This is a genomic window from Flavobacterium aestuarii, assembly GCF_040049115.1.
GTDB lineage: Bacteria > Bacteroidota > Bacteroidia > Flavobacteriales > Flavobacteriaceae > Flavobacterium > Flavobacterium aestuarii.
Map to the genome: position 1 here is coordinate 173,015 of NZ_JBDLZZ010000001.1, position 57,671 is coordinate 230,685.

The 57,671-nt window shown below is 34.6% G+C and carries 51 protein-coding genes and 1 tRNA gene (2 of these 52 running past the window's edge); 22 read left to right on the top strand and 30 right to left on the bottom strand.

Going from position 1 to position 57,671, the window contains the following annotated elements; all coding sequences use genetic code 11:
- The 11 genes from ABEG11_RS00625 to ABEG11_RS00675 form a co-directional block, all read right to left on the bottom strand.
- Nucleotides 1–231: the 5' portion of a M15 family metallopeptidase gene (locus ABEG11_RS00625; RefSeq protein ID WP_348822262.1), read on the bottom strand. It extends 423 nt beyond the left edge of the window; the window shows 231 of its 654 coding nt (coding positions 1–231); it begins with the start codon at nucleotides 229–231; the stop codon falls past the left edge of the window.
- A 143-nt stretch (nucleotides 232–374) separates the two neighbouring features.
- Entirely contained in the window at nucleotides 375–1,700 is a 1,326-nt protein-coding gene (gene xylA, locus ABEG11_RS00630) for a xylose isomerase (RefSeq protein WP_348822263.1), read from the bottom strand.
- 7 nt (nucleotides 1,701–1,707) lie between these two features.
- Entirely contained in the window at nucleotides 1,708–3,189 is a 1,482-nt protein-coding gene (locus tag ABEG11_RS00635; protein WP_348822264.1) for a xylulokinase, read from the bottom strand.
- A 75-nt stretch (nucleotides 3,190–3,264) separates the two neighbouring features.
- Nucleotides 3,265–3,993, bottom strand: coding sequence for an NUDIX hydrolase (locus ABEG11_RS00640; protein WP_348822265.1), 729 nt, complete (start codon nucleotides 3,991–3,993; stop codon nucleotides 3,265–3,267).
- A gap of 131 nt (nucleotides 3,994–4,124) precedes the next feature.
- Entirely contained in the window at nucleotides 4,125–5,150 is a 1,026-nt protein-coding gene (locus ABEG11_RS00645; RefSeq protein ID WP_348822266.1) for a glycoside hydrolase family 43 protein, read from the bottom strand.
- Between the two features lie 21 nt (nucleotides 5,151–5,171).
- Entirely contained in the window at nucleotides 5,172–6,602 is a 1,431-nt protein-coding gene (locus ABEG11_RS00650) for an MFS transporter (RefSeq protein WP_348822267.1), read from the bottom strand.
- Between the two features lie 201 nt (nucleotides 6,603–6,803).
- Nucleotides 6,804–7,955: an endo-1,4-beta-xylanase gene (locus tag ABEG11_RS00655; protein ID WP_348822268.1), complete on the bottom strand. Its 1,152-nt coding sequence runs from the start codon at nucleotides 7,953–7,955 to the stop codon at nucleotides 6,804–6,806.
- Between the two features lie 55 nt (nucleotides 7,956–8,010).
- A complete protein-coding gene (gene uxuA / locus ABEG11_RS00660) occupies nucleotides 8,011–9,195 on the bottom strand; it encodes a mannonate dehydratase (protein WP_348822269.1) in 1,185 nt (394 codons plus the stop codon).
- Between the two features lie 12 nt (nucleotides 9,196–9,207).
- Complete coding sequence (locus tag ABEG11_RS00665; protein WP_348822270.1) at nucleotides 9,208–9,945, bottom strand: SDR family NAD(P)-dependent oxidoreductase; 738 nt, start codon at nucleotides 9,943–9,945, stop codon at nucleotides 9,208–9,210.
- Between the two features lie 20 nt (nucleotides 9,946–9,965).
- A complete protein-coding gene (locus ABEG11_RS00670; RefSeq protein ID WP_348822271.1) occupies nucleotides 9,966–12,131 on the bottom strand; it encodes an alpha-glucuronidase family glycosyl hydrolase in 2,166 nt (721 codons plus the stop codon).
- A gap of 247 nt (nucleotides 12,132–12,378) precedes the next feature.
- The gene (locus ABEG11_RS00675; RefSeq protein ID WP_348822272.1) at nucleotides 12,379–13,416 is read right to left on the bottom strand and encodes a LacI family DNA-binding transcriptional regulator; all 1,038 of its coding nucleotides are present in this window, start codon (nucleotides 13,414–13,416) and stop codon (nucleotides 12,379–12,381) included.
- 372 nt (nucleotides 13,417–13,788) lie between these two features.
- On the opposite strand from ABEG11_RS00675, the gene ABEG11_RS00680 reads away from it, so the two are divergent.
- The gene (locus tag ABEG11_RS00680; protein WP_348822273.1) at nucleotides 13,789–14,643 is read left to right on the top strand and encodes a DUF3943 domain-containing protein; all 855 of its coding nucleotides are present in this window, start codon (nucleotides 13,789–13,791) and stop codon (nucleotides 14,641–14,643) included.
- 693 nt (nucleotides 14,644–15,336) lie between these two features.
- On the opposite strand, the gene ABEG11_RS00685 is transcribed toward ABEG11_RS00680, so the two are convergent.
- Nucleotides 15,337–16,191 carry a CvfB family protein gene (locus tag ABEG11_RS00685; RefSeq protein WP_348822274.1) on the bottom strand — a complete coding sequence of 285 codons (855 nt, stop codon included), beginning with the start codon at nucleotides 16,189–16,191 and terminating at the stop codon, nucleotides 15,337–15,339.
- Between the two features lie 266 nt (nucleotides 16,192–16,457).
- Nucleotides 16,458–18,110 carry an alpha-L-fucosidase gene (locus tag ABEG11_RS00690; RefSeq protein ID WP_348822275.1) on the bottom strand — a complete coding sequence of 551 codons (1,653 nt, stop codon included), beginning with the start codon at nucleotides 18,108–18,110 and terminating at the stop codon, nucleotides 16,458–16,460.
- 265 nt (nucleotides 18,111–18,375) lie between these two features.
- On the opposite strand from ABEG11_RS00690, the gene ABEG11_RS00695 reads away from it, so the two are divergent.
- The gene (locus tag ABEG11_RS00695) at nucleotides 18,376–19,254 is read left to right on the top strand and encodes a helix-turn-helix domain-containing protein (protein ID WP_348822276.1); all 879 of its coding nucleotides are present in this window, start codon (nucleotides 18,376–18,378) and stop codon (nucleotides 19,252–19,254) included.
- Between the two features lie 70 nt (nucleotides 19,255–19,324).
- Here ABEG11_RS00695 and ABEG11_RS00700 read toward each other — a convergent pair whose 3' ends face one another.
- Together ABEG11_RS00700 and menD are read right to left on the bottom strand one after the other, a co-directional pair.
- Nucleotides 19,325–19,666, bottom strand: a complete 342-nt coding sequence (locus ABEG11_RS00700; RefSeq protein WP_348822277.1) for a DUF2853 family protein — start codon at nucleotides 19,664–19,666, stop codon at nucleotides 19,325–19,327.
- 172 nt (nucleotides 19,667–19,838) lie between these two features.
- Nucleotides 19,839–21,497 carry a 2-succinyl-5-enolpyruvyl-6-hydroxy-3-cyclohexene-1-carboxylic-acid synthase gene (menD, locus tag ABEG11_RS00705; protein WP_348822278.1) on the bottom strand — a complete coding sequence of 553 codons (1,659 nt, stop codon included), beginning with the start codon at nucleotides 21,495–21,497 and terminating at the stop codon, nucleotides 19,839–19,841.
- A gap of 137 nt (nucleotides 21,498–21,634) precedes the next feature.
- Between menD and ABEG11_RS00710 the strand changes: the two genes are divergently transcribed.
- Together ABEG11_RS00710 and ABEG11_RS00715 are read left to right on the top strand one after the other, a co-directional pair.
- Complete coding sequence (locus tag ABEG11_RS00710; protein WP_348822279.1) at nucleotides 21,635–22,132, top strand: GNAT family N-acetyltransferase; 498 nt, start codon at nucleotides 21,635–21,637, stop codon at nucleotides 22,130–22,132.
- Nucleotides 22,133–22,452: 320 nt separating this feature from the next.
- Nucleotides 22,453–23,400, top strand: a complete 948-nt coding sequence (locus tag ABEG11_RS00715; protein WP_348822280.1) for a tRNA dihydrouridine synthase — start codon at nucleotides 22,453–22,455, stop codon at nucleotides 23,398–23,400.
- A gap of 61 nt (nucleotides 23,401–23,461) precedes the next feature.
- On the opposite strand, the gene ABEG11_RS00720 is transcribed toward ABEG11_RS00715, so the two are convergent.
- Nucleotides 23,462–24,007: a glutathione peroxidase gene (locus ABEG11_RS00720; RefSeq protein ID WP_348822281.1), complete on the bottom strand. Its 546-nt coding sequence runs from the start codon at nucleotides 24,005–24,007 to the stop codon at nucleotides 23,462–23,464.
- 951 nt (nucleotides 24,008–24,958) lie between these two features.
- A complete protein-coding gene (locus ABEG11_RS00725) occupies nucleotides 24,959–28,153 on the bottom strand; it encodes a cytochrome c biogenesis protein CcsA (RefSeq protein WP_348822282.1) in 3,195 nt (1,064 codons plus the stop codon).
- 224 nt (nucleotides 28,154–28,377) lie between these two features.
- Here ABEG11_RS00725 and ABEG11_RS00730 point away from each other — a divergent pair, with 224 nt between their 5' ends.
- From ABEG11_RS00730 to ABEG11_RS00765, 8 genes are all read left to right on the top strand, one after another.
- Nucleotides 28,378–29,139, top strand: coding sequence for a Rossmann-like and DUF2520 domain-containing protein (locus tag ABEG11_RS00730; protein ID WP_348822283.1), 762 nt, complete (start codon nucleotides 28,378–28,380; stop codon nucleotides 29,137–29,139).
- On the top strand, nucleotides 29,123–29,650 hold the full coding sequence (locus ABEG11_RS00735) for a KdsC family phosphatase (RefSeq protein ID WP_348822284.1): 528 nt from the start codon (nucleotides 29,123–29,125) through the stop codon (nucleotides 29,648–29,650). Before ABEG11_RS00730 ends, ABEG11_RS00735 begins: the two co-directional genes overlap by 17 nt.
- 130 nt (nucleotides 29,651–29,780) lie before the next feature.
- The gene (locus ABEG11_RS00740; protein WP_348822285.1) at nucleotides 29,781–30,707 is read left to right on the top strand and encodes a geranylgeranylglycerol-phosphate geranylgeranyltransferase; all 927 of its coding nucleotides are present in this window, start codon (nucleotides 29,781–29,783) and stop codon (nucleotides 30,705–30,707) included.
- Nucleotides 30,700–31,281: a Maf-like protein gene (locus ABEG11_RS00745; RefSeq protein ID WP_348822286.1), complete on the top strand. Its 582-nt coding sequence runs from the start codon at nucleotides 30,700–30,702 to the stop codon at nucleotides 31,279–31,281. The genes ABEG11_RS00740 and ABEG11_RS00745 overlap by 8 nt, the downstream gene beginning before the upstream one ends.
- Nucleotides 31,282–31,287: 6 nt before the next feature.
- The gene (locus tag ABEG11_RS00750; protein WP_348822287.1) at nucleotides 31,288–31,821 is read left to right on the top strand and encodes a mechanosensitive ion channel domain-containing protein; all 534 of its coding nucleotides are present in this window, start codon (nucleotides 31,288–31,290) and stop codon (nucleotides 31,819–31,821) included.
- Nucleotides 31,822–31,862: 41 nt separating this feature from the next.
- Nucleotides 31,863–32,372: a hypothetical protein gene (locus tag ABEG11_RS00755; RefSeq protein WP_348822288.1), complete on the top strand. Its 510-nt coding sequence runs from the start codon at nucleotides 31,863–31,865 to the stop codon at nucleotides 32,370–32,372.
- Nucleotides 32,373–32,530: 158 nt separating this feature from the next.
- Nucleotides 32,531–33,628: an AI-2E family transporter gene (locus ABEG11_RS00760; RefSeq protein WP_348822289.1), complete on the top strand. Its 1,098-nt coding sequence runs from the start codon at nucleotides 32,531–32,533 to the stop codon at nucleotides 33,626–33,628.
- 88 nt (nucleotides 33,629–33,716) lie between these two features.
- A complete protein-coding gene (locus tag ABEG11_RS00765; RefSeq protein WP_348822290.1) occupies nucleotides 33,717–35,534 on the top strand; it encodes a BamA/TamA family outer membrane protein in 1,818 nt (605 codons plus the stop codon).
- Between the two features lie 16 nt (nucleotides 35,535–35,550).
- On the opposite strand, the gene ABEG11_RS00770 is transcribed toward ABEG11_RS00765, so the two are convergent.
- Nucleotides 35,551–36,504, bottom strand: coding sequence for an alpha/beta hydrolase (locus tag ABEG11_RS00770; protein WP_348822291.1), 954 nt, complete (start codon nucleotides 36,502–36,504; stop codon nucleotides 35,551–35,553).
- 261 nt (nucleotides 36,505–36,765) lie between these two features.
- Here ABEG11_RS00770 and ABEG11_RS00775 point away from each other — a divergent pair, with 261 nt between their 5' ends.
- The 3 genes from ABEG11_RS00775 to ABEG11_RS00785 all read left to right on the top strand — a co-directional run bounded on the left by ABEG11_RS00775 (nucleotide 36,766) and on the right by ABEG11_RS00785 (nucleotide 42,309).
- Nucleotides 36,766–39,297 carry a PIG-L family deacetylase gene (locus ABEG11_RS00775; RefSeq protein WP_348822292.1) on the top strand — a complete coding sequence of 844 codons (2,532 nt, stop codon included), beginning with the start codon at nucleotides 36,766–36,768 and terminating at the stop codon, nucleotides 39,295–39,297.
- A gap of 112 nt (nucleotides 39,298–39,409) precedes the next feature.
- Nucleotides 39,410–41,143, top strand: coding sequence for a sodium:solute symporter family transporter (locus ABEG11_RS00780; RefSeq protein WP_348822293.1), 1,734 nt, complete (start codon nucleotides 39,410–39,412; stop codon nucleotides 41,141–41,143).
- 167 nt (nucleotides 41,144–41,310) lie between these two features.
- Nucleotides 41,311–42,309, top strand: coding sequence for a hypothetical protein (locus ABEG11_RS00785; protein WP_348822294.1), 999 nt, complete (start codon nucleotides 41,311–41,313; stop codon nucleotides 42,307–42,309).
- A gap of 30 nt (nucleotides 42,310–42,339) precedes the next feature.
- On the opposite strand, the gene ABEG11_RS00790 is transcribed toward ABEG11_RS00785, so the two are convergent.
- The gene (locus ABEG11_RS00790; RefSeq protein WP_348822295.1) at nucleotides 42,340–43,104 is read right to left on the bottom strand and encodes a response regulator transcription factor; all 765 of its coding nucleotides are present in this window, start codon (nucleotides 43,102–43,104) and stop codon (nucleotides 42,340–42,342) included.
- 99 nt (nucleotides 43,105–43,203) lie between these two features.
- Here ABEG11_RS00790 and ABEG11_RS00795 point away from each other — a divergent pair, with 99 nt between their 5' ends.
- Nucleotides 43,204–43,956, top strand: coding sequence for a DUF1349 domain-containing protein (locus ABEG11_RS00795; RefSeq protein WP_348822296.1), 753 nt, complete (start codon nucleotides 43,204–43,206; stop codon nucleotides 43,954–43,956).
- 95 nt (nucleotides 43,957–44,051) lie between these two features.
- On the opposite strand, the gene ABEG11_RS00800 is transcribed toward ABEG11_RS00795, so the two are convergent.
- Nucleotides 44,052–44,897, bottom strand: coding sequence for a DUF2911 domain-containing protein (locus ABEG11_RS00800; RefSeq protein WP_348822297.1), 846 nt, complete (start codon nucleotides 44,895–44,897; stop codon nucleotides 44,052–44,054).
- Between the two features lie 375 nt (nucleotides 44,898–45,272).
- Between ABEG11_RS00800 and ABEG11_RS00805 the strand changes: the two genes are divergently transcribed.
- Nucleotides 45,273–45,806 (top strand): low affinity iron permease family protein, encoded by a 534-nt coding sequence (locus tag ABEG11_RS00805; protein ID WP_348822298.1) that lies wholly within the window; start codon nucleotides 45,273–45,275, stop codon nucleotides 45,804–45,806.
- Here the strand turns inward: ABEG11_RS00805 and ABEG11_RS00810 are convergent.
- Genes ABEG11_RS00810 through ABEG11_RS00825 form a run of 4 tightly spaced genes read right to left on the bottom strand, consistent with a single transcriptional unit; the run spans nucleotide 45,799 to nucleotide 48,508 of the window.
- The gene (locus ABEG11_RS00810) at nucleotides 45,799–46,455 is read right to left on the bottom strand and encodes an HAD family hydrolase (RefSeq protein WP_348822299.1); all 657 of its coding nucleotides are present in this window, start codon (nucleotides 46,453–46,455) and stop codon (nucleotides 45,799–45,801) included. The two genes, ABEG11_RS00805 and ABEG11_RS00810, sit on opposite strands and share 8 nt — an antisense overlap.
- A 55-nt stretch (nucleotides 46,456–46,510) precedes the next feature.
- Nucleotides 46,511–47,224 carry a tRNA threonylcarbamoyladenosine dehydratase gene (locus tag ABEG11_RS00815; protein WP_348822300.1) on the bottom strand — a complete coding sequence of 238 codons (714 nt, stop codon included), beginning with the start codon at nucleotides 47,222–47,224 and terminating at the stop codon, nucleotides 46,511–46,513.
- Between the two features lie 34 nt (nucleotides 47,225–47,258).
- Nucleotides 47,259–47,906: a TatD family hydrolase gene (locus ABEG11_RS00820; RefSeq protein WP_348822301.1), complete on the bottom strand. Its 648-nt coding sequence runs from the start codon at nucleotides 47,904–47,906 to the stop codon at nucleotides 47,259–47,261.
- Nucleotides 47,906–48,508, bottom strand: a complete 603-nt coding sequence (locus tag ABEG11_RS00825) for a DUF1684 domain-containing protein (RefSeq protein ID WP_348822302.1) — start codon at nucleotides 48,506–48,508, stop codon at nucleotides 47,906–47,908. The genes ABEG11_RS00820 and ABEG11_RS00825 overlap by 1 nt, the downstream gene beginning before the upstream one ends.
- Before the next feature lie 120 nt (nucleotides 48,509–48,628).
- Between ABEG11_RS00825 and ABEG11_RS00830 the strand changes: the two genes are divergently transcribed.
- The 4 genes from ABEG11_RS00830 to ABEG11_RS00845 all read left to right on the top strand — a co-directional run bounded on the left by ABEG11_RS00830 (nucleotide 48,629) and on the right by ABEG11_RS00845 (nucleotide 52,758).
- Nucleotides 48,629–49,846, top strand: coding sequence for an MDR family MFS transporter (locus ABEG11_RS00830; protein ID WP_348822303.1), 1,218 nt, complete (start codon nucleotides 48,629–48,631; stop codon nucleotides 49,844–49,846).
- 446 nt (nucleotides 49,847–50,292) lie between these two features.
- The gene (locus ABEG11_RS00835) at nucleotides 50,293–50,652 is read left to right on the top strand and encodes a BlaI/MecI/CopY family transcriptional regulator (protein WP_348822304.1); all 360 of its coding nucleotides are present in this window, start codon (nucleotides 50,293–50,295) and stop codon (nucleotides 50,650–50,652) included.
- A gap of 6 nt (nucleotides 50,653–50,658) precedes the next feature.
- Nucleotides 50,659–52,536 carry a M56 family metallopeptidase gene (locus ABEG11_RS00840; RefSeq protein ID WP_348822305.1) on the top strand — a complete coding sequence of 626 codons (1,878 nt, stop codon included), beginning with the start codon at nucleotides 50,659–50,661 and terminating at the stop codon, nucleotides 52,534–52,536.
- A 78-nt stretch (nucleotides 52,537–52,614) separates the two neighbouring features.
- Nucleotides 52,615–52,758, top strand: coding sequence for an SsrA-binding protein (locus ABEG11_RS00845; RefSeq protein WP_348822306.1), 144 nt, complete (start codon nucleotides 52,615–52,617; stop codon nucleotides 52,756–52,758).
- Nucleotides 52,759–52,807: 49 nt separating this feature from the next.
- On the opposite strand, the gene ABEG11_RS00850 is transcribed toward ABEG11_RS00845, so the two are convergent.
- The gene (locus ABEG11_RS00850; RefSeq protein WP_348822307.1) at nucleotides 52,808–53,320 is read right to left on the bottom strand and encodes an adenine phosphoribosyltransferase; all 513 of its coding nucleotides are present in this window, start codon (nucleotides 53,318–53,320) and stop codon (nucleotides 52,808–52,810) included.
- A 103-nt stretch (nucleotides 53,321–53,423) separates the two neighbouring features.
- On the opposite strand from ABEG11_RS00850, the gene ABEG11_RS00855 reads away from it, so the two are divergent.
- A tRNA-Arg gene (locus ABEG11_RS00855) sits at nucleotides 53,424–53,497 on the top strand.
- A gap of 316 nt (nucleotides 53,498–53,813) precedes the next feature.
- Here ABEG11_RS00855 and ABEG11_RS00860 read toward each other — a convergent pair.
- The 5 genes from ABEG11_RS00860 to ABEG11_RS00880 form a co-directional block, all read right to left on the bottom strand.
- Nucleotides 53,814–54,455: a hypothetical protein gene (locus ABEG11_RS00860; protein WP_348822308.1), complete on the bottom strand. Its 642-nt coding sequence runs from the start codon at nucleotides 54,453–54,455 to the stop codon at nucleotides 53,814–53,816.
- A 574-nt stretch (nucleotides 54,456–55,029) separates the two neighbouring features.
- A complete protein-coding gene (locus ABEG11_RS00865) occupies nucleotides 55,030–55,419 on the bottom strand; it encodes a hypothetical protein (RefSeq protein ID WP_348822309.1) in 390 nt (129 codons plus the stop codon).
- A gap of 9 nt (nucleotides 55,420–55,428) precedes the next feature.
- Nucleotides 55,429–56,493 (bottom strand): hypothetical protein, encoded by a 1,065-nt coding sequence (locus tag ABEG11_RS00870; RefSeq protein ID WP_348822310.1) that lies wholly within the window; start codon nucleotides 56,491–56,493, stop codon nucleotides 55,429–55,431.
- Nucleotides 56,471–57,544: a retropepsin-like aspartic protease family protein gene (locus ABEG11_RS00875; RefSeq protein WP_348822311.1), complete on the bottom strand. Its 1,074-nt coding sequence runs from the start codon at nucleotides 57,542–57,544 to the stop codon at nucleotides 56,471–56,473. The genes ABEG11_RS00870 and ABEG11_RS00875 overlap by 23 nt, the downstream gene beginning before the upstream one ends.
- Before the next feature lie 27 nt (nucleotides 57,545–57,571).
- Nucleotides 57,572–57,671, bottom strand: the end of a protein-coding gene (locus tag ABEG11_RS00880; RefSeq protein ID WP_348822312.1) for a glycoside hydrolase family 3 C-terminal domain-containing protein. 2,210 nt of this gene lie beyond the right edge of the window; only the last 100 of its 2,310 coding nucleotides appear in the window; its start codon lies off the right edge, out of view; the stop codon is at nucleotides 57,572–57,574.

The window sequence follows — 57,671 nt, forward strand, 5'->3', positions numbered from 1 at the left end:
AAAACGCAAGTAGCATTCGGCACAATCATAGACCTTGGATTTCAAAAAATTATCATCCGAAGCATATTTCATATCATAAACAAAATCATTGCTGAAATCTTTCAGATTGACGAATGTTGTATCATTGACTGAATCAGAGAATTGTAGATCACTTGCTGTTATTTGAGCAATGCTGTTTTGAAAAAAAGCAAGACATAATAAAAACAGCCATAGTTTGAAATAAAGCTTCATAGCAGGTATTTTTCTATAAAAATAGAAAAATTATAAAGCCGGAAAGGTAATCCTAATAAAAATATCAGGGAATTTTATGCAACAAATAAAGGGCTGATTAATTTTCAGCCCTTTATTCCTTACTAACAAATAATCAATGAATTCTAAATATACTGATTGATAATATTTTCGAACAATTCCTGTTTGCCGCTCTGCAGGTTTAATTCTCCGTTTTCCTGAGCAATTTTATACAAAGCCTGAAGATCTAATTTTCCTTCTTCAAAAGCTTTTCCGTTTCCTGAATCGAAAGAGCTGTATCTTTCTTTTCTTAATCTTTCGTAAGGAGAAGAAGTAATAATCTTGTCAGCAGTCAATAAAGCTCTTGCAAAAGTATCTGCTCCGCCGATGTGAGCTAAGAAAACATCTTCCATATCGGTAGAATTTCTTCTGATTTTGGCATCAAAATTAATTCCGCCACCCTGCAGACCGCCTGCTTTGAGGAATACAAGCATCGCTTCGGTAGTTTCCTGAATATTGTTTGGGAACTGGTCTGTATCCCAGCCATTTTGGTAATCGCCCCTGTTTGCATCTAAACTGCCTAACATCCCAGCTTTGGCTGCAACTTCAATTTCATGCTGAAAAGTGTGCTGTGCCAATGTAGCATGATTTACCTCGATGTTCATTTTGAAATCTTTATCTAAACCGTATTGACGTAAAAATCCAATTGCAGTGGCACAATCAAAATCATACTGATGTTTTGAAGGCTCCATCGGTTTTGGCTCAATAAAGAAATTTCCTTTGAATCCCTGTGCTCTTGCGTAATCTCTAGCCTGTGCCAAAAACTGTCCCATGTGATCCAATTCTCTTCCCATATCGGTGTTCAGCAGCGTCATGTATCCTTCGCGGCCTCCCCAGAACACATAATTTTCTCCTCCTAATGCAATGGTAGCATCCAAAGCCAGTTTGACCTGTCCTCCTGCTCTTGCAACTACATTGAAATCAGGATTTGTTGCTGCCCCATTCATATAGCGGGGGTTAGAAAAACAGTTTGCAGTTCCCCAAAGCAATTTTACTCCAGAAGCTGCCTGTTTTTCTTTCAGATAATCTGTTATTGTTGCCAACCTGCTTTCAGATTCTGCAAAAGTTGCACCTTCTCTAACTAAGTCATAATCATGAAAACAGTAATAACCAAAGCCCATTTTAGTAATAAACTCGAATGCTGCATCTGCTTTTTCTTTTGCTGCTTCAATAGCATCTGCTGGCTGATCCCATGCAAAATGCTGTGTTCCTGGTCCAAAAGGATCACTCCCTTGACCGCAGAATGTATGCCAGTAAGCAATGGCAAATTTAAAATGCTCACGCATTGTTTTTCCTGCTACGACCTGGTCTGGATTGTAATATTTAAAAGCCAAAGGATTATCTGATGCAGCTCCCTCAAATTTAATCTGTCCGATACCTTTATAGTACTCTTTATTTCCTAAAACTATCATTTCTATACTATTTATTTGTTAATATTATTTCTAATTCTTTTTTCCATTTTTGATATGCCTTTTCATAAGGCTCTTTATTTTTCAGTGGCAAAAAGGTCATGACATGATCATTGGTCGTTATGCTTGAACCAAATTTATCATAATCACCATCTTTTAGTCCAACTGCCCGAGCAGCACCTACCGCACCTGTTGTATTGTAAATTTCTATTTCGTGACCAATAAGCGTTGCAACAGTATTTGAAAAAATTTCTGAGCGGAATAAATTATCGTTTCCAGCCCTGATTACATCTATAACTGCATTATCATCTTTAAGGCATTCCATACCATACACAAATGAAAAGGCAATTCCCTCTAAAGAAGCTCTGAATAAATGTGCACTGTTATGAATGTTTAAGTTTAAATTCAGGAAATGAGTTCCAATATTTTTATTGCCAAACATACGCTCTGCACCATTTCCAAATGGGATTACCACTACTCCATCTGAACCTACAGCAATTTTTGAAGCTTTACGGTTCATGGTTTCATAAGTTTCGTCACCCATATTATTACGAAGCCATCTGTATTGGATTCCTGCACCATTTATATTCAATAATTTTCCAATCCTTGGTTTTTTCTCTTCATAATTAACATGCACAAAATTATTTACACGTGTACTATTTCCAACTGTAGCGTCAGTTACAGCGTAAAAAACACCAGAAGTCCCTCCTGTTGCAGCAACTTCTCCAGCATTTAATACATTCAAAGACAAAGCATTATTTGGCTGGTCGCCTGCTCTATACACTACTGGAATACCAACAGGAAGCCCTGTTTCTTTTGATGCTTTTTCGCTCAGCAATCCCTGGTCTGCAAAGTTTTCTACAATGCGTGGAGTCAATGACTGGTCAATTCCATAATAATCCAGCAGCCAATTGGCAACTTTATTTTCCTTATAATCCCAAAGCATCCCTTCGGAAAGAGCATTTTTTGTTGTCGTAATTTCATTTGTCAGCTTATAAGCGATATAATCACCTGGAAGCATGTATTTATAGACTTCTCTGTAAATTTCGGGTTCATTCTCTTTGACCCATTTTAGTTTTGAAGCTGTAAAATTCCCAGGAGAATTCAACAACTGATTCATGCACTTTTCATGGCCTAGTTCATCAAAGGCTTTGCTGCCAATTTCTACTGCCCGGCTGTCGCACCAGATAATAGCATTGCGCAGCGGATTACCATTATTATCAACAACTACCAATCCATGCATTTGATACGAAATTCCAATGCCCTGAATTCTGTATGCTTCAATATTAGCTTCACGAATTATTCTTTTTGTAGCTGTGCAGATATACTGCCACCATATCTCTGGATCCTGCTCTGCCCAATCAGGATTGAGGGAAACAATCTCCATCTCGTTTTGAGGCTCGTTCAAAACAATTATTTTTTTTCCTGTAGAAGCTTCGACCAAAGCTGCTTTTACAGAAGAGCTGCCAATATCGTATCCAATATAATACATAATTTATAATCTATTTTATTTTTTTAAGCAATTTTAAAATACCCCTTGTTTATCATGCAAAAACCAGGTGTTGGCTTACGCTATTTTTTTATCAAAAATGAAATTAAAATCGCCATTAGACCATATTTCCTGAGACTGAATTTTTAAAGTATAAAATTTGGCAGCACGATGCGCCACATTTTCTTCTTTTTCGTCTAAATCCTGAACCAATCCCAATTGAAGTATCTTCCTCCGGAAATTGGACTTGTTGATTTCAATACCTAAAATTTTTTCATATAAATGAACCACTTGAAGCAATGTAAATTTTTCAGGCAATAAATTAAATCCGATTGTACTTTGACAGATGTTTCGTCTTAATTCTCTTAAACTGAAATCCAATATTAATTTGTCCTTATCATTTAAATTTTCAATTTCATTAATGTCAATCCATTTCATATCAGTATTTGTCTGCTCTCTTTCTAAAACTGTATGATCGTTTTTTATGAGGCCATAATATGCAATTGAAATATTTTCCTGTAATGATGAAACAGAAGGATATCCAAAAGCTTTTAATTGATCAATAAAATATCGGCTGGAGCCTGTGTGCCTTTTTAAAATGGTATGAGCTGTGCTTGTTATTGTTTCCCCTTTTTTGATGCAATCATTGGCAAGCCTCCAATTAGCAACACCTTCATTATCTGTATGTTTAACAAGCAGGATTTTGAGGCCGTTCTTGTCAAGATTAAAAATCACACAATCAACTTCTAATCTATATGGGCTATAATGCTTGATGCCATTTCTCTCATTTTTGTCTCCTTTTTTCATTGTGAAAATTTATTTATTAGAGGTTAAATATGGTATCGCTTTTATAAGCTGGAATTTATCTCAACAACTATCTTATTTTTCTTTATTATTCATTGAATTCAATTAAATGTTTTTTTTTCAGCAGACAGCGGTTAATCTATTTTGTTATAAGGATCAATTACAGCAATTGAACCATCAGCCGAATATTCTAATTTAGTTACCTTCATGCTTCGCAAATGAGTAACTCCTTTTGACAGGCTCGAATCATGGTAAAATAAATACCACTCCTCGTTAACTTTGCATATCGAATGGTGTGAAGTCCAGCCTACGACAGGATTCAGTATTCGGCCTTGGTAAACAAATGGTCCATAAGGATTGTCTCCAATTGCATAACAAATAAAGTGAGTATCCCCAGTTGAGTATGAAAAATAATATTTATCGTTGTATTTATGAACCCATGAAGCTTCGAAAAAACGGCGGTCATTGTCTCCTGCCAGCAATAATTCTCCATGTTCATCCAGAATCTGGATTTCTTTCGGCTCCTCGTCAAACTCCAGCATATCATCCCTGAGTCTAGCAACAATAGGGCCTAGCGCATGGTCCCTGGCGCTGGGTTCTTCGTGACTCTTATCATATTTATTGTTTCTGTACTTTTGAAGCTGTCCGCCCCAGATTCCTCCAAAATAAATATAATGTTTTCCATCTTCGTCCTCAAAAACTGCAGGATCTATACTGTAGCTTCCTTTAATGGCTTCTTTTTCGGCAACAAATGGTCCCACAGGTGACTCGCTGACAGCAACTCCAATCTGAAAAATACCATTGGAACGTTTTGCCGGAAAATATAAATAATACTTTCCATTTTTGTAAGCTGCATCTGGAGCCCACATTTGTTTTTCGGCCCACGGAACATCGTTTACATGCAAGGCAATACCGTTATCAACTGTTTCCGATGTTATATTCTCCATTGAAAACACATGATAATCTTCCATCCCAAAATGATCTCCATTATCATTAAAGGGAATACCAGCATCAATATCATGTGAAGGATAAATATATATTTTGCCTTCAAACACATGCGCCGATGGATCAGCAGTGTACATGTGTGAAACTAAAGGCTGTGAAATGGCTGTTTTATTAATCTCCTCAAAATTAATTTGTTTAATATTATCTTCAGGCATATTCTATTTTATGTTTTTAAATTAATTTCTTCTTTCTTTTAAGTCATTTTCGATTTGAATTTCCATTTTTTTATCAATCTTGTAGAAAAACAATAAACCGCATCCTGCTAAAAATGGAATTGCAGGAAAAATACTAACCAGCAATCTGATGCCGTCTATAGTCACATCTGCCTGCTTTAAGGAATTAGGGACATAATGAAAATATCCCAAAAATAAAGTTGTCAATGAACCACCTATACTTAGTCCTGTTTTTAATCCAACCATCATAGCTGAAAATATTATGGCTGTTGCACGGCGGTTATTGAGCCATTCGGAAAAATCAGCAACATCAGCTATCATTGCCCATAGAAGCGGAATTGTTATTCCATAGAAAAATCCATGCAGAATCTGTGATAAAAATATAAGGGAGATCTTATCCGCTGGAATGAAATAAAAAGCCAGGATAAATAAAGTTGAGATGAAGAGGAATATACCAAATACATTTCGCTTGCCATATCGATCAGCTAAATTTTTAGATAGCGTAATACCAACAATCATAAAAATAATTCCGCCAGCATTGAATAATCCAAATCCAGCGGCCACAGGGTCATTCCCGAAATGATTTAATCCAGCTTGAGTCAGCGAATCCAATATAGGCTGAATAAAAAGCGCCAACTGCTCCTTATCTACATAGTTTTCAAAATAGTACACATAGGAACCGCCTTTCAAGGCCAGAGTAATAAATACTAAAGTTGTAAGGGTCAGCATGATAATCCAAGGCCTGTTTTTTACCAGGTCACCCAAATCTTCTTTTATACTTGATTTTTGTTCAGGTTTAGGAATTACACGTTCTTTGGTTGTCAAGAAGGTAATCAAGAGCATTATGGTGCCAATGATTGCTAATACGGTCATCACTTTTTCGATTCCGACAGCTTTGTCACCATTTCCAGCGCTCTTGATAATGCCAAGCATAAAAACCTGCACAAAAAACTGCGCAAACATTACTGCTACAAACCGATAGGATGATAAACTGTTCCTGTCGGACATATCACCAGTAATCACGCCGCTTAAGGCAGAATATGGAAGATTGTTGCTCGCATAAAAAAGCAGCAGCAGAGTGTAAGTAACTACAGCATAAACTATTTTGCCATTATATGAAAAATCTGGTGTCGTAAAGGCAGCCAAAGCAACACATCCCAAAGGAACTGCAGTAAGCAAAATCCATGGTCTGAATTTCCCCCACTTTGAGCTGGTTCTATCGGCTAGAACCCCGATTATTGGATTGAAAATAAAAGCGGCAATTAAACCGACTACAAGCATAATTATTGAAGAATCTGTTGGAGATAAACCGTAAATATCAGTATAAAAATAAGCCAGATACGTCATCAAAGTCTGAAACACTAAATTTGCGGCCAAATCGCCTAAACTGTATCCAATTTTTTCTTTGATGGATAATTTTTGAATATTACTCATTATTGTAAATAATTAAATGGGGGGTTCAATCGGATGTTCGCTGGAAATACATTTTCCTAATAATATACGCTTCTGGTTTTGAAATAAAATTTATCATATTTCATAAAACAATCGGTTGTGTAAAAATACTAAAAAAAACATCCCGGCAAAAAAAATAACAATTTATTTATACGAAAACATTGAAATATAACTAATTGCTTCTTAATTTTTAAATGACGGTTTTTTTACCATCGATTTATTCTTGATTTCCTTCAGCTCCATAACTGCATTGTAAGCTTTCTTCGGTTTCAAAGCAGAATCAAATAATAATGGATAATTTGTTCTTCCCTTGATTGGCCAATCATTCAGCCAGGACTGGCCGTCATGAACTCCCCAAAAGGTAACACGGCTGATTTTATCTTTATGCTTTAAGAAAAGCTTAAAAATAGAAGCATATCGATCTGCCAGTCTGGTTTGAATTGAATCAGGAAGAGCTTTTGGATAAGGATTCATTTTAGCACTTCCTTCAAAATTCTGATTTACATCAGCTCCTTGCAAATCCCAAGGATTGGGCAATACGGTAATATCCAGCTCTGTAAAAGCTACTTTAAGTCCAAGTGCCGAATATGCCAAAATGCTTTTTTCTATTTCCTCTAATGTTGGGCTCTCCAGCCTCCAATGGCCTTGAATACCTACACCATCAATTTTGCCTCCATGAGCTTTTATATTTTTTACCAATTCAATCACACCTTCTCTCTTTTGGGGCTCACAGATGTTGTAATCGTTATAATACAAATCAACCTTCGGATCCGCTTTTGCAGCAAGCTTAAAAGCATCTGGCAGATAATCTGGGCCAATTGTATTCAAAAAAACAGATTTTCTTAAAGTCCCATCTTCATTCAATGCTTCATTAACTACATCCCATGAATCTATTCTTCCTTTATATTTAGATACAATAGTGGTAATGTGATCCTTCATAAAAGCCTTCATCTCGGTACTATCTTTAATTTCAGCCATCCAGGGGGCTAATTGGCTGTGCCAAATCAATGTGTGTCCGTGAATGAACATTTTATTTTTTTTTCCATAAGCAACGAATTTATCGGTCAAGGCAAAATCATATTTATCTTTTGCAGGATGTATAAACATGGATTTCATAATATTTTCGGCAGTAATAGCATTAAACTCCTTCCGGATCAATTCATTTACTGAAACATCCTTTTCATCAATCTGATCCGCGCTTAAGGCAGTCCCTATGCGAAAATCTGCCTTGAAAACGTTTTTTAAGGAAGCCGGATCCGGCTTCGAATTTTGTGAATTGCAGCAGCCAGATGCAAAAACAAATGCCAGCAAAATAACATTGTTTATCAATTTCATTACTTATAGTTTTTTTAATAGTTACAATTTAGATTTTAGGAATTAGATAATCTGCCTAAACTTGATTGCCTAATTTATAGGCAATTCCCATCTCCAAGCCTCTTAGTTCAGCAAGTCCTTTTAATCTTCCAATTAATGAATAGCCAGGGTATTGTTCCTTAGTACCTTCTATCGCATGCAAAAAACCATGATCAGGGCGCATTGGCAAACTTACTTTTCTTTTGTTCATCAATACAATCAGTTTTTCAACTATTACCTCCATTCTGGTGTCTCCATTTAAATGCTCAGACTCCCTGAAAATGCTTTCGTTTTCTCTGATTGTATTTCTTAAATGCAGAAAATGAATTCTATCTCCATAATCATCTATAATTTTTTCCAGATTATTATCTGGATTTGCGCCTAAAGAACCGGTGCAATAGCATAATCCATTTGATGCAAACGGAACAGCATCAAAAATGGCTTTAATATCATTCTCAACTGAAAGAATACGTGGCAATCCCAAAATAGAAAATGGCGGATCATCTGGATGAATAGCTAATTTGGAGCCATATTGCTCAGCCACTGGAGCAACTTCTGACAAAAAGAAAATCAGATTTTCTCTTAACTTAGCATCATCAATCGTGGCGTAGTTGTCTAATAAAGCAAGTATTTGATCTGCAGTAAAATCTATTTTGCTCCCTGGCAGACCTAACAATATATTTTTGAAAAGCAGCTTCTTATCTGACTCTGATAACCCGCTTCCAAACGCTGCTGCTTTTTCTTTTTCTAATTCAGAATAACTGCTTTCCGAATTAGGCCTCTTTAGCAAAAAAATATCAAAATAGGTAAAAGCATCCTTATTATATAACAGCGCTCTGCTTCCATCCTCATTGATAAAATCATGATCTGTGCGAACCCAGTCTAAAATAGGCATGAAATTATAGGTGATAACCTTGATACCGCATTCGGCTAGATTCTGTATGCTTATCTTATAGTTTTCAATGTACCGCAAATAATTTCCGGTGGCTCTTTTTATCTCTTCATGAACAGGCAGACTTTCTACCACTGTCCATTCCAAACCAGCCTCACGGACTATTTGCTGCCGTTCCTTTATTTCTTCAGTTGTCCAGATTTCTCCAACTGGTATATGATGTAATGCTGTAACTACTCCTGTTGCCCCAGCTTGTTTTATATCGATTAAATGCACTGTGTCCTGAGGGCCAAACCAGCGCATTGTCTGCTGCATTTTTATCATAATCATTTCATTTAAAGATTAAAATCCAATACTATTCCCGCCATCTACTGGCAAAATAGTACCTGTTGTAAATTTAGATTCATTTGATGCAAAATAGTATACTGCATCGGCAATATCTGATGGTTCACCTAAAATTCCCATAGGTGTTCTGGAGAGAACTTTATGTTTTCGATCTGGATCATTATCCAATGCTTTTGCAGACATTTTTGTCTTGATAAAACCAGGAGCAACACAATTTATACGAACCCCAAACGGAGCCAGCTCCACAGCCATAGCTCTTGTCATTGCTTCAATAGCACCTTTGCTGGCCGAGTATGCAATAACTTTGGGAATGCCATATTGCGAGGCCATCGAACTAATATTAACGATGCTCCCGCCTTTGTTTTCTTTCATGTTTTTTACAACTGCTCTGCTTACAGCAAAAACACTCAGAAGATTGGTATGAATAATAGACAAAAAATCTTCATCGGTCACTTCCAGAAAATCTTTTTTTAGATTTATTCCAGCATTATTTACCAAAATATCAATTGGTGTTTTTTTTGTCAGATTTTCTATCATTGCCGGAATACCAGCAATATTATTCAGATCATAAATAACTGGAATGGCATTATCTCCAATTTCCTTACACGCTTCTTCTGTTTTATCTTTCGATCTGCCAATGATGTAAGTGGTAATGCCATTATCACATAATTTCTTTGCAGTGGCAAAACCTAAACCAGAGTTTCCCCCAGTGACTATTGCTGTTTTTGTGCTCATATTATTTTTTTAATGTAAAATTAATTTCCTGGTGCAAAAGGGAATTTTAAAGATTCAAAATATTTTAACGGCTGAGAAGGCTTTTCGACACCATTTGGCAATTCTTTACCCGAAAATTGCTGAAAATACAATAAACATGCATCCCGCCACCATTTTGCTTCGTTGTGCTGAATATTCAATAGCATCTTCACTTCATTATAACGCTCATTATCAATATATTTACCAATCGTATTCCAGGTTTTCTGCATTTCCTGAACTTGATTTACACCTTCTTGATATTTAAGAGCCAGACCATCCCAAAGGCTGTTTCCATTCTTCAATTTATAATCCCAAGGCAGATGATGAAACCATAATAAATATTCTTCAGGACAAGTTTTTATATTATCAAAAATACCTGCTATTGCTGGAGAATATTGAGAAACTGCATCTGTCCCCTTTTGGGATCGGTCAAAACCAATGCCATTCTGAGCCGCTTTGTGGTAATACACAGGATTCCATTCCGGTCTTGACAGATTGCTGACCCAGGGTCCTGGTCCATAATGATGTCCCGTGTCCATAATATGATGCAATCCTAAGGGCGTCATATAATTAACGACAGCTTCGCGAGACTCCATCATTATTTTTTTTACAGAACGTAAAAAATCATCATCATTAGAAAAAGTACATCTCAGCCATTCATCGGCAATCGCTTCCGAATCTAAATAAGGATTCCATGCCAGTCGCCCGAAACCATACCAGTTAGCCTGTGCAAAAGGATGTCCAGTCCAGTTTAAATCATTTCCAATATTTGCAACACCTGCTATTCCTGTAATTTTATTTTTATACAAAGAGCCGTCAATTACTTTGGCCACGGTTGAGCCTTTCCCGTTTTGATACGTATCAGACTCCAGAACTTCCTGAAATAATTTGGGCAGATAAACCAAATGTGTGCTAAAGCCCAAATATTCCTGTGTTATTTGAAACTCCATCATTAGCGGTGTTCTGGGCATAGCACCAAATAATGGATGAAAGGGTTCTCTTGGCTGAAAATCAATTGCTCCATTTTTTACCTGAACAATTACATTTTCCCTGAATTTTCCATCATAGGGACGAAATTCAGCATACGCCTGCTTTGCCCGATCATTGGCATCATGCTCAGAATAAACAAATGCTCTCCACATAACAACGCCACCAAATGGAGCAACGGCATCTGCGAGCATATTAGCTCCATCAACATGATCCCTGTCATAATTTTGCGGTCCAGGCTGTCCTTCCGAATTTGCTTTGACTAGAAATCCTCCAAAATCTGGAATTCTCGCGTATATTTCTTTGGCTTTGGCATTCCACCAATTTATCACATTTAAATCCTTTGGGTCTGCAGTTTTTAGCCCACCAATTTCTATTGGTGCCGAAAAACGGGCTGTTACATACACTCTAATCCCATAAGGCCTGAAAACATTGGCAAGTGCCTCCACTTTTTCCAAATATTGAGGTGTCAAAATCAAGGCATTAGCATTTACATTCGTCAAAACCGTACCATTAATTCCTATGGATGCATTTGCCCGGGCATAATCAATATAACGCTGATCTATAAAATCAGGTAATTTCTGCCAATTCCATAAAGAAAATCCTGCATATCCACGCTCTACAGTACGATCCAGGTTATCCCAATGATTGAGTATGCGGATATTTGTTTTTGGAGCATCAGCAATATTCAGTTTTTCAATGGGTTTATTGGTTTGGATTAATCTTAAAAAGCTGTAAACTCCATACAGAACACCGATTTCTTTTTTCCCGCTAATAATTATATGGCTCTTATTATTAATGATAACTGTTTTAATAATATAGCCTTCATCGTTTATTTGATTAAAATCAGATTCGGCCGCTTTTAAGATTTCTTTAGTCAATAAGGCTTTAGAACCTATTATGATATCATGATTATTGTATGTATTTGTTGCGTATTCAATTTTTTTTTCGAGCATATCTGTCAATGCCGATTGCAATTCATGGCCGGCAATAGCCATTGTTTCCGAATTTCCTAAAACAATTATTCCTTTAATATCTGAAAGATATTTTGATTTAAAACTCAAATTAGTCAAAGGATCATATTGAAGCCATAATTTATAATCTTTTTGAGCAGAAACTGGCCAGGAAATCCACAAAACCAGTACGGCCAATTTCAAAAAGCTTATTTTTAATTGTTTCATTTTATCCTTTTTTATTTTGTTTCAAAATTTTAGCATGTTCAAGCATATTTATCCAAAACCGACTATTTGATAATAATTTATATAAAAAAATATTTTTTAGTGAAAATTAATAGTTATGCAATCGGTTGTGTAAAAGTATAAGATTGTATATTAAGAAAAAAATTTTTTGTCTCTTTTTTTCAAAAAAAAAATCTGTTTGAGCAATTTTTGCCCAAACAGATCTTAATTAAGGTTTCAATAACTAAAATTATTCTTTCTTTCTATCTGATGATTCGCGGACTAGAACTTCAGTATTTAAGAATGTTATTTCCTTTGCATCATCTTTTTTGGCAGAGTTTAGGCTTGTTATAATTATTTCGGCAGCAGATTTACCCATTTTTTCAGCAGGATGAGTAATGGTCGATATATTGGGATCAATTATTTGCGAAATGGGATCATTATTAAATCCAATAACGGCAATATCATCTGGCACTCTTAATCCTCTTTTCTTGGCCGTCTGGACAGCGCTTACAGCGATTATGTCTCCGGGTGCAAATAATCCATCCGGAATTGGATCCAAGTCAAACAATTTATTGCTGGCCTTTACTCCTTCTTTATAAGTAACCGATTTCAGATTTATTATCAGCTCTTCATCTATTGGGAGATTATTATCTCTCAGGGCTTCCATATACCCTCTTTTTCTTTCACTATAAAGATTGCCCAATTCGGATCCTGCAGTTAAGTGCGCAATGCGGACACAGCCTTGGTCTATGAGATGTTTGGTTGCTTTATATCCAGCAGAGTAATTATCGATAACAACCCTAAATGTATTGTAATCTTTTGGCACCCTGTCTACAAATACAAGCGGGATTTTATTATTAGAGAACTGATGAAAATGCGCAGTATCTTTCGTCTCCATTGCCAGTGAACAAATAACACCGCTTACCCTGTTGCTGTATAAAGACTTAGCCATATTGACCTCTTCGAGGTACGAGTCATGAGACTGCATGATTATAACTGTATAATCAGACTTTTGGGCAGTAATTTCGATACCGCTGATTAATGAAGATAAAAAAGGCTGCGTAACAGTTGGGATCAGCACGCCAATGGTTTTGGTATTATTGCCACGAAGTCCTGCTGCTAAGGTATTGGGAACAAATCCCATCTCTTCGGCAGTTTTCTTGACTTTCTTAATGGTTTTATCACTTATGGTATGATGATCTTTTAATGCGCGAGAAATTGTAGACGTAGCTAAATTTAGTCTTTCGGCTATATCATAAATCGTTACATGTTTATTTTCTTCCATTAGCTTAAAATACAATTTAAACGTAAATATATGTATTTTAAGAACATTCCTGATAATCGAAAACACATTTATTTATATCATGAAATTATCACATTTGCATTTTATAAGGTATTATATAAAAAAACTTCCTGCAAAATAACAATTGGATATCTTCAAGTCATAAACCAAACAAAACCACAAAAAACATTTTCTCTATTTTATTAAGCATAAAACAATGCGTAAAAGAAACATCATTCTTAATAAATTATATATATTTGCGCGATCTTAAAATCTTGTTAATACAATCTTAAAACAGCTGTAATCAGCGAAAAAATAAATAATCTGGATCCACCAAAAATGGATCTTCACATTTAAAAGCATTTAATACCCAAAATGAACTTATTTAAAACCGTTTTATACTCCATTTCGCTTTTACTATTTCAAAACATTATTTTTGGCCAGCAAGGAACTGAGGTGCCAATAAAGCAAGACCAGCTTCCCGAATTCATAACAGCAAATCCTATTGCTTATTCAGATACCCAGATTGATAAAGCATACAATTATGACATGCTTGCAATGGGTGATACTGTGGTTTACCTGTATCCTGGTGTTGTTTACCCTCCCGAAAACAGGGATTATAGACGATTGGGATATGATACCGCTATGTACTTTGGAACAACAATTATTGCATTTAGTGTATTATGGGCTATGCCTGAAAGCGTCAGTAATTGGGATAAGGAAGAAATTAAGGAAAAAGGTATTTTATGGAAATGGAAAGAAAATGTAAAAGCTGGTCCTGTCTGGGATGAAGACGATTGGGTTTTAAACTGGATTACACATCCATATTCTGGAGGAGTTTACTACATGACTGCTCGAAGCAGCGGATTCAATATTTTCGAATCATTTCTTTATTCAGCTTTTATGTCAACATGCTTTTGGGAATATGGAATCGAAGCATTTGCTGAAATCCCGTCTAAACAAGATTTGATTATTACTCCTGTATTAGGATCTGTTGTTGGCGAGGGTTTCTTTTATGCCAAAAAAAGTATTCTTAAACACGATCGCCGGGTTTTAAAATCACGCTTCTTAGGCTATACTTCATTATTCCTGATTGATCCATTCAATACTATACTTGATGGCCTCAACTATAAAGAAAAAGTAAAAACACAGCTTAATGTTGCTCCAATCGGTTTTGATCAAGGGGCGAAGAAAGCCATTTGGGGACTAAGTTTCAATATGCAGTTTTAATTCCATAAGAAATTTTCAACACATTGAAAATGAATTATTAAATCATTTCTTTCATTGTTGCTTAAAATAAAATTATAACCTATATTTTAAAAAAAAAAGAGCCGGTTTTAACATAGGCGTAAAAAAAAATCATTAACTTTAACCACTGCTAATCAATACTTTATAACAAAAACAATCGTTAGTTATTAATTCAGGTTAGCACAGGATTGTTCACTAATTTATTAACCTAAAAAATGATTTTTTTTGAGTGAATTTAAAATTATTGTCGTTTTTATTTTGATGGTTTTAAATTATATAATTTTTATAAAAACTATTTCAAAATACAAGCTGTTAAATCAGGCATTTTTAAAAATAGCAATCAATAAAAAGTAACACCTAGAGGTTTAGAAAAAGTTTTATGTTCTGGAGATTTCATATCACAATAAAGAAATAAACTTTAAATGTATTGATAACCAATGGCTGTAATGCGAAATTTAGCCTTTGCTGGAAATTAATAATGTTTTGAATTTAAAGACAATCATTTAATAAAGTAATGCATGCATTATAAATACTGGCATATATATGTCTATAGTATTAGATGAGCTTGAACATACTTTTAAATGTAAAAAGAGTTTTATTTTTAATTAGGCCTATAAGGCATAAATAAAAGTAAAAAGTGAAAAGCCAGTTAATTTTAACTGGCCTTTCCTTTTTTTATTCCTTAACCAAGTAAATTCCATCTTCCTTTATTTCGATCAGTTTTTCTTTATATAAGGCACCAACTGCTTTTTTAAAGGTCTTTTTACTCATTTTAAGTACAGTTTTTATATCTTCGGGATGGGAATTATCCGTTAATCTCAAAAAACCTCTGCTTGCTCTTAATTCATTTAAGATTTTATCGGCATTAGGTTCTATGTTTTGATATCCTTGAATCTGCAGTACTACATCAATTTTATTGTCAGGCCTGATATTTTTTATATAACCCCGCATGCGATCTCCTGTACGGATACTGTCATCATAAACTTCATCCTTATATAGCAGCCCTTTGTGCTTTTCATTGATAATGACATTAATTCCCAGTTCGGTGATATGCGATACAATAAGATCTACCTCTTCTCCTTTTTCGACAGTTAAATGATCGTTTTTTAAAAACTGATTCAACTTGCTTGAAGCCACTAAACGATTCGTTTTTTTATCTAAAAAAAGATACACTAAATAGCGTTTTCCTTTTTCCATCGGACGTGCCTGTTCTTTGAAAGGCACCAAAATATCCTTCTCCATTCCCCAATCCATAAAAGCACCTATCTGGTTGATATAATTTACACGCAAGAGAGCAAATTCATTTAAAAAAATATAAGGCTCAAGAGTTGTAGCAACTGGACGCTGTTCATGATCTAAATAAGCAAAAACAACAATCTCCTCGCCTATTTCAAATTCATTAGGCACATATTTATTGGGTAAAAGTATATCGTGTATTCCTTCTGGATCTTTTTCAGGATTTCCTAAAAATAAACCAACTTTTGTATCACGTAATATGGTAAGTGTATTGTATTTTCCTATTTCAATCATTTTTACTTAGATTCGCTGTCTCATATGACAAACTATTTTGTGAGTGGCAAAGATACAAAGTTTAAACTAAGAAATATAAGGAGATTTCCTGATGTAAAAATCCCCCAAGGGAATTCTTTTTTTTTATCAGCGTAATATCATAACTATAAGAACATGTTATATAAATTTTCATTCCATAAGATTTTATGTTCAAAGCAATTTCATGCGAAACCTTAGTGATCATAAAATCCAGTCAGCAAATTAATTATACAATAACTAATCTTAATTTAAATAATTTCTAGTGCATTTGCATAAGAAGCATCGGGTTTTTGATTTGGAAAATTAACTTCAAGACCTTCATCCATTTGCATGAATTTAAGTTTTTGACCAGTACTTACCAGCCTGACTTCTTTTATATTTTTCGTATAATAGCCTGCTTGTTTTCCTAAGCTTTTAATCAAAACCGTACCATTCTCCGGCCAAGCCATTACGGTAGCAAAAAGTTTTTTCCCTTTTTGCACAAATCGTATATCAGCAGCAGTATAAGGTTTTCCTTTACCTTCGTTAAATCCCTGAGCTGTTAAGGCTTCAGTACTTTCCTGCTGTGGTCCTTCTCCAAATATTCTCCATGGGCGAGTGCCATAAATGCTTTCGCCATTAGCTTTCATCCAAACACCAATTTCGGCAACAATAGCACGTTCCAATTCATCAATGCTTCCGTCTCCACGAACTGGAATATTAAGCATTAAGTTACCATTTTTACTTACCACATCAATCAAAGTATGAATAACAGTTTTAGCTGATTTATAATCCTTCCTGCTATAAACACCTCTGTCATAATGCCAGTTTCCAATACAGGTATCTGTTTGCCAAGGAAGAGGCTCAATAGCATTACTTTGCCCTTTTTCTATATCCCAGACCATTGCTTTGCGCTGCTGCTGGTCAAGTATTTTACCTGTTACTACAGTTTGTACTGTTTTATGTTTTTTTAAGCTTTTATTGTATAAATATGCCGCTATGCGCAGACCAGCATCACTAACAGGCCACAAGGGTAATGCTGTGTCATCAAAATAAATCAAATCTGGATTATATTTATCGATCAGGTCGATTGTCCTGTCATGAAATTTTTCCATATAAGCTATAGAAGGGCTAGCTACGCCATTTCCCCAATTCCATTGTCTATGAATAGTTCCATTATCTAAGCTGCCTTCACTCAATGGATGATTCTGCTCATACAATTCCTGAGGATCCAAGCCTTCCCACCAAGTTCCAGCCCCGTCTGCTTTAGTTAAATTTCCATCATAAGGCACGCCTGCTAAAATCCCCTCTTTGTCTGAACGCTTAGAGGTTTCAAACCAGCTCCAGGCATGTGCTGCATGAACGCTTACCGCAAAAGGCAAACCTGCTTTGCGAGCAGCTTTTTCCCAGCCTCCTATAATATCTTTTTTGGGACCTATTTTTGTCGAATTCCAATGTGGCTGGTATTTACTATCATAAAGATCTAAATTATCATGATGATTTGCCATAGCCATAAAATACTTAGCTCCCGCCTCTTTATATAAATTAACTAATTCTTGGGGATCCCAATTCTCAGCTTTCCAAACATTAATAACATCTTTAAAACCAAATTTTGACGGATGCCCATACTTTTCAACATGAAATTTATATTGCCAAGAACCTTCCTCATACATTCCTCTTGCATACCAATCACCTGCTTCTGGCTGACATTGAGGTCCCCAATGTGCCCACATTCCGAATTTTGCATCGCGGAACCAATCGGGTATCTGATATTTTTCAAGAGATGCCCAGTCAGGCTTAAACGGATCGTTAAAAAATCCATCTAGCGGAACTTCATTAAATAAAGTATTGCCCAGCAAAGGGGATAAATAAAGTCCAGCAATTGCCGAAGCTCCCAACTTCAAAGCTTTTCTTCTTTTCATATTTTTAAATTTACTTTTGTCATGATGTATAAAAAGACTGACTTAAATTATATATTTCCGTTTAATCAAAAATATCAACGATTATTTTCTACTTTTACAAATAAATTAAGCATCTCCTATATATTTATTCATAAATTTGTGAATAAAATTTATTTATGAATATTTTGTAACTATTTGCAACAAATATAGCAGATCATAAAGCTTTATTTTTACCTGAAAACGATTTTTTATTATTCAAAAACGACTTTTTGCTTAAAAACTGCTTGTGCACAAAAGCATTTTCAAATATTCATTCTCTTTATTACATATTGATTATGTAAAGCTGAATCACAATTGGAATTATACCAATGTGATAAGTCCTTATTATCGTTTGTATTATATTGATGAAGGGCTGGGTTCGCTTTCCGATAGTTCAAATAATCTAATTTTGGAACCTGGATTCATTTATCTTATTCCCAGTTTTACATTATGTAATTTAAAATGTGAATCATATTTAAGCCAATTTTTTATTCAATTTTTTGAAGAAACTCCTGACGGAATCAATTTATTCAGCACAAATCGTAAAGTAATGAAACTTGAGGCAACCGAAATTGATGTTTTGCTTATCAAAAAAATGCATCAAATTAATCCAGGAAGAGGAATCAATCGATCAGACAATCCTAAAATTTACGAAAAAGAGACTTACTACAAAGAATACCGTTCACTGAATAAAGAAATGAAAACACACCTGAAATTTGAAAATCAAGGCATTCTTCTGCAATTGATTTCCAGATTTCTAGAGGCTAATTATTTCAAATCTGATCATAAGAATAGTATTCCTTCAAAAATTCTGGATAGTATGAGTTATATACAGCTCAACTTAAGGAACAATCTCACCGTTGGGGAATTAGCGGCAAGAGCTAATCAGAACAAAGATTATTTTTCAAAACAATTTCTTGCCCATACGGGTCTAAGACCTTTAAACTACATTCACGAGAAGAAAATAGAAAGAGCACAATACTTGATTGAAACCACTAACAAAACATTTTTGGAAATTGCAGCAGATGCTGGTTTTTCTAATTTGCCTCATTTTTCAAAAATTTTCAAACAGATAGTAAGCTTAACTCCTGGAGAATACCGCCGCCAGAATGCTGTACTGAAATAATTCCGTTTACTCGGCAAAACATTAAACAAAAAAAGCGCCTATAAGACGCTTTTAAAATACTCTGAAAATTCTAATTGTAAGCACTTTCTCTTCCAAAATGAAGAGTTAACAGATAGTAAACAACTGCTCGATATTTATTTTTATTGGATCTTCCATATTGTTCTAATACAGCATCAATTCCTGCTTTGAGAGATGGACCATCGGACAAACCTAATTTCTTAATCAAAAAATTTTTCTTTACTGTAATTATTTCTGATTGCTGCGTGCCTGCAATAATGGAAGAATCTGGATTATAAATAGATGGACCGCAGCCAATGGTTACTTTTGTTAATAGTTCCATATCAGGAGTAATCCCGCATTTTTCTTTCAAGTCGGCTGCATATTTTACAATTAATATATCTTTTGCGCTCATAACAATAAAATTAAGTTAGTTTCAACTATATAACTATCTCAAATTTAATAATTTATTATTAATGTGTGCGATTTTTATCCATTAATTTTTTATAAAAATATTCTTTCTTAAATGTAACATCTTTTTTAAACCAAAATAATTCTTATAAAATAATAAAGCTTAATTACTACAATCAGGCCAGTTCTTTAAAATATTGAAGCAATACAGCATCATTATCCAGTGTTGGTGTAAAAATCTCCAGCAGACTTGGTTTTTCCTTCAAATACAATGAATTTAATCCTGTTAATAAGCCTGCTTCATCGGCAGCCGTCACATAATCCAGACCATACATTTTACATAAATGTTCGGCTGTTAAATTATGGCTGGTTTCAAAAAAAGTATTAAAAACTGGCGTTTCTTCATGTCCTGGCAAAATTCTGAAAATGCCACCTCCTCCATTATTTATCAAAATGATTTTAAAGTTTTTTGGAATGTAATTATTCCAAAGCGCATTGCTGTCGTATAAAAACCCAATATCACCAGTAATAAAAACAGCTGGTTTTGCATTCCCAACCGCAGCACCAATTGCTGTTGAAGTGCTGCCGTCAATACCGCTGGTTCCCCTATTGCAGTATACTTCAATAGAATCATCAATAGGTATCAATTGTGCATATCGGATTGCCGAACTGTTGCTGATTTGCAATTGGCCGTTTTTTGGCAGGCTCTGAATCACTTTTTCAAAGACTTTCAGATCTGTAAAGGGGATTTTGGATAAATAGATTTGATGTTTTTCATTACGCAATCTTTTGACAGCATCCATTCTGGCAAAATAATCACTTTCAATTTTAGCCGTTAATGGTAAAAAAGTATTAAAAAAAGTATTAGGATCAACCTCATAATGCCTGCTAAGACAGCCAAAAGTATCATACGCCCGCAATGGGTCAATATGCCAGTGGTGTTCAGGCTTATATTTTCTAAAGAAAGCTTTTATACGCTTGGAAACTACCAGCCCTCCGAAAGTAACAAGAATTTCGGGTCTGAAAGCTTCAAAATCTTCAGCGGTAAAAGGAGTAATTATTGTATCTATACTGTTTATAAAACTTGAATGATGCAGATTTGAAGTCGTTTCGGTCATTACAACTACCGATTCATCATTGGCGAAAGCTTCAATGATTGCAGCATCAATTGTATTGGGCTGATTTACACCCACAAGAATCAATTTTCGGGTGGCTGTGTTCCAAAGACTGGCACTTTCCAGTACATCTTTGGTCTGGATCGTCTGAGGCACTTTTGCGGAAGCGAATATTTTACTGTTGACACTAAGCTCCGAAACAGTTTCATACAATGGTTCCTCAAAAGGTGCATTAATATGAACCGGCCCTTTTTTATCGATTGCCATATTGATGGCTTCATTGATTTTTCTGTCGTTTTCCTCTGATACTTCTTCAGTTAAATTGGCATTGTACAATGAATGATTTTCAAAAACATTCTGCTGACGGATAGTTTGCCCATCGCCAATATCTATCTTGCTTTGTGGTCTGTCAGCCGAAATGACGATCAGAGGAATTTCGCTGTAAAATGCTTCGGCAAGTGCAGGATAATAATTGAGCAATGCCGAACCTGAAGTACAAACCAAAACAGTTGGCTTACGGGTCTGCTGCGCTATTCCTAAAGCAAAAAAAGCAGCCACACGCTCATCAGCAATGCTGTAACACTGAAAAGCCGGATTGCTTGCAAAACCTATAGTCAAGGGTGCGTTTCTTGAACCTGGAGATATGATAATGTTAGTGATTTCTTTGGATAAAAATATTTGAAGAATGCTTTGTGCTAATGGTATTTTAGGATAAATCATTTAAAAGTCTTAAAAGTTTAATGCTTAAAAGTTTAAAAAAAAACTTCTGAAGCTGTGCTGCAAAGTTACAAAGTTGTGAAAGCTTTTCTGCTGATTTTGGTCATATTTTCATAATTTTGAACAACAAATCAATAAAGATGGAAATTACTCTTCGCCCCTATCAAACCAGGGACACACAGGCAATATTAGAGATTATCAATTACAACATATTGAATTCAACCGCTTTATACGATTATACCATTCGTACTTACGATCAGCAAAAAGCTATATTGGAAGATAAAATCAATAAGAATTTCCCCGTTATTGTTGCGGAATGCGATGGAATAGTAACTGGTTTTGGCATGTATAGCGAATTCCGGTTTCGGGAAGCTTATAAATTTACGGTAGAGCATTCCGTTTATGTAAACAATTCTTATCATGGAAAAGGAATTGGCAAAATCTTATTGGAGGAGTTAATTCGGCTCGCTAAAAATCAAAACCTCCATACAATGATTGCAGTTATAGATGCTGAAAACCAAAGCAGTGTTGATTTTCATGAAAAATTTGGTTTTAAGACCGTTGGGATCATCAAAGAATCCGGCTATAAATTTGACCGCTGGCTGCATTCGGTTTTTATGCAGCTGCTATTGGAATAAAACTTAATATGACTATCCGTGACTAATACCAAATCGATAAAATTGGCCACAGATTATAAAGATTAACACAGATTTCTAAAAAATACATGTAAAATCTGTGAGAATCTGTGTAATCAGTGGCAAAAAAAATATTTAGTATGCTTTGCGGATAGTCATGAAACTTAATATTAAATCTAAAAAAGCAAACACTAATTTCATAAATTGCCACAAATTCATTCATGGAATTACAGCACATACCGCATTAACTGACTAGATTCGTGTGAAATTAGTGTAATCCGTGTTCATATAAAGAATAGTATCTTTGCACTTTTACAATTATTATGAGTTTCACACTGCTTTCTTCACCCTTGCAGGGATTTACCGATTTTCGTTTTAGAAATGCCCAAAACAAATATTTTGGAGGGATTGACACCTTTTATTCTCCATATATCCGATTGAACGGAAAACTGGCTATAAAATCATCCTACGAACGTGATTTGCTGCCCGAAAACAATAACACCTTAGAAGTGATTCCGCAAGTGATTACCAATGATGCCGAAGAGTTTTTATTCGTTGCTAAATATGTGCGCCAACTGGGTTATAAAGAACTGAATTGGAACCTGGGCTGTCCATACCCTATGGTAACGAAATCCGGAATGGGTTCCGGCCTGATAAGTAATACGGAAAAAATCAATCATATTCTGGACAGAGCACATTCGGAAACGGATATTATTGTTTCTATGAAAATGCGTTTAGGATACGATACCACCGAAGAAATTCTGGATGTTTTACCAATTTTAGATACCTATCCAATAAAAAACATTGCTATTCACGCCCGCATAGGCAAACAGCTGTATAAAGGCGGTGTTCATCTGGATGCGTTTCAGCGATGCATTGACAATACCAAACACAAACTGTATTACAACGGCGATATAACTTCGGTGGCCAAATTCCATGAAATGCAGCAGCGCTTTCCTTCCATAGATCATTGGATGATTGGCCGGGGATTAATTGCTGATCCGTTTTTGCCCGCTATGATTAAAAATAATACTGCCGAATATCCTGAGAATAAAATGGAACTATTCAGTGCTTTTCACGACACTTTATACGAAGGCTACAGCGATTCTTTATCGGGTCAGACTCATATTCTATTGAAGATGCATCATTTATGGGAATACTTTTCAGTTATATTTTCGAATCCACACAAAGTGCATAAAAATATCAAAAAAGCAAAAAGCATCAAGAATTATGAAGCCACGGTAAGGGAAATTATTGCTAAAGAAAAGTAAATTTTACATAAACAGAAAAGAGCCTGACAAAGCAGACTCTTTATTTAACTATCCAATAAAATTATGCTTTAATCCAATTAACCACTTCTGGATCTGTTGGTAATGTTTTAGGAGAAATCACTTTTTCTAGTTCTCCCTTTTCATTAATAAGATATTTTTGAAAATTCCATTTCACTTCCGAATCCTCAAGTCCATTTTTAGATTTTTGAGTCAAAAATTGATAAACGGCGCACATATCATTCCCTTTTACTGAAACTTTATCCATCATTGGAAATGTGACTCCATAATTCTGCTGGCAAAAAGTAGCAATTTCCTCATTGCTTCCCGGTTCCTGTGAGGCAAAATTATTGGCAGGAAAACCTATAATAACAAAACCTTTTTTAGAATACTCTTTATACAAAGCCTCTAAATCTTTATACTGTGGTGTCAATCCACATTTTGAAGCAGTATTGACAATCATTACTTTTTTTCCTTTTAAAGTGGCGAAATCAAAAGTATTCCCATATAAATCTTCTACTTTAAACTGATAAATATTCTGTTTCACTTGTGCTTGAATCTGGGTGTTAAAAAGAAACATTGCGCAAAACGCTATTATTATTTTTTTCATGGCTTATTTTTTTATAAAATTAATCAATTTATCCTTTGTTATCTAAATCTATTTTAAACATAAGATTATAAGCATAAAAAAAGATGCCTTTTTAGAGCATCTTTTAATGAAAAGATCAATAATTTTTGAGATGCCCCCATGCAATTTTTTAAACCTAACCTACTAAATCTAATTCCTTTAAAATTACAAATCCCCAAAATTATCTTTCATTTATTATATAAACAGATATATGATCGAAAAATTGTAGTCCACAAATGAATAGCAGTTTTTTAACACTAAATAGATAAAATCAAAATAAAACATAAGATTTTACTTTCTTTTATTTCAATAGCTATATAAAAAAAGAGGCTCTAAAAAAACCTCTTTAATTGATAATTTCATCGGACTCCCCCATGTAATTAATTACCCTAAATCTAACCTACTAAATTATAATTACAAATCCATAAAATTATCCTTAATGAATAGATAATCAAATATATAATAAAAAAATATTTACTCTTTAAAAGAATCAATATAATCGATTAAATACATATATTTTTATAAAATATATGTATTTTCTTATAATTAATTTTAATTCTATAATTCTGACATGTATATATTAGAGCATTAATATTATTAAACTGCTTTTAAAAAAAAAATTCACAAAAAAAAGATGCTTATCAAAGCATCTTTTTAAATAACTATTTGTAAAAAATAATACAGCGTCTACATCTCTTTTAACTAACTTTAAAACAAACTATGAAAATAACCCACTAACTTTCAAAGATTTGCAATCACATATATTATTTGTTTCAGTAAAACCAAATACCATGCCAATATATCTGTAAAACGCTAAAATAAATCGATGAAATGCATTTTATATTAAATTTAACAGGTTTATATTTCTTTTTATTTATAAAAACAAAAAAAGGCTAATCTGTACGAATAGCCTTTTTTTAGATTATTTCAAGCTTATTTTTTATAATACTTTTTATACTTCGGATAAGTCAATGCGCCTATGGCAGAAATTGTTCCTAGCGAGTACCATATCCAGCTCAGCGAATGCGCCTCACCGCTGGCGTAGGAATGCAGTCCTACTAAGTGAAAATTTACTCCATAATAAGTAAATAAAATAGATACAAAAGCAAACATACTCATCAGATTAAAAATCCATTTTCCTCTTAATGAAGGGACAAATCTGGCATGAATTACAAATGCATAAACCATAATACTGATTAAAGCCCAGGTTTCCTTTGGATCCCATCCCCAATAACGGCCCCAGCTTTCATTAGCCCATTGTCCGCCAAGGAAGTTACCAATAGTCAGCATTATCAAGCCTATTGTTAATGCCATTTCGTTAATATAAGTGATCTCTTTAATATTCAAAGACATTTTAACTCTGTTCTTTTCATTGGTAAAAAAGATCAACAGCAGCGATACAAAACCTAAAATCATCCCCAAGGCAAATGGCCCGTAACTCGCCACAATAACTGCAACGTGAATCATAAGCCAATAGGAATTAAGAACCGGCTGCAGATTGGCAATTTCTGGGTCAATCCAGTTGGCATAAGCTGCAGCAAGTATCATTGCAGTCACAAATGCCGCCGAAGCCACGGTTAATTTAGATTTTATATCAAATGCCAGCCCAAAAAACATTGTTGCCCAAGCCACATAAACAATAGACTCATAAGCATTACTCCAAGGAGCATGTCCCGAAATATACCAGCGCGCAATTAATGTAATAGTATGCAGAATAAAAAATACTGCAATAATAATATGCATTGAATTAACTAAAATGCGTATCAGCTTTGAATCCTTAAAGATTTGAAGAATCGTGAATGCTAACATCAAAATTGCTGCAAACAGATACGCAAAAGGAAGTTTTTGCAGCAGATCATATTTGTTATAAGTAATTTCTAAGTCAATTTTATCTTCGGTGGGCCTTACTTTGCTTCCAAATTTCTTTTGAAAGCCATTAATGCTTTCCAACAATTCATCTGCAGTTTTATAATTCTTTGATTCGATTGCATGGCTCAGCGTTCCGAAATATAGAGGCAAAATACTTTTGGTATAGGTTGCATCCATTCCTTTTAAGCCAGCATGTTCTAATTCTAAATATGAAATCCATTTATTTCCTGGATCATCCGGTATTGGAAAAATCTTTAGAATACTGCCGCTCAATGCCGATTCCATCAGGTTGACTTTCTTATCGGTCTCCACAAAATCTTTTTCGAATTGATTTGGATTTCCGGCTTTATATGCTGCGTCAAGATAAGGAGATAATTTATAATTTCCTTTTTCGTCAAAGAAAGCTATAAATGGCGCAAATTGATCTTTGGAATCCACACCTATTATTTTGCGGATGCTGTCATTTCCTGACTTGATATAAATCAATGGAATTTCAATCCACAGCTGTGCGCTTTGTGTCATTGATAAAAACACCTGATCTGAGTTCATCCCTTTATAAGTATCGGAATGGCTTACTTTTCGCAGTAATTCTGATGAAAAAGTATTAATAGGTTTCATTCGCCCTCCCGCGTCCTGGATAATCAATCGGCCAAATTTCGCAGCATGTTCTTTGCTCACTGTAAAAGCTGTCAATAAAGAATCTAATTGCTTTTGAGTTGGTTTTACCCGTGCATGGCCTGTACTTTCGGTGTGAGAATGACCTGCTTCATCATGCTCATGATTGTGTCCATCATGTTCCTGAGCAAAATTTGAAATACTCAAAAACAGCATCAAAACAGTAATAAGCTTAGCTTTTTTATTTTTCACAACTTCTAATTTTCGTTTCAAATCGGCAAATCGGGAATGCTTGACAAACATGATTGCCATCATACTGAAAAACAGCATAAAATAACCGATATATGTTATTGTCGTTCCCCAGTAGTCATGGTTTACTGATAAAACTGTACCTTTTTCATCGGGATCAAATGAAGATTGAAAAAAACGATACCCTTCATGATCTAAAACGTGATTCATATAAATTCTGGCATCAAAAGGTTTTACCGGATCCTGAACCGTTACCTGGCTTTCGAATGAAGAGTAACTCTTCTCTGTACCTGGATATTTTTGTGCAATAAAATCATTGAGTTTTATCTTAAATGGCAATTCATATGCTTTGCTTCCGTAAAAAAAACTATATTCCAGACCTCCAATTTTAACTGTTTTGGGTTCTCCAGTTTTTCCTTTAGAGCCTATCAGCGTTACTAATTCTTCTTTTCCATTGGCAATCAGTTTGACAGTCAAGGCATCCTCATGATTTTTTTCTTTAAAATCATTTTTGGTTTCATAATCTATAACACCAGTAACAGCAGGTTCTGGAAAAACAAATCGGATATCGCCAATACTGTACAGAGAGCGCATCATCAAAGGCTGTACTATATCTTTCACAACTTTTCCCTGCAATTTGTCAGCCATTCGCATAAAATCGCCTTCAAAAGGCATCTGAACCGTGTATTCCTTTCCTGTGGTGTTAATATTGATAGCACCTTCGGTAAATTTATTTAAGGCAAAAAGTACGTTATGAATATTTTGAACTTCACCCGATTTCAGGAAATGTTCCTCTCTGCCACCATCACCAGCTTCTACTAATTTTAAATATAAAGTTCCTTTTGGATCTGCCTTTACATATTGTTTGGCTCCCATAATGAATTTTTCATAATGTACTTCAAACTTATTTCCTGAAAAATCACCCTTTATCGTAAAATCATTATTGGTAACTGGCGATAACAAAACCGCCTCTTCAAAAACCCTGCGTCTCATTTCGCCTTCATGTTCTCCATCGACAAAAACAGTCAGGAATGTTTTATCCGAATAAAATTGATTTTCGGCTGCTCCTTCACGAATGGGCATCATTCCCTCAAAACTTATGTAACGGGTAATAAAAGCACCTCCAATTATAAATATAAATGCAAGATGGAGCAGTAAAGTAGCCCATTTCTCTTTTCTTAACAGATTATATCTTTTGATATTTCCTATGAAATTAATCATGAAAAACCCCATTATAGCTTCGAACCACCAAGTATTATAGACCAGAATTCTGGCTGTATCTGTATTGTATTTGCTTTCTATAAAAGTTCCAGCCCCCATTGCTATTGCAAAAGTCAAGAACAATAAAGCCATTAAGCGGGTTGAGAAAAGGACAGAGAATAATTTTTTATCCATGTGGGAATACATTTCGTTTGTGTAAAGTGTCGCAAAAGTACTCAAAATTGTCCATTCGTTTTAGGGCAGAATTGTTAATTTAAACTAAAAATAAGGTGTTCTTTTATACCATGGATTTGCAAATCATTTCATTACATTTTTTTTGAAAATTTGCGAATGCGAAGTTGTTACAATACAGATAAAATAGAAATTCAACACTTCAATTTTTTTGTTAATTTTGCCAAATGATTAAAATTACGATTATAGGTTCTGGAAATGTAGCGCAACACCTGATTGATGCTTTCGCAAAAAGCAATACCGTAGCTATTATGCAAGTGTTTTCGAGAAACCCAAAACAGATCATTCCTAATATCGATCCAAACCAGATTACCAATGATTGGAATGCATTGAAAGAAGCTGATTTATATATTATTGCCGTTTCTGACGATTCCATCGCGGCTGTTTCTTCGCAGCTGCCATTTGAAAACCGGTTGGTTGTCCATACTTCTGGCAGTGCACCATTAACATTATTGGATAACAAAAACAGAAAAGGGGTTTTTTATCCCTTACAGACTTTTACAAAAGGAAAACCCATCAATTTTAAAACTATTCCGCTTTGTCTTGAAACTCAATTTAAAGAGGATTATAAAATACTGGAAACAGCCGCTTCTTCTATTTCGGATAATTTATATCCCATAGATTCCCATCAGCGGAAAGCATTGCATGTAGCTGCAGTATTTGTTAATAATTTTACCAATTACCTGTATCAATTAGGCAATGATATCTGTCTGGAAAACGATGTTTCCTTTGATATTTTAAAACCTCTTATTCTTGAAACTGCCGAAAAGTTATTGACACTTTCGCCTAAAGATGCCCAGACAGGCCCTGCAAAACGCAATGATATTTCGACTATAGAAGCACATGAATCTTTTTTGTCCAATGAAAATCAATCTACCATTTATAAAATACTAACACAATCTATACAAAATCATGGCAAAAAGCTATAAAGAAATAATGAATGATATTACTACGTTTATTTTTGACGTAGATGGCGTACTTACTGACGGTTCAGTCTTTGTTACTAATGAAGGAGAAATGCTTAGAACAATGAATATACGTGATGGCTACGCTTTGAAAGCTGCTGTTGAGAGCGGTTATAACGTATGCATTATTTCGGGCGGCAGCAACGAAGGAGTTCGAGTGAGACTTAGAAATTTAGGTATTACCGATATCCATTTAGGAACCCCGGATAAGGTAAAAACATTCAAGGAGTACACTGATATTAACAAAATCAATCCTGGACAGGTTTTGTATATGGGCGATGACATTCCCGATTATCACGTTATGCAATTAGTTGGATTACCAACGTGTCCGCAAGATTCAGCTCCTGAAATTAAAACAATTTCAACATATATTTCACACATTAAAGGCGGTAAAGGTGCTGTACGCGATGTTATTGAGCAGGTCATGAAGGTGCAGGGAAAATGGTCTACTCATTTTGACGGCAAATTGGATTAAGAGAAATACCGGAAATTCGCAAATTATTTTAAACTCAAATTTGTTTTAAAATTTGCGAATTTGTGGTGGAAACTATTTTTAGAGCTGAAAATGAATCATTTGAAGTCATAAAGAACAACAAACCAAAAACATGAAATACCTCAAACTAATACGTTATCAAAACCTGTTAATGCTGGCCTTGATGCAGCTGCTTTTCAGATATGGGTTTTTAAATTTTCAGAGCATTCCTTTGGCTCTAAACGATTGGCAATACTTTTTTTTAGTATTGGCAACAGTCATGATTGCGGCTGGCGGTTATATAATCAATAATATAATGGATCAGTCAACAGACAATGACAACAAGCCTCATCAGGTAGTTGTTGGCAAAAGCATATCCGAGACACAGGCCTACAATATTTATTTTTTTGTAAACGTTTTAGGCGTTGGCAGCGGTTTTTATTTATCGAATGTGATTGAAAAACCTGGATTTGCAGCTATATTTATTGTTATTTCGGCAACATTATATTTATATGCCACAAGTTTAAAGCAGATGCTGCTTATCGGAAATTTTGTTGTAGCGCTTTTACTTGCTTTCAGCGTAATTATTATTGGTGTTTTTGATCTTTTGCCAGCCATCAATCCTGAAAATAAAATTGCAATGGCTGAATTGTTTTCCATACTTCTGGACTATGCCATTTTTGCTTTTGTCATTAATTTTATCCGAGAAATAGTAAAAGACCTTGAAGATGTTAATGGCGATTACAATCAAGGCATGAATACCTTGCCAATAGCTTTGGGCATTCAGCGAACATCTAAAATAGTCTTAGGTTTAAGCATGATTCCATTAGTGATGGTCGTTTTCTACATTAAAACCTACATTTTTGCGAATGATCTGTATACCGCAACTATATATGCCCTGATATTTATTGTTGCGCCATTAATTTATTTTGCAGTAAAAATGGCCGACGCCAAAAAAAGCCAGGATTTTCATCATCTAAGCATGGTTTTAAAATTGATTATTTTGTCTGGATTGTTCTCAATCGCAGTTGTCACATATAACATCCTGCATCATGCTTAAAGAAAAACTTAAAAATTATAAAATCATTCTGGCTTCGGGTTCACCCAGAAGACAGCAGTTTTTTAAAGACCTGGACCTGGATTTTGAAATCAGATTAAAAGAAATTGAAGAAATTTTCCCTCCAGAATTAAAAGCATCCGAAATAACAGATTATCTTTCTTTACTGAAAGCCAATGCTTTTGAAGGAGAATTGCAGCAGAACGACATATTAATTACGAGTGATACTATTGTTTGGCACAAAAATTGTGCTTTAGGTAAACCAAAAGATCATCAAGATGCGTTTGAAATATTGAAATCATTATCGGGCGATACTCATGAAGTCATAACTTCTGTTTGTTTTAAGACAAAAACATCTTTTTATTTGATAAGCGAAACAACAAAAGTTACCTTTAATGCGTTAAGTGACGAAGCTATTCTTTATTACTTAGAAAACTATAAGCCTTATGACAAAGCGGGTGCCTATGGAATACAGGAATGGATTGGTTTTATTGGTGTTTCAAAAATTGAGGGATCGTATGCCAACGTGATGGGAATGCCAACAGATAAAGTTTATAATTATTTAAGCAGTTTATAAAAAAAAATGGATTTTTTCAATCATTATATCAAAGAGGAAATCAGTACTGGAGTACTCTTATTGGTTGTCTTTCTGGCTCGTACCTTTGTTTCAAAAATAATAAGAAGGTTTGCCAGCACAAGCGAAATAATTGAAAAGAGAACCAATTTAGTCATAAAATACATTAACGTTCTTATTACCATATTGTTCTTTATTACCCTGATATTAATCTGGGGAGTTCAGGCCGAAGATATTTTTATCACTATTTCGTCTGTAGCTACCGTAATTGGTGTGGCAATGTTTGCACAATGGTCTATCCTGAGCAATATTACTGCGGGTATTATTTTGTTCTTTTCATTTCCTTTCAAGATAGGTGATATCATATTAATCCATGATAAAGACTATCATGTAGAAGGAGAAATCGAAGATATTGGAGCATTTCACGTAACATTGCGATCCAAGGAAGGAGAAATAGTTATTTATCCTAATAATCTGTTTTTCCAAAAAGGAATTTCAATTATTAAAAAACCATTAGACACAAATAGTGAATTTGTTGATTGATTTACAATTTTGTATTGTCCCTAACTCTAAATCTAAATACTATGAAAACAATTAAATTTTTTATTATCGCACTTCTTTTTATTGGAGCAAATGCTATGCAGGCGCAAGTATCTGTCAATGTAAATATTGGAACACCTCCGCCGGTTGTTGTTGCATCACCTAAGGTTGTTATTGCATCACCTCCAGATTGGGGACCAGTTGGGTACGACAACATGGAATATTATTATCTTCCTGATATCCAGGTATACTACGATATTAGACTAGCACAGTATATTTATTTCGGTAACGGAAGATGGATACGTTCTTCAAGATTGCCGGCTTATTGCAGAAATTACAATTTATACAATGGTTACAAAGTTGTCTTGACTGACTATCATGGAAATGCACCCTATGTATATCATAATGCTCACAAAGTGAAATACTATAAAGGTTACAAAGGAAAACCTCAAAAAAACAGAAGAGACTATCATGAGCATTATGATAATGGAAACCATCATGGCAATCACCATGATAATGGAAACCACAAAGGACATGGCAAAGGAAAACATTAAAAATTCATAAAATTCAAAAAAGGAAAGAGCACAATTCAGGTGCTCTTTTTTTTTGTTCATGCCTAATGGGAATTTTGTAAACTAACACGAAAAAATTGCAGCCTGATTTACAGTTACAGCTCGCATCTTTGTTGGAGACTATTTAATTTCAATATTTTATGGATGTCCAAAAATTACCTTTTTATGCTAAACCTACCAGTATTCTTTTATGTCTTATAAGTTTCGCATTTATATTTTACATCGGAAAAGATATAATAACTCCAATTTTAATGGCTTTTTTATTTTCCATTTTATTGGTGCCTCTATTTTCATTTCTAAATATAAAATTAAAATTCCCAAGACATTTAGCAGCAATGACAACTGTACTGCTATTTGTAACGTGTATCGTGTGTATCTTAGCTTTTATCTCCTACGAAGTCACAAATATGGCTAACGATTTTGAGGCTATCAAAAAAAATGCAAATGCCTTTATAATTGACATTCATAAATTTATAAGAGAAAACTTCAACATAAGTATAGGCGAACAAAAAAAATATATCCACAATGTCGCCAAAGACTCTGTTGAAAATGGGAGCAATACAATTGGCTCCGCTATAATATCAATAAGCGATCTTCTGCTGGACAGCACGATCATTCCTATTTATACTTTTCTGTTTTTGTTGTACAAAGACCATTTTATTGTTTTTCTGGTAAAACTGATTGACAAAGAAAATCATCTGGTTTTAAAGGATATTCTGTCACAAATAAAATTATCAATAAATAATTATATTGTAAGCCTGATACTCGAAATGATTATTGTTTCGGTTCTAACGAGTATAGGACTCTGGATAATTGGCGTGAAATATTTTATACTGCTGGGACTTATAACAGGACTTTTAAATCTAATCCCTTACATTGGCATTTTAATTGCTGGAATAATAACTCTTTTAGCCTCATTAACCGGCTCTGCAGAAACCTCGATGGTATTGGGGATCTTGACAGTGAATATTATTGTTCAATTAATTGACAATAATATACTTGTGCCATTAATTATAAATTCGAAAGTAGAAATCAATGCTTTTGTATCCATAATCGGAATTATTTTGGGAGGAACATCGGCTGGTATTTCGGGGATGTTTTTGGCCATTCCGCTTTTGGCTATACTAAAAATTATTTTTGACAGAATAGAATCCTTAGAACCGTGGGGATATCTTATGGGAAATCATATGCCAAAAAGATTCTTCTGGAGAATCAGGAAAATAAAAACCGAAAACTAACTACAGAGATTTATTTTTATTTTTTGGGTGGCAATTAAAATTCGTCACTACTAAATTTATCCGTTAATTTGAGTCAAAATTTATCTGAATGCCTTCAATCAAAAAAACAATCGTTCTATTTTTTTTATGCTTTTATTTTCAATACAACTATGCACAGCAGACCCAGTCAAAAAAGGATAGTACAGATGTAATGTATTCTAGGATCCATAACTATTCCAAAAAAAATAATTTTACAAAAACCCTGCATAGATTATTTTTTAAATCCCGAAAGCCAAAAAAGAAAGAGGAACTGCTTGCTCATAGAGATCCTGCAATATTTAATGGAAAAATAATCCGGAAAATAAATATTATAACATTAGACCCATTCGGCCAGTCGGTGGCAGATACAGCACAAAAACCAAAAAACTGGAGCGAAAGAACCGGTAATAGACTGCATCTGAAAACAAAAAAAATTGCCATTTATAATTTATTGCTGATTAAAAAAAATACTCCTTATGACGCTTATAAAATTCAGGAATCCGAACGTATCATCCGTTCCCAAAAATATGTAAGCGCCGTTAGGATTACGGAAGAATCTGCTGGCAAAAAATCCGATTCTGTAGATGTAACTATCCGTGTGCTGGATTCCTGGAGTACTATCCCGCGCTTTTCGATATCAAATAGCAAGGCATCAATTGGAATAAAAGAAAAGGATTTTCTGGGAACAGGACAGCAGCTCGATTACCGGTTTACAAATAGTTTTGAAAATGGTGATAATGGCAATGAAGTCACCTATTCTATACCCAATATCAAAAATACGTTTTTAAGTACAGTCCTGCATTATAAAATGGATTTAGACAATAATTACACCAAAAGCATCGATGTGGAACGTGCTTTTTATTCTCCATTAACAAAATGGGCAGGCGGTGTTTATATTGGCCAGGAATTCAGGAAAGATACTATGCAAGCCCCAGATTTCAGTTACGCATACCAGAATTTCAAATACAATTCAGAAGATGTCTGGGCTGGAAAAGCAGCAAAAATATTTAAGGACGAACAAAATGAAATAACAAATTTAATCATTACTGGACGCTTTTTGAACGTAGATTATATAGAAAGCCCAACAGATATATACGACCCCGAACATTTTTATTCTGACGAAAAACTTTTTCTGAGCGGTATCGGGATCAATAAACGCAATTTCATAAAAGACAGCTACATTTTTAGAAACGGAATGACAGAGGATGTACCCATTGGAAGAATTTATGGCTTGACTTTTGGCTATCAGAATAAAAACGCTTCTTGGAGGCCTTATGCCGGTGCTCAGTTTTCTTTTGGAAATTATTATAGATTAGGTTTTTTGAGCATGAATTTTGAAGCTGGAACATTTTTTCAAAACTCTAAAACCTATCAGACCTCATTTTTATTTGAAGCAAACTATTTTACAAAACTCTACAGCATTGGAAAATGGAGGTTAAGACAATTTATCAATCCAAAAGCTGTTATTGGGATTAATCATCAAAACAGTATTGGAGATAAGCTTACCATTAATGAAGATAACGGATTACCCGGTTTTAATGCCGTTTTGTATGGAACCGATAAAATGATTTTATCATTGCAGACACAAACTTATTCACCTCACGCGCTATGGGGATTCCGCATAAATCCTTTCTTCAATTATACGGCCGCAGTATTGGGAGATTCGGATGTATCAATGATTAAAAACAAAGTTTATTCAAAATTTACACTTGGGTTATTAATAAGCAATGACTACTTAGTGTTTAGTTCTTTTCAGCTATCACTTTCTTATTATCCCAGTATTCCTGTGCAGGGATATGATATAATCAAGACAAATACTTTTGAAACCTCAGATTATGGACTTCAAAGTTTTGAACTGGCGAAACCACGAATCGTCGAATATAAGTAAAAATAAAACCCGAAAACTATTTTAAATTTTCCAGCCATTCAAAAATAGCTTTATATACCAGCTCTCTCACTGGCATTCTTGACAGCACTAAATCATGCATTCCTCCTTTAAAACCAATCACCTTTTTAGATGGAGACTCAATTAATTCTGCTTTTTCAATAATGTCATTCACATTCAGAATAGCATCTCCTTCAAACATTTCATCACTCCATTTTGATACATATACCGAACAGGAAGAATGCAATATCAATATCGGCTTATTTATAGAAATACCATTTGCAATTGCCAAATGGCCTTGATGTATTGCATTAATCCAACCCGCATTTATAGATGGTGCCACATGGGGTTTCCATTGCAGATTATAATCCCACTCGCCATAATCTCCTTTGTGCAGGCTCTTGCCATAAAATTTTGAAAAACCAATAGGCAAAGCCAAATTGGGATTAAGCCTTCCAATTAAAGACAGTATAGGAATCACAATTTTCTTTTGAATCCAAGGCACATTAAAATCATAAAAAGGACTATTGCAGATTAGGGCATCAAAGAGTTCAGTTTCTTTTCGGACAGCAGCATATAAGGTAATTACAAGACCGCCTGTAGAATGCCCAAAGAGAATTACTTCTTCGTTTTCCTCATCCCTTATTATTGAAAGTGCACGATCGATATCATCGTAATATTCAGATAATTGCCTAGCGTTGTTGGGTTTTTGATTACGCAATATAGACCGCCCATATTTTCTTAAATCTAAGGCATAAAAATGATAGCCATTTTTCAAAAATTCGTCGGCAACAGTCTCTTGAAAAAAATAATCATTAAAACCATGAATATATAAAATGGCTTTAGCAGTTGGAATTAATCTTCGTTTTCTAACTAAAGTAATGGCAACCTCGCCTTCGTAATCATTTTGCTGCTCAATGGCCGTCTGCTCAAAACCGTTATGCAAAACATCTTCTTTGTATTGTATATTCATTCGGGTCAGCTTAATTATTGAAAAAATACTAATTTTTATGCAACAGCATTCTCAAATTTAATATTCTATTCTTAATTAATTATCATCAAACTGAAGTATTTTGTATTAATTTTTAGGATTAAATCTTAACTAAATCATGAAAGTTCAATTTAAATATTAACATAACTTTTGGAAGACGTACAAATATTCCCATTATTAAATTAGTATTTTTGGACGTTAAACTAATCAACTCCGTTTTATCTAGAAATAATAAAAACTGTTATGCGAAAGCTTTTTTTAAAATCCTTTTTACTTTTTCTCTTCTCTGTACATTTAACAAATGCTCAAAAACCGCAAAAACCAAGTTCAGCAGAAATATACAATCAAATTCAGAAACTCAATTTTTTAGGAACCGTACTTTATATAGCAGCGCATCCCGATGATGAAAATACGCATCTTATTTCGTATATGTCTAATGATGTACATGCCAGAACAGGATATTTATCGTTGACCCGAGGAGATGGAGGCCAAAATTTGATTGGACCCCAATTGCGGGAATTATTAGGTGTTATTAGAACACAGGAACTTCTTGAGGCCAGAAAGATTGATGGAGGAGAGCAGTTTTTTTCCAGAGCAAATGATTTTGGATATTCCAAAAATCCAGACGAAACATTACAGATCTGGGACAAAGAAAAAGTTCTGGCTGATCTGGTGTGGGTTATCCGGAAATTTCAGCCAGATGTAATTATCAATAGATTTGATCATCGATCACCAGGAACAACACATGGCCACCATACATCATCAGCTATGCTGAGCATGGAAGGATTTGACCTTGCGAGCAATCCTGCAGCTTTTCCTGAGCAGCTGCAATTGGAACAGACTTGGCAGCCTAAAAGAGTTTTTTTTAACACCTCCTGGTGGTTTTATGGCAGCAGGGAAAAGTTTGAAGCAGCAGACAAGACCAATTTAATAGCAATCCAGACAGGTTCATATTATCCTACACTCGGAAAGTCAAATCAGGAAATAGCTGCACTAAGCCGGAGCAGTCATAAATCTCAAGGGTTTGGAAGCACAGGATCCCGTGGTGAAAGCACAGAATACTTAGAATATTTAAAAGGAGAGCCATTAAAAAATAAAAAATCAATTTTTGATGGCATTGACACGAGCTGGAATCGAGTAAAAGGCGGAAAGCCAATTGGCGAATTAATTACACTTATTGCCAATCAATATGATTTTAAAAACCCATCTGCCAGTATTCCAAATTTAGTTAAAGCTTACAGCATGATCCAGGCTTTGGAAGAAAATCACTGGAAAATAGTTAAATCTGAAGAAATAAAAAAAATAATTGCGGACTGCTCTGGCTTGTTTCTGGAAGCGGTATCCAGCTTTCAGGAAGTTACACCGGGGAGTGTTGTAAAACTCACTTTGGAAGCTATTAACAGAAGTCCTATAGAAATGCAATTGACTAGTGTAACAGCTTTGCCTGAGCAAAAAAATACAGTTTTAAATATCAATTTAAAAAACAACATCCTACATAACAGTACTTTAGATTTACAGTTGCCTCAAACAATAAACTACACACAGCCTTATTGGCTAAAAGAAAAAGGAACTGTTGGATTATATACTGTTGACGATCAAAAAAACATCGGAATCCCTGATATTATCAGAGAAGCAAAGGTAATTTTTAATGTAAAAATCAATTCAGTAGAAATCCCTTTTGAACGGACAGCTGTTTACAAATACAATGACGATGTAAAAGGAGAAGTGTATAATTTCTTAGATATTGTTCCAGAAATCACAACTGCCATTCAGGAAAAAGTATTGCTATTTCCAAATACTAAGCCTAAATATGTAGGCATTACCATAAAATCCGGTAAAGATAATAGTAAAGGAAACCTAAAACTCGATTTACCAAAAAACTGGAAAATATCCCCTTCCTCTATAGCCTTTGAATTACCCAAAAAAGGGATGGAACAAACTGTATATTTTGAAGTGACTCCTCCATCTCAAATGAGTGAAGCTGTTGCTACAAGCATTGCAACTGTTGATAATACAGCTTATGATAAGGAACAGATTATCATTAACTATGACCATATTACAAAACAGCAGGTTTTGAAAACAGCAGAAGTAAAATGCATACGGATTGACCTAAAAACAAATCAGGAAAAAATTGCCTATATCATGGGAGCAGGCGATGAAATTCCTAAAAGCTTATCGCAGATGGGATATCAGGTAACACTAATTAAACCAGAAGAAATAACTCCCGAAAAACTTGCAGCTTTTGATGTGGTGATGACAGGAATCCGTGCCTACAATACAGTACAGGCATTGGCATACAAGCAGGATATTTTATTTGATTTTGTGCATAGCGGCAAAACAATGATTGTACAATACAATACAGCCAATGATTTAGTTACCTCAAAAATTGCTCCATATCCCTTAAAAATTTCAAATGACCGTGTAACCGAAGAAAATGCAGAGGTTCGTTTTCTGGCACCTAATCATCCCGTACTTCATTATCCTAATACGATTACTCAGAATGATTTTACAGGCTGGAAACAAGAACAGGGATTATATTATCCAAAAGATTTTGACAAAGCCTTTACTCCTATCCTATCGTCAAATGATAAAGGCGAAAGTCCAAAAAATGGAGCACTGCTAATTGCTCCTTATGGAAATGGCAATTATATTTACACAGGATTGAGTCTTTTTAGGGAATTGCCAGAAGGGGTTCCCGGAGCTTATAAATTGTTATCAAATTTAATTTCTATTAAGCCCTCGGTAAGCATTCCTAATCAAAACTTAAAACAATAACATGGACTCAAAAAATCCTAAAATCTGGTCAAAAAGCTATACACTGGTTTTAATTGCCAATGCATTATTTATTATTATTTTTTATTTAATCATGAAATTATACTCTTAAGCTATGCAAGTATTTGACTGGATTGTACTTATAATAACACTATTGTTCATCGTGATTTATGGTTCATGGAAAACCCGGGGCAGCAAGAATGTTGAAGATTATATCTTAGGCAATAATGAAACTCCTTGGTTTACTGTTGGATTATCGGTCATGGCAACTCAGGCAAGTGCCATCACTTTTCTTTCAACCCCTGGGCAGGCTTATCATGACGGAATGGGATTTGTACAGTTCTATTTTGGTCTGCCTATAGCAATGGTTGTAATCTGCGTTACATTTATTCCTATTTATCACAAATACAAAGTGTATACTGCCTATGAATATTTAGAAAAAAGATTTGACCTTAAAACACGCTCATTAGCGGCTATTTTATTTTTAGTGCAAAGAGGATTGGGAACCGGAATCACCATTTATGCTCCTTCTATCATTTTATCTGCATTGCTTGGCTGGGATCTTACTTACATGAATATTATTATTGGTATCCTGGTTATTATTTACACCTTTTCCGGAGGGACAAAAGCGGTAAACGTGACTCAGAAACAGCAGATGTTCGTGATTCTGTCTGGAATGGCGATTACTTTTTTCCTTATCCTGGACTATTTGCCAAATGATATGACATTTGACAATGCATTGCACATTGCAGGCGCTAATCAAAAAATGAATATAGTAAACTTCTCCTTTGATCTGGATGAAAAGTATACATTCTGGAGCGGTATTACTGGCGGTTTCTTTTTGGCATTGGCTTATTTTGGTACTGACCAATCGCAGGTGGGGCGCTACTTATCGGGAAAATCTGTTCGAGAAAGCCAGATGGGATTAATCATGAATGGACTTTTAAAAGTACCCATGCAATTTTTAATTTTGCTTACAGGAGTAATGGTTTTTGTTTTTTTTCAATTTAACGGAACACCGTTAAACTTCAATCCAAACAATAAAATTACCGTTGAAAATTCACAATACAAAGACGAATATCAAAAATTGCAAAAGGATTTAGACAAATTATCCGAGGATGAAAAAGTAGTCAATCTGCTGTATATAGACCAGCTGAATCAAGACTTCGACAATCCAACACTCAGAAAAGAACTGGTTGATCTGGCACTAAAAGAAAAAGAATTAAGAGCTCAAGCCCGTGAAATCATTTCGAAAGCAGACAATAAAGCCGAAACTAATGATAAGGACTACGTATTTTTCTATTTTATCCTCCATTATCTGCCCAAAGGCCTCATTGGCTTACTGCTTGCAGTTATTATTTCAGCAGCTATGTCATCTACCGCTTCTGGTCTTAATGCGCTGGCATCAACAACTGCTATTGATATTTACAAGCGGAATGTTAAAGAAGAAAAAAGTGAAAAGCATTATTTGAATATCTCTAGGCTCTTTACACTGATGTGGGGAATTATAGCAATAGGATTTGCCTGTATTGCAACGCTTTTTGAAAACTTAATCCAGCTGGTAAATATTATTGGATCCATTTTTTATGGAACTGTACTGGGAATTTTTCTTGTTGGTTTTTACATCCATAAAATCAAAGGAAAAGCGATTTTTTATGGCGCTGTAATCAGTCAGATGGCTATTTTTATCATTTATTATTTCACGAATTTTATATACCCAAGCGGAGGCGAAAAACTAGGATATTTGTGGCTTAACTTCATTGGCGCATTGCTCACTATAGTACTTTCATACTCGTTTCAAGGATCATTATTTAAGGATGAAGATAATAAATCTTCCGTAGCTGGCTAATTCATAAATCCTGATTTATATTTAACTTTAGTATAAAATCTGATTCAATACTATTTCGGGAATCTTATAGTTTTTTCTTTTTAATAGCTTAAAAATAATACAAACTGTATTAAAAGTATGATTTTTAAAACCTATTTTTGGATAACTTTATAAATAAACATTGAAGAATGAAAACATTAAAACTTATTTGTTTTGCCTTAATTATTCAATTATTCTGCAATCAGGCCTATGCCCAATTTGGCATTTCGACTGATTTGCTAAAAATGGGTGCATCAACCCTGGGCATTGATAAAATGTTTAAAAAACCTGCAGCCATAACCACCGCTTTTGAAAACGTAAATAAAGAAGGATCCCAGATGCCTCATTTTTTTAAATTAGAGGAAGCTCAGCCTTTATACTTATTACCAAAATCTCCAGAGGGCGGTTTTGTACTTTGTGCTGGCTATTATGAAATGACTAATAAAAGCTACTGCCTGCATGCAGGAACATTTGCCCCATCCAAAGGAGATGGCTATATGTATGCACCAACTCTTGGTTCCAAAAAAGAAATTGTTACAGCAATACTAAAGAGTGCAGAAAAGCATCCCGAAATAGAACAGCATGCCATCCAGATTTTATTATGGGCTATTATTGCCAAAACAAAATTTATTGATTTCAGCACCGAAGTAAAGCTGACGGCAGTAACTCTCCTTACCAAAAAACAGTTGACTCAGCTGGAAGATGGTGCGCTTGGATTTCTGCCCGATGACATCATCAATAAAGCAAAAACAAAACTGCCTGAAAGCATTCAGACTGTAATGGAAGCCGAAAACAATATCCGTGGATTAATAGCATCTGGCAATTACACCTATCAGGATATGGAAAAATATGCTATACTTGCAGGAATTGCTCCTCCAAGAACAGATTACCCAAGCGGTATATGGACTCTGCATCCTGATGGATATTATGTTCGCTATATTCCTTCGGGATATTCCGTAACAAAAGTTCAAATTTATGTTCCAAAAGAACTTATAGCAGGCTTAAACGGAAAAAAACTAATATATGATGCGACCAACGATATTGCCTGTCCAGCAAACACAGGATCACAAAGACTGGCGCAAACCAACGAACCTTTGAATCCTGATTATACAATTGTATTAAAAACTCCTTGCAGCAGTGTAAACTAAAATATTGTCAGGTTATGCAGTTTTCTTGAACTAAACACTTATTAATCCCATAACATAGGCTGTTCTTAAGGCTTCTGTAGTGTTAGCAACCTGCATCTTTTGAATTATATTCTGCCTATGACGGCGGACCGTATAAACAGAAATATTCAGGATATCTGCTATCTGGTCACTATTGCTGCCCTTTGCAACTAGTTTTAAGACTTCTAATTCTCTTCTGGAAAGAAGTGTTTGCCCGTATGGCTTATATTTTTCAGGCGTTATGGTCTCCCCTGTTTGAATATTCACAATTTTAGCATCAATACCAGATCTGAATTCTAAATCAGCAGAAGGAGCATACAGACACAAGGCTGCTAAAACGCTGCCATTTGGTGATTTTTTGAGATACATAGTTCGATGGTTAATGTAATTTTCTCCATTTAAAGTCCTCAGGCGGCTGAAAGTACTGTAATTGCGATATTCATCTTCTGGCAGATTTTTAAGATATTGAAAAAAATGAAGTTCCAAAGCATGCCGCTCTGTCACATCATCAGGATGCAGCTTATCGAATATACAGTCTTCAAAAGCTGAATCAATAAACAGATCCTTTGGTGGAAGTCCTAAAAGTTTACCAGAATTACCTGCGTAAATATAACTGCAATCGGCCTGAAAATCTGAAAGCACAGCCACACACTGCTCAATGGCAACATATGAAGCTGCCAGTTTTTTATAATCTTCTATATCCAGTATTTCTCCATCCAGAAATGTCTGCCTTAACAAAGTAGAAGTTAACTGGTCTTCGATAGAACTATTAGTCATAACGGTTAAAAAAATGGTTAATTTTAGGTATTGCCGTAATCAGGAACGGAAAGTAAATTTGAAACTAAATTATATTATTTATTCTTTAAAAAAACATTTATGAAATCTAAATTCCTTATCTATTGCAGTATTTTCGAAATTATCTTATTATCTGGCTGCAACAGCACCACAAAAGAAAATAAAACGGCAGAAAACACTAATTCTATAACAAAAAATTCAGCAGTTATCAGTGGAACGACATGTGATATAAAACTAAACCGGATTCATTTTACAAAATCAATTAATGGTGCCGACACACTTGCAAAACTTGATACAGAAGGAAACATTCTCTTTCATGTAGGCGAGAAAAAAGACTATTTTTCAGACCCAAACAATAAACTGTCAAATAATACCGCTCCAATACTTTTGTCCAAGCTAGACAATACAAAACCTTTTACACTGACTGCAAAAGTAAGCCCAGAGTTTACCAAAAAAGGTCTATACAATGCCGGTGTTTTATATTTATATGTAAATGACAGTTTTTATCAGAAATTCTGTTTTGAACAGGACGAACGGGGCAACCACAGAATTGTGACTGTCCGCACAATAGAAACTTCGGATGATAACAATCATGATATTGTACAAGGAAAAACAGTTTACATGAAGATTTCATCAGATACAAAAACAGTTGCAAGCTATTATTCTCTTGACAATAAAAACTGGCAGATGGTACGTTTGTACAAAAACAATTACCCAGCAGAAATATGGACAGGAATCAGTACTCAATGTCCTGTTGATAAAGGAACGACAAGTTTTTTTGAAGATATCAGCCTGGAACAGAAAAGCGTAAAAGATTTCCGTTTAGGAATTTAGAAACAGTAAAGTCCAATAACAAAAAGTGCATACAAAAAAATCCCGTTTTGTCTTTTTAAAGAGCAAAACGGGATTTTTTGTTTTAATCTAATGGGTTATTTTTTACTCCATTCAGAGATACTGTCTCTATTCATTTTCACGTAATCCTGATTTTTAGCCGCTTCTGCTGCTGCAAGTGAAATAGTCGCAGTTTCGATTGCACCTTTTTTATCCCCTGCCCTGGCTTGAATCAATGATTTTAAACGAGTGTACCAGTATGGTTTTTCGCTGCTCAAATCCAAAGCTTTGTCTATATAATTAAGAGCTTTTGCATTATCACCATTGGACTGATAAAGATATTGCGCTGCCGAAAAATAATCTGCCGATGTTGGCCCTGCCAATACTTTCTCAATATTAGCCAACGTTACTTTTTGAGTTGGAACGTCGAATTTCATTGAAACTGAAGAGTTTTCCCAAGCCATATCCAAAGTAGCCGAATCAGCGCTCAAATTATTGATTCCAATAGTAAAAGATTCTACTGGTTTCACCAATGATTCTTCCTTTACTGTTGTTCTCAATGCAACATTCGCTTCATTCCACACTTCAGGATTACCCCAATTGTTTGTTGTAGAATAAAAAATTACCTCCCAGCTTTCGATTTTAGGAATTGTGTATAATGCATATTTGCCCTTAGGAAGGGTTTTCCCATCAATTGAAATATCTTCACTAAAAGAAATAGTAGTATTTTCATTAGCACCAGTTCTCCAGATTTTTCCAAAAGGAACTAAGTTTCCAAATACAGCTCTGCCTCTTGCAGCTGGCCTGGAATAAACTATTTCTACATCTGTTAATCCTACAGTTTGAAAAACCGTAGCTTTCGGGCTTGCCTGAGGAGTTTTTAGCTGAGCCTCAGCTAGTAATGGCGCTATCATAAAAGCCAAAGCAATAAGAATCTTTTTCATAGTGTTTTTTTTGTTTGTTTTCAAATTTACAAATTCAAGAAATCAATGATGTTAATTTTTCCTTAATTAAGGCTGGAATTTTTCCTATGCACCCCATTGAAAATCATGTTTCAAATATGGCTTTTAACATAAAATTAAAATCCTATAAGCTTTTCAAATAATTATATAACATAAAAAAAGAGGTGCAGTTTTAAGTTTGTAATGCAATTAAATGTGAAGTATAAATCACATCTAAAACCATAGTCAACTTTGTAAAAAATATTATTATGGAAAATAAAAAGATGATACTCGGAAAATTGAAATACCTGGCCTATAAAGGGATGTATTATTGTTTTGAAATCCGCTATATTTTTAACTTATAAATTTTAACCGATAATGAAAAACAGCAATTCATTTATCAGCAAATTTGACGCTTTTGCCACAGCGACATCAAAAGCTGCAGGAAGTACAACTGCATTTTCTATTGCTTTCCTGATAGTGCTGATATGGGCATTGACTGGTCCTGTTTTTGATTATAGCGAAACATGGCAGCTGGTTATTAATACTGGAACCACTATTGTTACTTTTTTAATGGTTTTTTTAATTCAGAAAGCCCAGAACAAAGATTCGCTTGCACTGCAGATCAAATTAAATGAATTGATCGCTTCGTCCAAATTTTCCAGCAACAGCATAGTTGACATTGAAGACATTACCGAAGAAGAAATGGAAATCATACAAAAATACTATCGCCACTTAAGCACGCTTTCTAAAAAAGATAAAAACCTGAAGGTTTCACATTCTATATCAGAAGCAAATGAAAAGCATAAATTAAAAAACACAAAAGAAAAAGCATCCCCAAAAACCAGTCCTGCCCGTAAAACAAAAAAAACTGAAAAGCCTAAAACTGCCCCAAAAAACAATATCAATTAAATTGTGCCACTTTCTCGTAGTTTAACTCATCAAAATGATTAATCACTACATCTGCCAATGTTAAATCCTGGTCTTTTGAATGAAAGCTATTGTAGCCTACACAAAATATAGCTGCCGCTTTTGCCGCTTTGACACCATTAGTACTATCTTCAATCACAATGCAGTTTTCTTTTGGCGCAACAGACAAGGAAGCAGCATGCAGAAAAATTGCTGGATGCGGTTTTGAATTTGGAAAATCCTCACCACTTACTATATGCGTAAAATATTGATGCAGATCAAAACGTGTAAAAACCCTGTTTATAGTAACTTTGGAAGCTGATGAAGCAACAATGAGCTGCATTCCATTTAGATGAAAATCTTTAATTAAATTTTCTACACCATCCAGCAAAGCTAAATCTTCTTTACTATCAAAAGCATCATTAAAGATTGATCTTTTTCTTAAAATCAGATCTTCTACATCTTGCTCTAACAGAAAATGATCTTTCAATCGCTGAAAAGTATTGCGCGTAGATAATCCTGTAAATGAAGTGTACATTTCCTCTGGAACTTCAATATTAAGTTCGCCAAATTGCTTGTAATATGCATAACGGTGTACGAGTTCAGTATCTACAATAACGCCGTCCATATCAAAAATTACTGTTTTAATCATAAAAAAATGTTTATTCGTTTTATTTGTTCGTTCGTTTAATCGTTTAAACAATTTATTATTTCTTAAGCAAATATCTTATCACGGTTTCCGCCGCATACAAGCCAAATAAGCCCGGCATGTAGCTATTGGTTCCGTAAAATGATTTCTTGAAATTAGAGCCATCGGTCATTTTTAAACTGCATTCGTCTTGAATTTCAGAAGAAAACACCACTTTTACTTTATTTATTTTTTCTTTTTTTAAACGCTTTCTGATAGTTTTTGCCAGATGGCAGTTTACCGTTTTCGCAATATCAGTCACCTTAACTTTGGAAGCATCCATCTTTCCACCAGCTCCCATATTGCTTATGATACGCACTTTTTTTCTTTTGGCTGAGATAATTAAATTCAGTTTTGGAGTTACGCTGTCAATACAGTCTAAAACATAATCGTACTCATTAGTAACAATATCATAGGCACGGTCTGGCGAAAGAAACTCTTTAATCCTAATCAAGTTCAATTCGGGATTAATATCCATCAGACGATCTCCAACAACGTCTGCTTTTGGCTGGCCTACCGTAGAATGCAAAGCTGGCAATTGCCTGTTTATATTGGTAATATCAACAACATCACCATCTACAATAGTCATTTTTCCCACGCCTGCTCTTGCCAGAAATTCAGCAGCAAATGATCCTACTCCTCCAAGGCCAACTACCATTACGTGTGCATCCTGCAATTTCTGCAATCCTTCTTTTTTAAATAATAATTCGGCTCTTTCTGTCCACTCTGCCATAATTCTTTGTTTAAAGTTTAATTTTTCTGATTGTCTAAAAATTGAAAACTTGGTTAAAATTGTTATTTACAATTTTCTGCAATTCTTCAATCTCAATATTTTTATATGCCGCAGCCAACGCATATACTTTTTGTATACTTTCTTCGACGGTATCGGTTTCCAGAAAAAATCGATCACTTGGAACATCCTCAAAAACAGTTCTCATTTCAGGATTTTGCAATAGATATTTCCCAAACGAAATATAAAAACCGTTATTTATCAATTCTTTGGCGACTTGCTTATTTTTTGAAAACCCATGCAGCAGCATTGGCACGGTAATCTTCAGTTTCTTTTTAGCCGCAACGAGCTCTTGAAAAGCGGCTACGCAATGAATCAGCACTGGCTTATTGTAATTTTGTGCCAAAAGAAGCTGTTTTTCAAAAACCATCTGCTGCAATTCCAATGGCACTTCAATGCGCTTATCCAATCCGCATTCGCCCAGGGCAAGACAATTGTTCTCCTGCAATTTACTTTCAATAATCTGTAAATCTGCTTCAAGTTTTTGTTCATTAATATACCAAGGATGAATCCCAATGGAATAAAATGGAATGCCAGCATCAAATTCTTGTGGATATTGATTGACGAGTTCCAAAACTGAATCTTGATTCGTGAATTTGTGAGTATGCAGATTAATAAATTTCATTAATCATGAAATTTCTTTACACCAGCGAGGATTTCGACAGCTAAATCATTTTCCAAAGGCACTTTTGGGCAGGAATATTTATAATTATAAGCACAGTATGGATTGTACGATAAATTAAAATCAATAACAATAGTACTGCCTGCAGGAATTTTTAAATCTATATACTTCCCTCCTATGTAACTATCCTTCCCCGAAGTCAAATCCGAAAAAGGCAAAAACAAATAATCCTTATATTCCTCTTGCTTAGAAAGCTCAATATTACGATAAATATTCAGCTTCAATTCTTTTCCGTCAAGCTGGAAATGTGCTTCTCCATATTTTACATACATCGGTCTTCTAGCCGTTGAAGTTGGCATCCCAAAGGGCTTTTCATTTTCGGTTCTGACAAATTGAGCTATTACAAACGCTTTTTCATTTATTGGATAAAAATCCAGCGACTTGAATTTTGCCAAATCTGCTTCGGTCAAAGGACTTGTTTTGGCATCAGCATATTCGGCATTGAGTTCCTTTTGAAATTTTTCGACATTAGCCGCATCAAATTTTTCCTGGCCAAAGCCAAAATTAAACAGCACCAGCAAAACCAAAGTCTGTATTATTCTCATCGTTTTAAATTTTATGCAAAAATAGCTTAAAGTTAGAAAGCTGCAAAACATCGCATCAACTAATAAAATCAGTTAGCTCCCAAAAACTTTGTAGATTTGTGTACACAGAATTTATTCCACATGCTTAGAACTGCACTCGGCCGCTACATCAATAATTTTAAAGGCTTCACACGCGAAGTCTGGATACTGGCCCTAATCACATTTATCAACAGGGCTGGAACTATGGTTTTGCCATTTTTATCCAAATATTTAAAAGAAGATTTAAATTTTACTTATGGCGAAGTTGGATGGATTATGGTTGCCTTTGGCCTGGGTTCCATGCTGGGATCGTGGATTGGAGGCAAGCTGAGCGACAAAATCGGGTTTTATAAAATCATGATTTTCAGTCTTTTTACGAGTGGCATCTTATTCATTTTACTGCAGTATATTACTTCGTTTTGGGGATTATGCTTTGGAATGTTCATTATTATGGCCATTTCCGACATGTTTCGCCCTGCCATGTTTGTATCGCTGAGTGTCTATGCAAAACCGGAGAATCGCGTTCGCGCACTTTCCTTAGTACGGCTGGCAGTAAATCTGGGCTTTACAGCAGGACCTGCTTTAGGCGGATTGATTATTATAGGAATGGGCTACCAAGGCCTGTTCTGGGTTGACGGAAGCACCTGCATTATTGCCATTTTGATTTTTGCTTTTAGTATTAAAGAAAAAAAGAAAACCCCAGCCGTTGCCGATATTGCAGCCGCAGCAATTACCCCAAAGTCCATTTTTAAAGACAAGCCATTCTGGCTGCTGCTCTTTATCAGTTTTGTGACCTTTATGGTTTTCCTTCAAATATTCTCGACATTGCCCTTGTATCATAACGAAAAATTTGGACTCAGCGAATTCCAAACCGGAATACTCCTTTCTATCAACGGACTATTGGTTTTTCTGTTAGAAATGCCCATTGTAAGCAGGCTGGAACGAAAAAAGACTAACAAAATCAAGAGTATTGCCATCGGCTCCTTATTCATAACCCTTGGATATTACATTTTGCTGCTCGATTCATGGGTAGGAGTTTTAGTAATCAGCATTATACTGCTCACATTTGGAGAAATATTTTCGTTCCCGTTTGTCAACGCTGTTGCTCTCAACCGTGCCCCAAAAGGTCAGGAAGGACAATATATGGGTTATTATACCATGAGTTTCAGTCTCGCTCATATTGTCAGTTCCAAAACTGGTCTGGAAATCATTGCTCATTACAACTATCAAATCAATTGGCTCATCATGGGTACCTTGGGAGCACTATCGCTGCTTTGCTGTTATTGGCTGAACAAAATGGTTAGCAACGAGCAGAAATAATAATCAGGGCGTGCCACCATTAAGAAAAAGGGCCAGTCTATTGCACCGCTTATACGTCCCTTTTCCTTAATGCTGTCGTGCTATCCGCGCTGCTTCGGCAGCCTGCTTCTATCACTCACGCGAAACACAGCAGTATTTCAGAAGAATTTTTGGTTACAAATCCTAAAAATATACAACTCCTGACAGGTTACCAAAACCTATTTGGTATCCCACATCTCCTTATTAAATTCATACTTTTGATTGTAAAAGCAGGAATAACCACGTTCTAAACATCAACTGCCCCCGCTATATAACATGGTCTACCTCGTTACCGAAGGAAATACACAAGTACTGCTCTTATTGAATAGCAATAAAACCAGAGTAAAACTAAAATTTTAGTTAAATAACTATATTTTTAGTTTGTAAACTAAAAATATAGTTGTACGTTTGTTTCAAATTAAATCATCATGCAAAAACTAACAAACAAGGAAGAGGAAATTATGCATATTTTATGGAAGCTCAAAAAAGCATTCGTAAAAGAAGTTATGGCTGAGATTACCGAGGATCAGCCACATTACAACACTTTATCAACTATTATCCGCAATCTCGAAGAAAAAGGATATGTAAGTCACAATGCCTTTGGAAATACACACCAATATTACCCAATTGTCGCTTTGGAAGATTATCGGAAAGGGTTCATGAATACTGCTATCGATAATTACTTTAACAGCTCATATAAAAATATGGTTTCCTTTTTTGCCAAAGAAGAAAAAATTTCGGCAGAAGAATTACGTGAAATCCTTACAATGATCGAACAAAAACAATAATTCAATATGGAAACACTATTCATCAATATAGCAAAATCCAGCGGGCTTATAGCAATGTTCTATATCGCCTACTTTTTCCTGTTGCGAAAAGAGACTTTCTTTACAGCAAATCGATGGTATCTTTTAGGAGGTCTTTTCACATCAGTAATTTTGCCGTGGATAGTTTTCACCACTATTGTCTGGGTAGAACCTGCACCAGCCAATTTTGACTGGTCAAGAATACCTATAACTGCTGTTAAGAAAGAAAGTTTCGAAATTAACTGGTATCTGATTCTGACCTGCACCTATATTATAGGAACTGCACTCTTATTACTTCAGTTTGCCTTTGACTTTTATAGCCTTAACCGTGTATTGAAAGGCAAGCAGATTAAGCAGCAGGCCGATCATAAATTTATTGACACGAAAGAAAACATTGCCCCTTTTTCCTATTTCAACACCATTGTTTACAACTCATCATTGTACAGCGAGTCCGAAATGGAAAGCATTCTGGAACATGAAAAAGTTCATAGCGAACAATACCACACGATAGACGTACTGATCACGCGTTTCTTCTGTATCCTTTTTTGGTTCAATCCATTTATATGGCTGTACAAAAAGGCCATTCTGCAAAACTTGGAGTTCATCGCCGACAGCGAAGCCTCCAAAAACATATCCGACAAGAAAGCATATCAATTGACGCTACTAAAAATAACAGCACACGAAAACTGTGTTGTGCTTACCAATCATTTTTATCAATCATTAATCAAAAAACGAATCGTTATGTTAAACAAAAATCAATCAAAAAAATGGAATTCATGGAAGTATCTTTTAGTACTCCCTGTCTTAGTTGCCTTTGTATTTTTATTCCAAATGGAAGTCATTGCAAAAGAAAAAAATGTGATCCAAAAAATAGAACAGCCAGCATCCAGCGATATCGATGTCTATAAAATCACCAAGAACACAACGGAAGCCGAATTAAAAGAAAAAGCAGCTGCAATCGCAAAAAATTACGGAGTAACAGTTCTTTTTTCAAATACAAAAAGAAACTCAAATAACGAACTTACTGCAATAAACGTTGAATTAAAAAAAGGAAACGAAATTTCCAATAATAGAAACATAAACAGTTCTGATGCTATAAAAACTTTTGGAATTGTCATAACCAAAGATGCCTCAGGAAAGCTTAGCATTGACTTTATGGAAGAAGACGATAAATCAATAGACAAGTTAGTTTCTACAAGTAAAATCGTAGCTCCTAATGCCCCCATCACAGCAGATACACAAATTTATATTGATGGAGCAAAATCAGATAAAGATGAAATGGATAAACTAGATCCTAAAGAAATCGCTACCGTAAATGTCACCAAAAACGATGAAAAAAAAGAGATCCGGATAATTACAAAAGACTATCACAAAATTGGTGATATGGATGAGATTTACATTAATGGAAAAAAAGTCACTCAAAATGAATTTAATCAACTAGAACCAGGATCAATTGACAGAATGGATGTTACTAGTAATTTTGGAAAAAAATCAATACTTATTACTACAAAAAACGGAACCTATATCATTAATGACAAGAATATGCCAATTCCTCCTGTTCCTCCGGTAGCACCCGCAATTAAAAATCCAAAAGCACCTGTTTTTCCAAAAGCACCAAAAACCCCAAAAGGTGACCCTATAAATGGTGACAAAAAAGCCTGGAAAGATTTTGAAAAAAAGATGGAAGAATACGATGCGAAGATGAAAAAGCTAGAACCCCAAATGGAAGCTTTCGACAAACAAATGGCAGAATTTGATAAGCAAATGGAACCTTTTAATAAAGAAATGGAAGTTTTCAATGAGAAAATGAAAGCTTTTGACAAGCAGATGAAAGAATATTTAGCAGATAAAAAAGATAACAAATAAATCGATTAACAAAACCAAAAAAAGACGGTCACTCATCAAGACCGTCTTTTTTATACCTTTGAAAAAAAATATACTGCTATGTTTAAAATTCTTGCCAAGATCAACAAACTTCTATTACCAAGTTTTACAAAACAGGGATTAGATGTTTCCAAAGCCAAAAAGTGGCAATTGGCCATAATCGGCTATCGGTATTATGTGACCAAAAGAGCGCTTCAGAATTAAAAACTGAAAACTGTTAAAGTGTTTGAAACAGTAAACACTTTAAACAATTTTAATAAGTTATTGCGGCAAAAATATCATTTCCTGCAATCTTTTCACGGCCGTTTAAGAAAGTGAGTTCCATCAGGAAATTACACTGTATAATTACACCACCCAAACGTTCTACCAGTTCGCAAAGTGCTTTTGCTGTACCGCCAGTAGCCAATACATCATCGTGGATCAAAACCCTGTCTCCTTTCTGGATCGCATCAATGTGAATTTCTAATGCGTCAGTTCCATATTCGAGTTCATAGGTAGCCGAAATAGTATCAAAAGGCAATTTTTTCGGCTTCCTTACTGGAACAAATCCAGCATTTAATTCCTGTGCCAAAAGCATTCCGAAGAAAAAACCACGGCTTTCGGCTCCAATTACCTTGTCAATTTTTTTATTTTTTAGAGATGCAGCTAATATTTCTAAGCATTCTTGCCTAGCATTTGGGTCGATTAATAACGGCGTGATATCTTTAAAAACAATTCCGTTTTTTGGAAAGTCCTGAATATCACGTATGTATTTTTTTAAATTCATTTTTTTTATATTTTATCCAGATTCATGCTTGCAAGATACATATTTATTCCTATATTTGCACCCGCAAACACGTTCACTGTCTATCATAAGTGAGTAGCAAAATGGCCTCGTGGCGCAACTGAATAGCGCATCTGATTACGGCTCAGAAGGTTACTGGTTTGAATCCAGTCGAGGTCACTACAGCCAAAAGGCGCCAATTGAAGACAATTGGCGCCTTTTTTTTATTTATTTATGCTGCTAAACACGCTGGCTGAGAATCATTTTTGCTGTTATTTTCTTTCTATAAATTAAGACTAAAACAAAGAGCCTGTTCAGTCATTATATATATTTACATGAAAAACAACACAAATAGCTTGATTTGTCATTCGATAACCTAACAGGATTCGAACACCCAGAATGAAGAGAAATTATCACTTTATAATATCCTTATTTTGTCTCTAATTGTCGTTCAATTTTTAGAAAATGAACCCTCATTTGAAAATGGTATAATATTTCATTTTTTTTTGTATTTCCCGCTCACATTTTTTTTCAAATATAATTGCTCTTGGACTGAAGCAAAATATTGTTTTATTCCTCTAACTAAAATCTGGTTCTCTGGATCTTTTGCGTAATTAATTGCAATACTTTTTTTATCAACAGATTCTGATAAATTAAAATATATAAAACCGCTATTATAACCTGCTACCTTACCCTCGATTTGAAATAATACTTTTGGTGTCCCAACAAATTCACATTTTGCAAAATCGATTTCTGCACTAAAAACTTGTTCTTTTTTGGCGTCACCATCCCAGGAAGAATAAAACACAAAATATTTACCATTAAGCTCTATACAATCAACAAGAAAAAAATTTTTTGGTAAATACTTCTCATATATATTTTCTTTTATTAGCGTTAGTTTATCAAAATCATTCTTTCTAATTGTAATTCTATCATTTTGAATATAACATGATAAAATTTCTTTTTCTTTTGAAAAAGTAAAACCACTTCCTACGTTTAGATTATATGGACCAGGAGAAGTTTTGCTTGATTTGTAAGGCTCACTTATTTTTTTTGTATATTGTTTTGGGGTGTTATTTTGAGAAAAAGCTGTTAGATATGTTAAACAGATGCTTAGTAAGTATAATTTAAATTTCATTTTGGTTTGTTTATATTGATTTAGTTTTTGTTTTATTCCGTTTATTTCTATTTTATCATATTTATAGTTTTCAAGAACTTAAAAAAACGAAAAGTCAGAGACATTTGCGTAGCTCACACGACAACTTATTTACTCTCCGAAGAGCTGGGAGCTGCTGGTACAAGCATTCCAAAAGAATCGAGCCATTTTGCCTAAGAACGTGCTGTAAATGTAAAAGAAAAACTACAACTTTCTTAGGATTGTAGTTTTTATTATTGCTGTAAATACTCGGTTTGTTTGCAAGAGCAGCAACAGTATTAATTAATGCTCAAGTCATCTAAGGCTTCCATAAAAACCATCACAGAAAAAGTCGGGATTATCTGTAAATTTAACATCCTTATAGTTAGTGTGTGCTTCCCAACAACCTGAAATTTTGTTGATTTGTGAATAAGATTTACTTGAACTAAATAATAAAATCAAAAATATCCATTTTAGTAAATTCATAAGTTCATGTTGTTATATGATAAATTTAATTTTAGTTTTGAGGAACAACAAAGTTTTTATTCACATTTGGTCTCGGCTCAACTTCAATTAATTACTTTGCCCAATCAGGTTTGTTTTTCCATCCATCTGGAGGTGCAACCAAAACAGTATCAGGGACGGGATTGTCCAATATTATACTAGGCGCACCTATTGTATTGTCGGGCTCAAGAAAGACAACAAGAAATCTTTCTCCAATTTTTACATTTTTAATTGATTCAAAACTAGCATTTGAATAATTTTTAAATTCTTTTCCTTTTACTACAATAGTAAAAAACACATTATATGCTCCTCCTTTTTTAATACGGTATTCAGTAACTTTTCCAATAGTAAATTTCCCTTCTTTAGCAACTCTGGGAATCAATACAAAATACCGATAATAAAAAAGGAAAAACACACTCAAAAGAAGCAAATACAACAGAATTTTAGATTTATTTTGAATCATATTTATAATTTATTTATCACAATTATCTTCATTAGAAGAGTTGTTATTATTAATTTTATTTGAAACAACTTGAGAATTAATTTCTACAGTAACATCAATAGTAGTCTGACCTATTTTTTGAGCAGTTTCAGATTCTAATTTCCCAATCGGAATCAAAGTCTTAATCGCACCCAATGACAAATCAGTAGCCATACCAGTTCTAAAAGCACTTTCACTAGAAATTGAAAAAACAGGTGTTTTGGTATCTAAATTTAATACCGATTTTACACTTAAATTAGAAGAATTACCGATTGCACTTCCTACAACTGGAGCAAAAAAAGTATCTCCAGCCACTTTTATTAAATTTACATCTTTAGCTACAAGTGCTTGAGTGCTTACACTTATTACTGCTTTAGTAAGCATTACATCTGTAGCAGACATCGTGCCAACAGCTCCGACATCTAATATCGCAGCAGTTGGAGCAACAACAGGAGCTAAAGCTACCCCAACTGCCCCTACAGCAACATTTTTAACAGTTTCTCTAAATTGCTTACTTCTGTAATCATTAGATGTAGCAATGTCTTTGGCTGCCTTTTTAAATGTTTTTATAAATGTTTCTCCTGAATTCAGCTCTTTAATTATAATACCAGCTTTTTTCATTTTTAAAGCAGCATTGTCTCCAGTATAAATAGCCGAAACCATACCTTTCGCATCATAAATATTAAATTGGTTTTGAGATTTTGTTCCCGACCAAGTACCAACATTTCTTTGGGTATAGCTCATCTGTTTTAAGGATTCATATTTACCCCCAGAATTTTTAAATATTCGATAAACATTTACATTTAAATGTTCAGCTCCTTCTAATTCTATAGCATCCATAACCCTGTTTTCACTGAATGCATAAGGAGAATTCCATGGATATTCGTCTTCTTTCGGGTCGCTCGCAAAGAACCTACCAATCCTAGGGTCGTGCATTCTAAATTCATAATTCAAAGAATTTCCTTCACCTTTTAACTCATTGTCCTGCTCTTGGGACTGGAAACCGTAGCGGTAACCATTAGGAATACTAGTTTCATGCCTTTTCGGCACCAGCATAATTTAATTTTTCTTTAGAGATGTTATCTTTAATTCGCTCTTCAAATTTTTTAAAAAAAGGATTATTAAGTATTGTGTGGCCTGCTCCTGTATCAAATGTGTAGGCAACTTTTTCATCAAAAGTTTTTAACTGGATTGTAGGCGTTAATTCATCTAATCCCATGTTTTCTAATTTACTATTTTTGGATGCTTTTGGAATGAATATGGTGTTTTTGCTAATTCGAATCTCGCCTAATTGTTCAATTACAGGAAACCCAATTATGCCGTTTATGATGTATTTGCCTTCTGCAAAAGTTAAAGAATTATCAGGCATTACCAGAAAAACAACATTTTCAAAATCAATACCGCCAATCTGAATGTTTTTTGCTATACCTGTCCGTGCTTTTACAACGATGCCAGTAATGGCCTGTACATCAAAATACAAATTACTTAATTCGAGATTGTATTTTTTTGCAGTTTCTTCTGTTACTAGCGATAGATTGGCACCTGTGTCAAAAACAAAATTGTCCTGTTTTTGATTCATCAATACAGGGATATTTATCAAACCCGCAGCATCTTTGAAGTAATTGAATTGTACATCATTTTTTAAATTGATTTTCTGTATATCCGTATTTAATAAGCCTTTCAGAATTTTTGTGTTATTGTCTAAATCCTCAATTTGAACAGATGTTAAATATTTTTTGTGCAATAACAGTTTTTCAGCAATATTATAAGCGTTTTGATATTCAAAAACTCTCATATAATTGTTTAAATCTGTAAGCAATAATTTGGCTTTTTGCGTGTCCGAAATCTGATTTGGAAACTTTGCCAAAAGCTTGTTTATCTTTTTTATAGATTCCTTCGGCTTGTTAAAATAATTATCAGTCAAAGAACTGTAATATAGATACGTTGGGTTTTCCTTATTTTTTTCAAGGTTAATCTGCTCTCTTAATTTAAAGAAATCTCTTTGAATAATGAGGCTGTCGTATTTTATGGTTCGACTGATTTCTTGCGCATTTACAGCAAAAAAGAATGGAATAAAAAACAGAATTATAAAGTGATTTTTTTTCATAAGTGCTTTTTTTTGAACGAATATAAATCAATTCATTTTCAATACATCATGACATTTAACTATCTGTGCCTTCGCCTTGAAATCTACATTCTGGCGGATATCTGCAGCAGATGCGGCGAATCGGGCT

Excerpts from the sequence above, each read along its gene's own strand:
- ABEG11_RS00740 (WP_348822285.1), top strand. The coding sequence starts at position 29,781 with ATGAAATACCTCAAACTAATACGTTATCAAAACCTGTTAATGCTGGCC.
- ABEG11_RS00860 (WP_348822308.1), bottom strand. The coding sequence starts at position 54,455 with ATGAAATTTAAATTATACTTACTAAGCATCTGTTTAACATATCTAACA.
- menD (WP_348822278.1), bottom strand. The coding sequence starts at position 21,497 with ATGATTTATCCTAAAATACCATTAGCACAAAGCATTCTTCAAATATTT.
- ABEG11_RS00845 (WP_348822306.1), top strand. The coding sequence starts at position 52,615 with ATGTTTAAAATTCTTGCCAAGATCAACAAACTTCTATTACCAAGTTTT.
- ABEG11_RS00700 (WP_348822277.1), bottom strand. The coding sequence starts at position 19,666 with ATGAGCGCAAAAGATATATTAATTGTAAAATATGCAGCCGACTTGAAA.
- ABEG11_RS00735 (WP_348822284.1), top strand. The coding sequence starts at position 29,123 with ATGGCAAAAAGCTATAAAGAAATAATGAATGATATTACTACGTTTATT.
- ABEG11_RS00760 (WP_348822289.1), top strand. The coding sequence starts at position 32,531 with ATGGATGTCCAAAAATTACCTTTTTATGCTAAACCTACCAGTATTCTT.
- ABEG11_RS00775 (WP_348822292.1), top strand. The coding sequence starts at position 36,766 with ATGCGAAAGCTTTTTTTAAAATCCTTTTTACTTTTTCTCTTCTCTGTA.
- ABEG11_RS00815 (WP_348822300.1), bottom strand. The coding sequence starts at position 47,224 with ATGGCAGAGTGGACAGAAAGAGCCGAATTATTATTTAAAAAAGAAGGA.
- uxuA (WP_348822269.1), bottom strand. The coding sequence starts at position 9,195 with ATGATTATGATAAAAATGCAGCAGACAATGCGCTGGTTTGGCCCTCAG.
- ABEG11_RS00675 (WP_348822272.1), bottom strand. The coding sequence starts at position 13,416 with ATGGAAGAAAATAAACATGTAACGATTTATGATATAGCCGAAAGACTA.
- ABEG11_RS00800 (WP_348822297.1), bottom strand. The coding sequence starts at position 44,897 with ATGAAAAAGATTCTTATTGCTTTGGCTTTTATGATAGCGCCATTACTA.
- ABEG11_RS00790 (WP_348822295.1), bottom strand. The coding sequence starts at position 43,104 with ATGACTAATAGTTCTATCGAAGACCAGTTAACTTCTACTTTGTTAAGG.
- ABEG11_RS00665 (WP_348822270.1), bottom strand. The coding sequence starts at position 9,945 with ATGAGCACAAAAACAGCAATAGTCACTGGGGGAAACTCTGGTTTAGGT.
- ABEG11_RS00835 (WP_348822304.1), top strand. The coding sequence starts at position 50,293 with ATGCAAAAACTAACAAACAAGGAAGAGGAAATTATGCATATTTTATGG.
- ABEG11_RS00680 (WP_348822273.1), top strand. The coding sequence starts at position 13,789 with ATGAACTTATTTAAAACCGTTTTATACTCCATTTCGCTTTTACTATTT.
- ABEG11_RS00670 (WP_348822271.1), bottom strand. The coding sequence starts at position 12,131 with ATGAAACAATTAAAAATAAGCTTTTTGAAATTGGCCGTACTGGTTTTG.
- ABEG11_RS00640 (WP_348822265.1), bottom strand. The coding sequence starts at position 3,993 with ATGAAAAAAGGAGACAAAAATGAGAGAAATGGCATCAAGCATTATAGC.
- ABEG11_RS00770 (WP_348822291.1), bottom strand. The coding sequence starts at position 36,504 with ATGAATATACAATACAAAGAAGATGTTTTGCATAACGGTTTTGAGCAG.
- ABEG11_RS00655 (WP_348822268.1), bottom strand. The coding sequence starts at position 7,955 with ATGAAATTGATAAACAATGTTATTTTGCTGGCATTTGTTTTTGCATCT.
- ABEG11_RS00685 (WP_348822274.1), bottom strand. The coding sequence starts at position 16,191 with ATGATTGAAATAGGAAAATACAATACACTTACCATATTACGTGATACA.
- ABEG11_RS00795 (WP_348822296.1), top strand. The coding sequence starts at position 43,204 with ATGAAATCTAAATTCCTTATCTATTGCAGTATTTTCGAAATTATCTTA.
- ABEG11_RS00840 (WP_348822305.1), top strand. The coding sequence starts at position 50,659 with ATGGAAACACTATTCATCAATATAGCAAAATCCAGCGGGCTTATAGCA.
- ABEG11_RS00810 (WP_348822299.1), bottom strand. The coding sequence starts at position 46,455 with ATGATTAAAACAGTAATTTTTGATATGGACGGCGTTATTGTAGATACT.
- ABEG11_RS00725 (WP_348822282.1), bottom strand. The coding sequence starts at position 28,153 with ATGGATAAAAAATTATTCTCTGTCCTTTTCTCAACCCGCTTAATGGCT.
- ABEG11_RS00780 (WP_348822293.1), top strand. The coding sequence starts at position 39,410 with ATGCAAGTATTTGACTGGATTGTACTTATAATAACACTATTGTTCATC.
- ABEG11_RS00870 (WP_348822310.1), bottom strand. The coding sequence starts at position 56,493 with ATGCTGGTGCCGAAAAGGCATGAAACTAGTATTCCTAATGGTTACCGC.
- ABEG11_RS00645 (WP_348822266.1), bottom strand. The coding sequence starts at position 5,150 with ATGCCTGAAGATAATATTAAACAAATTAATTTTGAGGAGATTAATAAA.
- ABEG11_RS00830 (WP_348822303.1), top strand. The coding sequence starts at position 48,629 with ATGCTTAGAACTGCACTCGGCCGCTACATCAATAATTTTAAAGGCTTC.
- ABEG11_RS00730 (WP_348822283.1), top strand. The coding sequence starts at position 28,378 with ATGATTAAAATTACGATTATAGGTTCTGGAAATGTAGCGCAACACCTG.
- ABEG11_RS00750 (WP_348822287.1), top strand. The coding sequence starts at position 31,288 with ATGGATTTTTTCAATCATTATATCAAAGAGGAAATCAGTACTGGAGTA.
- ABEG11_RS00745 (WP_348822286.1), top strand. The coding sequence starts at position 30,700 with ATGCTTAAAGAAAAACTTAAAAATTATAAAATCATTCTGGCTTCGGGT.
- ABEG11_RS00785 (WP_348822294.1), top strand. The coding sequence starts at position 41,311 with ATGAAAACATTAAAACTTATTTGTTTTGCCTTAATTATTCAATTATTC.
- ABEG11_RS00755 (WP_348822288.1), top strand. The coding sequence starts at position 31,863 with ATGAAAACAATTAAATTTTTTATTATCGCACTTCTTTTTATTGGAGCA.
- ABEG11_RS00650 (WP_348822267.1), bottom strand. The coding sequence starts at position 6,602 with ATGAGTAATATTCAAAAATTATCCATCAAAGAAAAAATTGGATACAGT.
- ABEG11_RS00865 (WP_348822309.1), bottom strand. The coding sequence starts at position 55,419 with ATGATTCAAAATAAATCTAAAATTCTGTTGTATTTGCTTCTTTTGAGT.
- ABEG11_RS00720 (WP_348822281.1), bottom strand. The coding sequence starts at position 24,007 with ATGAAAAAAATAATAATAGCGTTTTGCGCAATGTTTCTTTTTAACACC.
- ABEG11_RS00805 (WP_348822298.1), top strand. The coding sequence starts at position 45,273 with ATGAAAAACAGCAATTCATTTATCAGCAAATTTGACGCTTTTGCCACA.
- ABEG11_RS00715 (WP_348822280.1), top strand. The coding sequence starts at position 22,453 with ATGAGTTTCACACTGCTTTCTTCACCCTTGCAGGGATTTACCGATTTT.
- ABEG11_RS00825 (WP_348822302.1), bottom strand. The coding sequence starts at position 48,508 with ATGAGAATAATACAGACTTTGGTTTTGCTGGTGCTGTTTAATTTTGGC.
- ABEG11_RS00710 (WP_348822279.1), top strand. The coding sequence starts at position 21,635 with ATGGAAATTACTCTTCGCCCCTATCAAACCAGGGACACACAGGCAATA.
- ABEG11_RS00635 (WP_348822264.1), bottom strand. The coding sequence starts at position 3,189 with ATGTATTATATTGGATACGATATTGGCAGCTCTTCTGTAAAAGCAGCT.
- ABEG11_RS00850 (WP_348822307.1), bottom strand. The coding sequence starts at position 53,320 with ATGAATTTAAAAAAATACATACGTGATATTCAGGACTTTCCAAAAAAC.
- ABEG11_RS00690 (WP_348822275.1), bottom strand. The coding sequence starts at position 18,110 with ATGAAAAGAAGAAAAGCTTTGAAGTTGGGAGCTTCGGCAATTGCTGGA.
- ABEG11_RS00820 (WP_348822301.1), bottom strand. The coding sequence starts at position 47,906 with ATGAAATTTATTAATCTGCATACTCACAAATTCACGAATCAAGATTCA.
- xylA (WP_348822263.1), bottom strand. The coding sequence starts at position 1,700 with ATGATAGTTTTAGGAAATAAAGAGTACTATAAAGGTATCGGACAGATT.
- ABEG11_RS00875 (WP_348822311.1), bottom strand. The coding sequence starts at position 57,544 with ATGAAAAAAAATCACTTTATAATTCTGTTTTTTATTCCATTCTTTTTT.
- ABEG11_RS00765 (WP_348822290.1), top strand. The coding sequence starts at position 33,717 with ATGCCTTCAATCAAAAAAACAATCGTTCTATTTTTTTTATGCTTTTAT.